This is a genomic window from Mesorhizobium sp. M0047, assembly GCF_040323315.1.
In the GTDB taxonomy this organism is placed as follows: domain Bacteria; phylum Pseudomonadota; class Alphaproteobacteria; order Rhizobiales; family Rhizobiaceae; genus Mesorhizobium.
In genome coordinates this window covers 1-40,769 of sequence record NZ_JAMYUW010000052.1, presented here as the reverse complement: position 1 = coordinate 40,769, position 40,769 = coordinate 1, and the positions used below count along the sequence as shown (strand labels likewise).

Annotated in this window: 34 protein-coding genes, 1 tRNA gene and 1 pseudogene; 22 read left to right on the top strand and 14 right to left on the bottom strand. The window is 61.0% G+C overall.

Annotation, left to right across the window (positions count from 1 at the left end; translation table 11 throughout):
* From NKJ89_RS35870 to NKJ89_RS31720, 3 genes are all read right to left on the bottom strand, one after another.
* Window positions 1-2,773: DUF4347 domain-containing protein (locus tag NKJ89_RS35870; RefSeq protein WP_502904190.1), on the bottom strand; the 2,773-nt coding region annotated here is incomplete at its 3' end.
* Window positions 2,774-2,777: 4 nt separating this feature from the next.
* On the bottom strand, window positions 2,778-3,554 hold the full coding sequence (locus NKJ89_RS31725; protein WP_352608418.1) for a DUF4347 domain-containing protein: 777 nt from the start codon (window positions 3,552-3,554) through the stop codon (window positions 2,778-2,780).
* A 509-nt stretch (window positions 3,555-4,063) separates the two neighbouring features.
* Window positions 4,064-4,318 carry a hypothetical protein gene (locus NKJ89_RS31720; RefSeq protein ID WP_352608416.1) on the bottom strand — a complete coding sequence of 85 codons (255 nt, stop codon included), beginning with the start codon at window positions 4,316-4,318 and terminating at the stop codon, window positions 4,064-4,066.
* A 271-nt stretch (window positions 4,319-4,589) separates the two neighbouring features.
* On the opposite strand from NKJ89_RS31720, the gene NKJ89_RS31715 reads away from it, so the two are divergent.
* The 3 genes from NKJ89_RS31715 to NKJ89_RS31705 are packed head-to-tail and all read left to right on the top strand — an operon-like array spanning window position 4,590 to window position 9,515.
* A complete protein-coding gene (locus tag NKJ89_RS31715) occupies window positions 4,590-6,668 on the top strand; it encodes a glycosyltransferase (RefSeq protein WP_352608414.1) in 2,079 nt (692 codons plus the stop codon).
* Between the two features lie 10 nt (window positions 6,669-6,678).
* Window positions 6,679-7,782: a glycosyltransferase family 4 protein gene (locus NKJ89_RS31710; protein ID WP_352608412.1), complete on the top strand. Its 1,104-nt coding sequence runs from the start codon at window positions 6,679-6,681 to the stop codon at window positions 7,780-7,782.
* Window positions 7,779-9,515, top strand: coding sequence for a bifunctional glycosyltransferase/class I SAM-dependent methyltransferase (locus tag NKJ89_RS31705; RefSeq protein ID WP_352608410.1), 1,737 nt, complete (start codon window positions 7,779-7,781; stop codon window positions 9,513-9,515). Before NKJ89_RS31710 ends, NKJ89_RS31705 begins: the two co-directional genes overlap by 4 nt.
* 72 nt (window positions 9,516-9,587) lie before the next feature.
* Here NKJ89_RS31705 and NKJ89_RS31700 read toward each other — a convergent pair whose 3' ends face one another.
* Window positions 9,588-10,457 carry a class I SAM-dependent methyltransferase gene (locus NKJ89_RS31700; protein ID WP_352608408.1) on the bottom strand — a complete coding sequence of 290 codons (870 nt, stop codon included), beginning with the start codon at window positions 10,455-10,457 and terminating at the stop codon, window positions 9,588-9,590.
* A gap of 342 nt (window positions 10,458-10,799) precedes the next feature.
* On the opposite strand from NKJ89_RS31700, the gene NKJ89_RS31695 reads away from it, so the two are divergent.
* Window positions 10,800-11,594 carry a hypothetical protein gene (locus NKJ89_RS31695; protein ID WP_352608406.1) on the top strand — a complete coding sequence of 265 codons (795 nt, stop codon included), beginning with the start codon at window positions 10,800-10,802 and terminating at the stop codon, window positions 11,592-11,594.
* Window positions 11,595-11,889: 295 nt separating this feature from the next.
* Here the strand turns inward: NKJ89_RS31695 and NKJ89_RS31690 are convergent, their stop codons facing one another.
* A complete protein-coding gene (locus tag NKJ89_RS31690) occupies window positions 11,890-12,021 on the bottom strand; it encodes a hypothetical protein (protein WP_352608404.1) in 132 nt (43 codons plus the stop codon).
* 207 nt (window positions 12,022-12,228) lie between these two features.
* On the opposite strand from NKJ89_RS31690, the pseudogene NKJ89_RS35865 reads away from it, so the two are divergent.
* The 5 genes and pseudogenes from NKJ89_RS35865 to NKJ89_RS31665 form a co-directional block, all read left to right on the top strand.
* Window positions 12,229-12,653 (top strand): annotated as a pseudogene (locus NKJ89_RS35865) (transposase); the annotation flags it as partial.
* Window positions 12,654-13,028: 375 nt separating this feature from the next.
* Entirely contained in the window at window positions 13,029-13,394 is a 366-nt protein-coding gene (locus NKJ89_RS31680) for an IS110 family transposase (RefSeq protein WP_352608402.1), read from the top strand.
* Window positions 13,391-13,558 carry a hypothetical protein gene (locus NKJ89_RS31675; RefSeq protein ID WP_352608400.1) on the top strand — a complete coding sequence of 56 codons (168 nt, stop codon included), beginning with the start codon at window positions 13,391-13,393 and terminating at the stop codon, window positions 13,556-13,558. Before NKJ89_RS31680 ends, NKJ89_RS31675 begins: the two co-directional genes overlap by 4 nt.
* A 940-nt stretch (window positions 13,559-14,498) precedes the next feature.
* On the top strand, window positions 14,499-15,461 hold the full coding sequence (locus NKJ89_RS31670) for a toll/interleukin-1 receptor domain-containing protein (protein ID WP_502904189.1): 963 nt from the start codon (window positions 14,499-14,501) through the stop codon (window positions 15,459-15,461).
* A 3-nt stretch (window positions 15,462-15,464) separates the two neighbouring features.
* Window positions 15,465-15,938, top strand: a complete 474-nt coding sequence (locus NKJ89_RS31665; RefSeq protein WP_352608396.1) for a hypothetical protein — start codon at window positions 15,465-15,467, stop codon at window positions 15,936-15,938.
* A 514-nt stretch (window positions 15,939-16,452) separates the two neighbouring features.
* Here the strand turns inward: NKJ89_RS31665 and NKJ89_RS31660 are convergent.
* On the bottom strand, window positions 16,453-18,009 hold the full coding sequence (locus tag NKJ89_RS31660; RefSeq protein ID WP_352608394.1) for an ISL3 family transposase: 1,557 nt from the start codon (window positions 18,007-18,009) through the stop codon (window positions 16,453-16,455).
* 456 nt (window positions 18,010-18,465) lie between these two features.
* On the opposite strand from NKJ89_RS31660, the gene NKJ89_RS31655 reads away from it, so the two are divergent.
* Both NKJ89_RS31655 and NKJ89_RS31650 read left to right on the top strand, forming a co-directional pair.
* Entirely contained in the window at window positions 18,466-18,942 is a 477-nt protein-coding gene (locus NKJ89_RS31655) for a hypothetical protein (protein ID WP_352608392.1), read from the top strand.
* Window positions 18,933-19,421, top strand: a complete 489-nt coding sequence (locus tag NKJ89_RS31650; protein ID WP_352608390.1) for a hypothetical protein — start codon at window positions 18,933-18,935, stop codon at window positions 19,419-19,421. Before NKJ89_RS31655 ends, NKJ89_RS31650 begins: the two co-directional genes overlap by 10 nt.
* A 339-nt stretch (window positions 19,422-19,760) precedes the next feature.
* Here the strand turns inward: NKJ89_RS31650 and NKJ89_RS31645 are convergent, their stop codons facing one another.
* The gene (locus tag NKJ89_RS31645) at window positions 19,761-20,012 is read right to left on the bottom strand and encodes a helix-turn-helix domain-containing protein (protein WP_352608422.1); all 252 of its coding nucleotides are present in this window, start codon (window positions 20,010-20,012) and stop codon (window positions 19,761-19,763) included.
* A 118-nt stretch (window positions 20,013-20,130) separates the two neighbouring features.
* On the opposite strand from NKJ89_RS31645, the gene NKJ89_RS31640 reads away from it, so the two are divergent.
* From NKJ89_RS31640 to NKJ89_RS31625, 4 genes are all read left to right on the top strand, one after another.
* Window positions 20,131-20,775 carry a hypothetical protein gene (locus NKJ89_RS31640; protein ID WP_352608388.1) on the top strand — a complete coding sequence of 215 codons (645 nt, stop codon included), beginning with the start codon at window positions 20,131-20,133 and terminating at the stop codon, window positions 20,773-20,775.
* 96 nt (window positions 20,776-20,871) lie between these two features.
* A complete protein-coding gene (locus tag NKJ89_RS31635) occupies window positions 20,872-21,399 on the top strand; it encodes a helix-turn-helix domain-containing protein (protein ID WP_352608386.1) in 528 nt (175 codons plus the stop codon).
* 212 nt (window positions 21,400-21,611) lie between these two features.
* Entirely contained in the window at window positions 21,612-21,821 is a 210-nt protein-coding gene (locus tag NKJ89_RS31630; protein ID WP_352608384.1) for a hypothetical protein, read from the top strand.
* Window positions 21,822-21,980: 159 nt separating this feature from the next.
* Window positions 21,981-23,579 carry a recombinase family protein gene (locus tag NKJ89_RS31625; protein ID WP_352608383.1) on the top strand — a complete coding sequence of 533 codons (1,599 nt, stop codon included), beginning with the start codon at window positions 21,981-21,983 and terminating at the stop codon, window positions 23,577-23,579.
* On the opposite strand, the gene NKJ89_RS31620 is transcribed toward NKJ89_RS31625, so the two are convergent.
* Window positions 23,547-23,620, bottom strand: a tRNA-Gln gene (locus NKJ89_RS31620). The genes NKJ89_RS31625 and NKJ89_RS31620 overlap by 33 nt on opposite strands.
* Window positions 23,621-23,793: 173 nt before the next feature.
* Window positions 23,794-24,726: a lysylphosphatidylglycerol synthase domain-containing protein gene (locus NKJ89_RS31615; protein WP_352608380.1), complete on the bottom strand. Its 933-nt coding sequence runs from the start codon at window positions 24,724-24,726 to the stop codon at window positions 23,794-23,796.
* Window positions 24,727-25,116: 390 nt separating this feature from the next.
* Between NKJ89_RS31615 and NKJ89_RS31610 the strand changes: the two genes are divergently transcribed.
* Window positions 25,117-26,469, top strand: coding sequence for a Ppx/GppA phosphatase family protein (locus NKJ89_RS31610; protein ID WP_352608378.1), 1,353 nt, complete (start codon window positions 25,117-25,119; stop codon window positions 26,467-26,469).
* A gap of 31 nt (window positions 26,470-26,500) precedes the next feature.
* Window positions 26,501-27,247, top strand: a complete 747-nt coding sequence (locus NKJ89_RS31605) for an RlmE family RNA methyltransferase (RefSeq protein WP_352608375.1) — start codon at window positions 26,501-26,503, stop codon at window positions 27,245-27,247.
* Between the two features lie 5 nt (window positions 27,248-27,252).
* On the opposite strand, the gene NKJ89_RS31600 is transcribed toward NKJ89_RS31605, so the two are convergent.
* Entirely contained in the window at window positions 27,253-28,674 is a 1,422-nt protein-coding gene (locus NKJ89_RS31600) for an MFS transporter (RefSeq protein ID WP_352608373.1), read from the bottom strand.
* A 548-nt stretch (window positions 28,675-29,222) separates the two neighbouring features.
* Here NKJ89_RS31600 and guaB point away from each other — a divergent pair.
* Genes guaB through NKJ89_RS31585 form a run of 3 tightly spaced genes read left to right on the top strand, consistent with a single transcriptional unit; the run spans window position 29,223 to window position 31,744 of the window.
* On the top strand, window positions 29,223-30,725 hold the full coding sequence (guaB, locus tag NKJ89_RS31595; protein ID WP_023762205.1) for an IMP dehydrogenase: 1,503 nt from the start codon (window positions 29,223-29,225) through the stop codon (window positions 30,723-30,725).
* On the top strand, window positions 30,676-31,299 hold the full coding sequence (locus tag NKJ89_RS31590; RefSeq protein ID WP_352608371.1) for a hypothetical protein: 624 nt from the start codon (window positions 30,676-30,678) through the stop codon (window positions 31,297-31,299). Before guaB ends, NKJ89_RS31590 begins: the two co-directional genes overlap by 50 nt.
* Before the next feature lie 25 nt (window positions 31,300-31,324).
* The gene (locus tag NKJ89_RS31585) at window positions 31,325-31,744 is read left to right on the top strand and encodes an MAPEG family protein (protein ID WP_352608369.1); all 420 of its coding nucleotides are present in this window, start codon (window positions 31,325-31,327) and stop codon (window positions 31,742-31,744) included.
* Window positions 31,745-31,789: 45 nt separating this feature from the next.
* On the opposite strand, the gene rnd is transcribed toward NKJ89_RS31585, so the two are convergent.
* The 3 genes from rnd to NKJ89_RS31570 form a co-directional block, all read right to left on the bottom strand.
* A complete protein-coding gene (gene rnd / locus NKJ89_RS31580; RefSeq protein WP_352608367.1) occupies window positions 31,790-32,941 on the bottom strand; it encodes a ribonuclease D in 1,152 nt (383 codons plus the stop codon).
* A 75-nt stretch (window positions 32,942-33,016) separates the two neighbouring features.
* The gene (locus NKJ89_RS31575) at window positions 33,017-34,261 is read right to left on the bottom strand and encodes an MFS transporter (RefSeq protein WP_352485765.1); all 1,245 of its coding nucleotides are present in this window, start codon (window positions 34,259-34,261) and stop codon (window positions 33,017-33,019) included.
* A 113-nt stretch (window positions 34,262-34,374) separates the two neighbouring features.
* A complete protein-coding gene (locus tag NKJ89_RS31570; protein WP_352608365.1) occupies window positions 34,375-34,794 on the bottom strand; it encodes a hemin receptor in 420 nt (139 codons plus the stop codon).
* Between the two features lie 215 nt (window positions 34,795-35,009).
* On the opposite strand from NKJ89_RS31570, the gene aspS reads away from it, so the two are divergent.
* On the top strand, window positions 35,010-36,800 hold the full coding sequence (gene aspS, locus NKJ89_RS31565) for an aspartate--tRNA ligase (RefSeq protein ID WP_352608420.1): 1,791 nt from the start codon (window positions 35,010-35,012) through the stop codon (window positions 36,798-36,800).
* Between the two features lie 113 nt (window positions 36,801-36,913).
* Here aspS and NKJ89_RS31560 read toward each other — a convergent pair whose 3' ends face one another.
* Window positions 36,914-38,104 (bottom strand): aq_1923 C-terminal domain, encoded by a 1,191-nt coding sequence (locus NKJ89_RS31560; protein WP_352608363.1) that lies wholly within the window; start codon window positions 38,102-38,104, stop codon window positions 36,914-36,916.
* A 325-nt stretch (window positions 38,105-38,429) separates the two neighbouring features.
* On the opposite strand from NKJ89_RS31560, the gene parC reads away from it, so the two are divergent.
* Window positions 38,430-40,682 (top strand): DNA topoisomerase IV subunit A, encoded by a 2,253-nt coding sequence (parC, locus tag NKJ89_RS31555; protein WP_352608361.1) that lies wholly within the window; start codon window positions 38,430-38,432, stop codon window positions 40,680-40,682.
* Window positions 40,683-40,769: the final 87 nt, after the last annotated feature.

The following is a 40,769-nucleotide window of genomic DNA, read 5'->3' as shown; positions in this document are numbered from 1 at the left end:
CACCAGTCTCACCAGTCGAACCCGTGGCGCCTATTGCGCCGGTCGAGCCTGTGGCGCCGGTCGAACCGGTGGCACCCGTCTCGCCGGTCGAGCCCGTGGCTCCGGTCGAACCGGTGGCACCCGTCTCTCCAGTCGAGCCTGTAGCGCCGGTTGCACCACTCGAGCCTGTTGCTCCGGTCGAACCGGTGGCACCCGTCTCGCCGGTTGAACCTGTGGCGCCGGTTGCGCCGGTCGAGCCTGTGGCTCCAGTCGAACCAGTGGCACCCGTCTCGCCAGTCGAACCTGTAGCGCCGGTTGCACCTGTGGCACCAGTCTCACCAGTCGAACCCGTGGCGCCTATTGCGCCGGTCGAGCCTGTGGCGCCGGTCGAACCGGTGGCACCCGTCTCGCCAGTCGAACCTGTAGCGCCGGTAGCGCCGGTCGAGCCTGTAGCTCCGGTCGAACCGGTGGCACCCGTTTCACCAGTCGAACCCGTAGCGCCAGTCGAGCCTGTAGCGCCGGTCGAACCGGTGGCACCCGTCTCGCCAGTCGAGCCTGTAGCGCCGGTCGCACCTGTGGCGCCCGTCTCACCAGTCGAGCCTGTGGCGCCGGTTGCACCAGTCGAGCCTGTTGCTCCGGTCGAGCCCGTGGTACCCGTCTCACCGGTCGAGCCCGTGGCTCCGGTCGAACCGGTGGCACCCGTCTCGCCAGTCGAACCTGTAGCGCCGGTAGCGCCGGTCGAGCCTGTAGCTCCGGTCGCACCTGCGGCACCCGTTTCACCAGTCGAACCCGTAGCGCCAGTCGAGCCTGTAGCGCCGGTCGAACCGGTGGCACCCGTCTCGCCAGTCGAGCCTGTAGCGCCGGTCGCACCTGTGGCGCCCGTCTCACCAGTCGAGCCTGTGGCTCCGGTCGCTCCGGTTGAGCCTGTCGCTCCGGTAGAACCCGTGGCACCCGTCTCGCCGGTCGAACCTGTGGCTCCGGTTGCTCCCGTAGCGCCCGTCTCGCCAGTCGAGCCTGTGGCACCGGTTGCGCCGGTCGAACCTGTGGCTCCGGTCGCACCTGCGGCACCCGTCTCGCCGGTCGAGCCTGTAGCTCCAGTCGAACCCGTGGCTCCGGTCGAACCTGTGGCACCCGTCTCGCCAGTCGAGCCTGTGGCGCCGGTTGCGCCGGTCGAGCCTGTCGCTCCAGTCGAACCCGTGGCACCCGTCTCGCCGGTCGAACCCGTAGCGCCGGTTGAGCCTGTGGCTCCGGTCGCACCCGTGGCACCCGTCTCACCAGTCGAGCCTGTGGCTCCGATTGCGCCAGTCGAACCTGTGGCTCCGGTCGCACCTGTGGCACCCGTCTCGCCAGTCGAACCTGTGGCGCCGATTGCGCCTGTGGCACCTGTCTCGCCAGTCGAACCCGTGGCGCCGGTTGCGCCGGTCGAACCCGTGGCGCCGGTTGCGCCGGTCGAACCCGTGGCGCCGGCTGCTCCGGTGGCACCTGTGGCGCCAGCTGCTCCGGTCGCACCCGTGGCGCCGGCTGTCCCGGTCGCGCCTGTGGCACCAGTCGCACCTGTGGCGCCGGCTGCTCCGGTCGAACCCGTGGCGCCGGATGCTCCGGTCGAACCCGTGGCGCCGGATGCTCCGGTCGCACCAGTCGCACCGGTCGAGCCTGTGGCGCCGGCTGCACCGGTCGAGCCTGTGGCGCCGGCCGCACCGGTCGAGCCTGTGGCGCCGGCCGCACCGGTCGAGCCTGTGGCGCCGGCCGCACCGGTCGCACCTGTGGCTCCGGTGGAACCTGTGGCGCCGGTTGCACCAGTTGAGCCCGTGGCGCCAGTTGCGCCTGCGGTTCCGGTGGAACCTGTGGCGCCAGTTGCTCCGGTCGCACCTGCAGCGCCCGTCGAACCGGTTGCGCCGGTCGGACCCAGGTTGTTCACAAATGAGGCGCTTGTGAAGGTATCGCCGTCACTGCCGTTCGAGCCTCCGACCGTAAAGACGCCGCCAGTAATTGTTCCATAGATATTGAAGTTGCTGTCATAGATAGTATAGCTGTCCGTAGAGCTCGGCACTGTGACAATGGTGGAAAAGTTATTTACTACCGAAGATTTGCTCGGAAGCTGGAAACTTGAGACTATTTTTGCGGTCCCTGTTGTATCCACAACATAGAAAGTGTTGGTTGCGTTTGCGCCGGAGGTAGCGATCGTTCCGGTCAATGTCAGATCAAAGTCTGCCAACACGCCCGAGTAAGACTCGCGCCCGGCGCCGGTCAGCGGCGGCTCAGGCAGCAGGCCGGCCGTGACGATCTCCCACCGTCCGCCCAACGCGGCGGCGCCGATGCGCGCCGTCGCCGCCGCCACATAGGCGCCCGTCGCCTCCGACAGCGCCTCCACGAAGGCGGCGCCGGCCCTGCCTCGGCCCGTCTCGCAGCTCCATAGCCTGAGATCGCCGTCGGCGCTGAGCGCCCGGCCGATCGTCGCCAGGTCCCCGGCGTCGCGCGCCAGAGTCTCGGCCGACCATTCGCCGGCCGCGAAGCCGACACGTCCAGGCGCGCCGTGGGCGATGACATGCACCGCCGCAAGGCCCCGCCGGCCTGCCAGCGCCGCCGCCATCTGCGCGGCCGCCGGCCGCGTGGCATCGAGGAGCACCGGCTGCACGCCGGGCCGCAGCCCGGCCAGGAGGGTCGGCACGTCGCTGACGGCGGGATCGATGAAAACGATTTCGGTGGCATGATCGCCCCGCGGATATTCGGCGGCCTGCCGTGGCGATGCGGAAAGGTGCGCGGGGCTCTGGAGGGAAACTGGGTTGTTCAGCATGGTCTTACCCCCTCGATCCAACCGCGCCGGATGGCGGTGCTGGTACATCCACGGTGAAGCCGGCCGAGGTGAATTTGCCGGTTTCGTCGAAGACGCCGACGTCGAGGCCGCTCGATTCGCTGGGCACCCTGACGGTGATCCGGAAGGGCTTGTTCGCCATGTTCGGAAGGTTGATGTTGCCGACGATCGCGCCGTGGTCCTTGTCCACCACGAAATAGGTTGTCGAACCGCCCATGGAGCCGCTTGGGATCAAGCCCGATACGGTGATCTCGATCGCCGCCAGAACTGCTGCGTAGTTCATGATACCCCCCAGGGTCAGCGGCGGCCGCGCTACGGCGTGCTCCTTCCGCATGTTCAGTTTCCAGTCACCGCCAAGCGCCGGCGACCCAACCAGGTCATTCGCCGCCGCGACCGGCGTTCCCGCCGCGCGCGACAGCGCATCGATAAAATCCGTTCCGGCGGCACCAGCGCCGGCATTGCAGCTCCACAGAAGCAGTTCGCCGAAGCCACCCAGCGCCTGGCCGATCGCGGCGAGGTCGAGCGCATCGTCGTCCAGCGTCCGCGCCGACCACTCACCCGCCGCGAAGCACACAAGCCCAGGCGCGCCGTGTGCGATGACGTGCACCGCGTCGAGGCTGCGACCTTCGAGGGCCAGTGCCATCTGGCGCGCTGCCGGACGCTCGGCGTCGAGCACGATCGCCTCGACCTCGGGTCTCAGGTTTCGCAGGATCGTGCCGAGATCGGATACCGAGGGATCGACGAAGACGAGTTCGCGGGCCATGGCGAGATCCTGTCGATACCTATTGGATCCAAGCTGAAAGCCGGCGACGCCGGGCGTGGCCGGGTCGATCGCGCGGGCAGGGCGCAGGATGGCGTCGTGGTTTTCAGGGAGGTCGGAGCAAGGGTGGCCCAATGGCCGGTCACCGGCCGCGGCAGCCCATGGCCGCTGTCGGGGTTCATCGACGCCGGAACTCGTTCCGTGTCGGCCCGCTCGCAATGTTACTCGACCCACCACACACCCCCAACACCAGTCGCGCCGACGGATCGGCGTGAACACGCAAGGAACTCCGGTAAGGGAAACCTGTCCGCCTCCGCCGGCGGGCAAACGTGCATGCGGGTTTCTCGGCACGTCGCTTAAGAACGCACCTTGTTCATCACCCGGATGTGGCTTTACGACCCCAGACCCTCAGCTCCAAAATTTTCGCGGCACCCCCGGTCAACCGACCGTAGGAGCCGCAGTCACCCCCTCGTGACGTATATTAGTAGATGCGAAAATTAGTAATTTGTAAACTACAAAGTAGAAAACTGGTAAACGGCCGGGAATAAAACCAGCAGAGCCAGCCCAATATCGAAGGGCCAAAACCGCGCAAATTCTGTTGGGAACCGCAGGCTTGGCGGCTCCATCCAGTTCCCGCCAGTCGGCAGGCGGTCGTGGTCGTCGGCAGCAAAAGAAATGATCTGAAATGAGCGGACCTGCTTTTCGGCGGAGGCCCGAGCGTCACGGTTTTCATTTGGATCGGCCTCGATGCATGATCCAGTCGACATTGCCGCTCACGCGTGCCGCTTCAGCGGATACTTCAAAGCCGTCTGACGGCGTCGTCGTCGTAAAACGCGTGTCTGCTTCGCGTATTTATATTAGAGATACAAAAATTAGGGCTTTTTGAAATATGAAGTAGCCAGCCTATACATGGACAGGGAAAAGGCGGCAGGCATTGCTCAGGGCGGTTACCACGCGCAAAGTGCCTGGTGAACTGCATGGGCTCTTCCACAATTTCGAACAAGCGCGCAACGAACGCCGCTTCGCTAAAGGATTGGCATGACCACCATCGGCCTATGCATGATCGTCAAGAACGAGGCGGAGGTCATCCTGCAATGCCTGACCAGCGCGCTTCCCATCGTTGACTATGTGCTCGTCGTCGACACGGGTTCCGAGGACGGTACGCAAGACCTCATCCGCGCCTTCCTGGCCACGCACAATGTCAAGGGCGCTGTTATCGACGAGCCGTGGCGGGATTTCGCATACAACCGGACCTTCGCCCTAGACCGGTTGCGTGAGATCGAGACTGTCGACTATGCGATGATCATCGACGCGGACGATGTCGTGATCCCGAGCCCCACCTTCGATCCGGTCGCATTCAAGTCGCAGATGGAAGACGATCTCTACGACGTCGAGCTGTCCGATGGTGGCATTTCGTATTATCGCCCGCAGATCTGCCGCAACCGGCTGCCGTTCTCCTTCAAGGGCGTGCTGCACGAATATCTCGAATCCCCCACTGGCCATCTCACGCGCGGGACCGCCAAAGGTTTTCGCGTGGCGTCGGGGCGTGGCGGAGCACGCAGCCAAAACCCGCGAAAGTACCAGGACGACGCGGCCGTTCTTGAAAATTCGCTTGCCACGGAGACCGACCCGTTCCTTGTTTCGCGATACACTTTCTATTTGGCGCAGAGCTACAGGGATTCCGGTGAACGCGAAAAATCACTGGCGAACTATATGAAGCGCGCCGAGTTGGGCTTCTGGGACGAGGAGGTCTATGTCAGCCTGCTCGAGGCGGGCAACAGCATGGTGGCGCTGGGACGGCCGTTCGACGAGGTCGTTGCCGTCTTTGAGCGTGCCGCGCAGGTCGTTCCGGCCCGCGCCGAGGCTCTTCACGCCGCGAGCCTCTATTGCCGCAACCAGAGCCGGTATGCGGAAGGAGCGGAATTCGCGCGTCGAGGGCTCGCCCTTGCTCAACCCGCCGGACTTTTTGTTAAGCCCTGGGTCTACGATTACGGACTGCTCGACGAGTTTGCTGTCAACGCCTACTGGGCAGGCGCGTACCGGGAATCGCTCGACGCCTGTCTAAAATTGCTTGCCAGCGACAAATTGCCGGCGGAAATGGCAAAACGTGTTGTGGCCAACGCGCGCTTTGCCGCCGACAACCTTCCGGTCAATGAGCCCCCGAAACTTGAGGCATTCGAGACCGAGGCGCCGGCTCTAGCGGCGACAAGCTCTTGGGTCCCGGAACGCCCCGCGGCGGGCACCGAACTCATGGTTGAGGGGTTGAGAGAGCGGCTAGGGGAAGAACTCGATCGGATCAACCTTCAAGTGAACCACCCGGGATACGATAAAGCCGACGTCAGGCCCCGCGTCGTTTGGATGCATCACAATGTCGACCAACGCTGGGTTCAGTGGTGCCATGACAGGGAACTCGTCGATTCTGTTCATTGCTTCGTCTTCGTGTCGTACTGGCAAAGAGAACAATACCTGACCGCCTTCGGGCTGCCGCCGGATCGCTGTGTAGTGCTTCGACACGCGTTGGATTTGAGCGCGGATCCGCGACGCTGGGAAACGAGAACAACCTGGCGCTGCGCATATACAAGCACCCCGTTTCGTGGACTTTCCGTGCTTCTTGATGCATGGCAGCGCCTCAGTCCTGTCAACGCTGAACTCCATGTCTGGTCATCCATGAAACTGTATCTGGAGGACGACGGTCCCTATCAACACCTCTACGACAGGGCGCGGTCCATGCCGGGAGTGACCTATCACGGCCTTGCGCCCAATTCTGAACTCCGCAATGCGCTGCGGACCATGCATTTCCTGGCCTATCCCTGCACTTTTGCTGAAACCGCCTGCCTCGCCGTCATAGAAGCAATGGCGGCGGGGTGCCGTATTATCGTTCCCTCCTTAGGTGCGTTGCCAGAAACCACTGCCGGCTACGCACGGGTCTATCCTTTCAATCCCAACGCAGAAGAACATGCCGTGACGTTTTCCGAGAACCTGGCTGACGAGTTGGAAACGCCGTGGGGAGGCGAGCCAGGATTGTCGCTGAGCCAACAAGCGCACTGTGCTGTGGTGTACGATTGGCCGCGGCGCTTGCGCGAGTGGCGACAGCTGATCCAGTGGCTCACTCGCTAGGGAGATGGTGATGCGTATCGCTCAAGTATCGCCGCTTTTTGAGGCCGTGCCACCCAAATTTTACGGCGGCATCGAACGTGTCGTTCATTGGTTGACCGAGGAACTGGTCGCCATGGGTCATGAGGTCGTCTTGTTTGCAAGCGGGGACTCGACCACCTCTGCGAGCCTGGCACCGATCTGTGAGCAAGCTCTGCGGCTCGATCAATCTCTCGAAGACTGGCCCGCCGTCTACAAACGCATGATTGATCTCGTATACAGCCGGAGACACGAGTTCGACGTCCTGCACTTCCACATTGAGCATTTCCCGCTATCATTGTTCAGCCGCCAAGAAGTGCCGTTTCTGACAACCTTGCATGGCCGCCTCTATCTGAACGAGTTGATCGAACGCATGGAGCTTTCGGTAGAGAGCCTGAGCACGCTTGAAACCGCTCCCCTGGTTTCGCTCTCCGACAGCCAACGCCGACCCGTTCCGAATTTGAACTGGGCTCGGACGGTACCGAACGGCATGCCGGCCAATCTCTTGACGCCAAGGCCGGTGAAGCCGGATTACGCTGCATTCCTCGGCCGTATGTCACCTGAAAAGGGAGTTGAACGGGCCATCCACATCGCATGCAAAGCAGGGTTGAAGTTAAAGATCGCCGCCAAGGTCGATAACAAGGACAAGGATTATTATGACACCGTCATAAAACCGCTGGTCCGTGACAACCCCAACATCGAGGTTATCGGCGAAATCGATGACTTGCAAAAACCGGACTATCTCTCTGGCGCTCATGCCGTGCTGTTTCCAATCGAGTGGAACGAGCCATTTGGCCTGGTCATGATCGAGTCAATGGCTTGCGGCACGCCGGTCATCGCGTTCGATTTTGGGTCCGTCCCCGAGGTCATTGACGATGGGATTACCGGCTTCATCGTCAGGGACGTCGACTCTGCCGCCGCCGCGGTGGATAGGCTCCAGGCATTGGACCGTGCCGTTATACGTGCCACTTTCGAGCGACGCTTTACCTCGCGGCACATGGCCCAGGACTATCTCAAGGTTTATGAGACCCTCACGCAACGGACGTCCTGGCTGGGCAAGTACGGCGGTCCTGTCACGGCAGCGGTGGCGGGACAATGACCATGAAGCGCCTCTGCCTCAACATGCTCGTAAAGAACCAGAAGGAAGCCCTTGCACAGTGTCTGAGCGCCGTCGCGCCATATATCGCATGCTGGGTGATCGGCGACGCCGGATCGACGGACGGAACACAAGAATTCGTACGATCGTTTTTCGTGGCTCGCGATATCCCTGGTGAATTGCACCAATTGGATTGCGACAGTTTCTCTCGGGCGCGCCAGGAGGTGTTTGATCGCGCCTGTGCGTCCGAATTGAAATACGACTACGTCCTGCTCATGGAAGCGGACATGGAATTTGGAGGCTCTGCCCCCCCGGACAATCCGGCGACTTTTGCATACAAAGTCGTCCCCCGTGCCGGGGCAACTTACTTGAACAACAGGTTGCTACGCCGCTCTTCCATTGACCATTGGCAACAGGACATCTTCGTGAGCCTGCTCAACGCCGCCAGGCTGAAGGAGGCTCTCGGCTATTCCAAGGATCAGATTTTAGCGGCCTACACAGAGGCAGCCGAGGTGTGTCCGACACGGGCGGAGGCTCTTCACGGTGCGGCCAGGTTCTGCCGTAACAACGGGATCCATCAACAGGGGTACGAGTTCGCGGCATTGGGCCTGCGGATCACCCCCCCGACCGACGCGCCCGCGTCGGAGACCTGGATCTATGACTACGGGCTCCTAGACGAAATGGCGGTAAACGCCTACTGGGCCGGTAGGTACAGAGAAAGTGCCGACGCTTGCGATCGATTATTGGCAGAAGGCAAGTTACCGGAAAATCAGCGCGATCGCGTGCTAAAGAACAAGGCGGTCGCCGAAGTCAAAGATCAAGAGACCCGGAACGCGTCCATAAATCATGATGAGATTTACAGGAGATTTCTGAACGATCTTGACGTAAGTCTCGTCGATCAGAAATTGACTATGGGGTTTTGGCAGCAAACATGTGAAGCAATAAAGAAAGACGCAATAACGGGTAGCAGATTCGAGTTTTTGCGCTGGCCTAGCTTGGGCGTCTTTAGCGTCCCCGAATCGTCTGTTGGTCCGACATGCTATAGCGAACTTCGAGCCAGCACAGACTGGGAAAGCAAATGGCTCAATTTAACGCGGGATTGCATGGTTGGTACGCCAAGGAACTTTTCAAGGGACTTTGGTACAAGCCCGATACTGATCCAACACGCGTATCATCTCTATCGGTACGAAGCCGCCACGGGCAGGTCCCTTATCGATTGCGACGTGATTTTTGAAATAGGTGGCGGGTATGGATCGTTTTGCCGCCTCTTGCGCAATCACGGATTTAGAGGAAAGCATATAATCTATGATCTTCCACATGTGCAGTCAGTCCAGAGACTGTTTCTGAGTATGTGTGGGGCTAAAGAGGTAAGCGCTTCAGATACAATCCGGTATTCTGCCGAGCATGGATTTTGCTTGCTTTCGGATCCCGGCTTGGACGAGGCATTTCAATTCCTTAAATCGGCAAACTTGCGAGTGGCTTTTGTCGCTACTTGGTCATTGAGTGAGATGCCCATTTCTGCGCGTGAGCGGATATTCCCCCGCCTTCACGAAGTCTGCGATCGATACCTGATCGCCTTCCAACACGAATTCATAAACTTGACTGATACGAGACATAATATTACGAATACGGAATATTTTTATACTCTCCGCTCGGAGCGGCCCGAGCTAGAATGGCACGTTCAGGATATAAACCCAGAATTTTATCTAAAGCGGCATCAATATCTCTTTGCGTAGGTTCGGATGGGAGCTTGCGGTCAATGTTTCTATTAAAAGCATTAAAGAATTCGATCTTGCGTTTTTCTACCGTTATACGAAAAGATAGGAGCTTGGAGGAAGGGTTTCGCTCTTCATCCATTGCAATTGCGGTCGCCGGCGTTGTACATCATTGAAATATTCGACATTGTTAATGCCCATAAAATCGGGCTGGTAGGCGATCATATAGCGACTACAAATGTCTAGGAACGGGGACAACACCCGCTCTCTCGCCGCCAGTGGGAACTCACTCAGAGACCAAGTAGCAACAAATGCTACTCGGAGCCCACTAGATGCCAGCGCACCGACCGCCCGGTCTAAAGTATCCTCCGTGACGAGATAGAATCTGTGCCCGCCCGGCTCGTAGCCGGTGATATGGCGTGCTTCGTCGTACCCGGACAGCCCAAGATATAAGCGCTGAATAGCCAGAACGTGTGGCAGGTCATAGATTATGTGCAAGCCACCGAATCCGGCATTTTTCAAGAGCCGGCAGAAAGAACCATACCCACCACCAACCTCAAAGATCACGTCGCAGTCAACAAGCGAACTGCTTGTCGCCTCTTCATATTGAAGTAGATGGTACGCGTGTTGAACAAGGATCGGGCTAGTCCCAAAATCCTTGGAGAAATCCTTGGGCCGCCCCACTTTCGTCTCGCGGGTCAAGGGAAACCATTTGGTGCTCCAATTCGAGCTCTTCTGCAAGGCGGCATAGCAGATATCTGGAACCCATTCCTCTGGCACACTAAAATCATTTAGGCTTGTCCATCTCAAGAACTCGAATTTATTACCTGTTTGGGCCTCTTGCTGGATTGCTGCGCAAACCTTGCTCCAAAGTGAGGTTGCGGCGCCCTCTTTGAGGTAACTCGACTGTAGCTCAGACATAAACAAGTGATAAATCTCGTCATGTTTGTAGTTGGTCGTCATAACGTACCTCGTTTTGAAAGCAACGGAGAAAATGCCATTTTTTTATCTGACTGTATCTGTGATGACCAGTTTCTCATCTTCAAAATAAGTTTTTAATTCGTGAGTAACCTGCCGATCAGACAGGCGGCTCCCAGCATAAGTACCTGAGAATATCGCCTCATCTATGCGTTTTGACCTCACTCACCATCTGGTCGTATGTTAGGCTGAGGTAAGATAGCCTTGCGTGGGAAAAACTCAATGCGACGGCGAGACATCCTCGCTTTCCTCGTAACCGCAACGTCCACATCGGGAACTTTTGCGTTGGCCGTGTGTTTGGGTGCATTCGTCGGACCGCGCACCGCTATGCCCAAGCCCGCCGCCCTTCTCCTCCACGCGCCGATCGAGCTCGCGGGCGATTGGGGCCACATGCTGCTGCGTTCCGTCAGCCAGGTGCTGGAGCGAATGCGGCAGGCCTGCCTGGCGGACGTGCGGCTCATCTCCGACCGCCAGCCTGACCGGCTGCGCGTGGACGAGCACGGCTCTGGCAGGCCGGCGATCTGGCTGCATCCGGACGGGACGACGCTTGCCTGGATCATGGTCGGCATCGGCGACCGTGATTGGTCGAAGCTCGCCTACCAGTTCGGCCACGAACTCGGCCATGTCACGGCCAACAGCTGGCAACCGGACGCCAAGCCGGCGCCACCTTGCCAGTGGCTCGAGGAGGCGATGGTCGAGGCGTTCTCGCTGCGTGGCCTGGGGCGCCTGGCAAAGGGCTGGAAGGAGAATCCACCCTTCGCCGGCGACAATGCTTTCGGCGACGCCATTGCCGAGTATCGCCAGAACATCATCCGAGGCTATACCGCGCTCGCCGACAGCCAGGGGCTCACCGGCAACGCCGCGGCGTGGTTCGCGGGCCATCGCAGCGAGATCGAAAAACCCGGCCTCAATCCATTTGCCCAGGCGATGTCGGTGACCATTCTCGCCGAATATGACCGCGCGCCGGACTGCGTCGAGGCGCTGGGTGCACTCAACCGCTGGCCCGGCCGCACCGGCATACCGATCGATGAATATCTGAAACGATGGAAGGGGAGCTGTGTCGAACTGCGGGCCTCGCCCCAACTGCCGGTCCGATTGGGCGAGCTTTTGCGCATCGCGTGAACAGGCAGCGGTGAGGGAACAAACAGGCTCGAGGGAGGGCGCGCTCCCCCTCCACATTGCTTCACCGCAGATCCTCGGCCAGTGCATCGCCACTTCTCAACCTGGATCACTGAGCCCGGCTTTCCGCGACTATCCGCCGGTGCCCGGTTCGAAATCTGCACGATCGGCCGCTTCTGCGGTCGCTGAATCGTCGCCGGTTGAGCGTTCCGTACACAGCTTCCGGTGCCAAGCGGTATTGCTTCGCGCAATTAGCAGTGCTGCTCAATTGCGCCCGGGCATTCGCATGAAGCAGCGATCAGCACTCCATTTCGTCGCCGGATTCTTCCAGGCGATCGCGCCAGATCCGCAGCGCATGCGGCTGCAGACCGAGTGCTGCCGCATATTCGGCATGCCCCATGCCGCACCAGTTCATTGCCTGAACATGCATGCCCTTGGGGCGCTTCGGCTGTAGCGCCCTGATCTGACGTCCGGCGCAAGTTCCGCAGGTGTCCCGCAAGTTTGCGCAGGTCGTCGCAGCTCAACAGATGATCCATCCACAGCTCGAATGTCCTGATCGAAGATCGCGCCGCCGGCAGAATTCCCGCGGATTCGGATTGCTGCGGTGCCAGCTCGCAACATGCGACGACCGGTGTGGGCCGAACTGATGGACGCCATGCTATCGGCGCGCGTGGCGCTGTGGAGTGGACGGTATTCCTGGCTTCACGATCTCTTCGTGAAGATCGTCGGCGCAGCGAACCATGCCGGCGTTTTATGACGATCCCTGCGTCTGCCCGGTGACGGCGCTCTCGTTTCGTGACGGCGATCGACGATCCATCGCGCTTTCGCCGCGAGCGCGACGTTTCGGTCTGACCGCCCTGGTAATCCGGCACCTCGAGAGACGTTCAGGGCCGAATATCGAAGGCCAGTGACGCGGATGTGCGGCGCGCGCTCTGCGAGGCGGCGTCCGGTTTGGTGACGCGCTTCAATGGCAAGGACAAGGTCAAGAGCTGGGGCCGGGAGATCGCCAAACGCTCCCTGCCACCGCAAGGTGAGGTAACGACGGAACGCACGTTATCCTGAGGTCGCGCCAATCGAAAGACAGCCGGACCGCGCTTGATGGCCTGTGACGATACTCCGTCAGGCCGATGGAAAAGTGTGTCACCACGGTTCGGGCGCTGCAAATAAGCAGCGAAACTACCGTCGCAGAGCGCGGAAGATTGCACGGCGCTTCGGAACTCGACGCTCAAAAGCGGAATCGAAGGGCTGAGAATAGAGACGTATATTATCGCAAAAAAAAGAAAGGAACGCCGATGGACACGAAGTATCGCCAAATACGACAGATTAAGATTGACCCCGTAATTGGGCTTGGCGAGCGGGCGGTGCCCTTGATGGCGGACCTGGCGCAGGATGGTTGCTTGAGACCAACTCGCCGAAGAGGAAGACTTCCGATGAAACATGATGCCGCACTTTACACCTCCGCTACCACCACCGGCGATCTGCATCGTCAACAGCCACGACGGCACGATCGTGCTGGAGCCGAGCGTGCCGAGCGATCCCGATGCGATCTTCGGCGTGCTCGAGCCCTATGCGCGCAGGCTGCATCCGGTCGGCCACGAGGCAACCGGATGGTCGGCCTGGCTGCATCACGAACTGGAGGCCCGCGGCATTCCGATGGTGCTGCTGGAGACGCATCATTCGGCCCGCATGCTGGAGGCGCAGCGCAACAAGACGGACCGCAATGACGCACGTTGCCTAGCGCAGCTCGTGCGCTCGGGCTGGTTCAGCCGGTGCACGCCAAGAGCGATGCTGCCAACCGGATGAAGCTGTTGCTGGCGCATCGGCGCACCCTGAAACGCAAGCTGATGGATATCGAGACCGAGGTCCGTCACTCACTCAAGATGTTCGGGCTGATGGCTGGTCAGCGCGTCCAACGCAGCTCGTTTGCGGATGGCGGCCAGGCGCTGAGCGCGACGGCGACAGCATGAGCGCAGGTTGAGAGACGAACGAACGACGATTTTACGGCCCGGCGCCGACACGAGTTCCGCCCGCGCGGCGGAGAAGACAGGTAGATCGAAGCGGATGCAGAGAGCACGATATCTTGCCGGCAACAACGCCTTGAAAGAGGTGCCGATCGCGCGTGATTGGATGTCTGGCCCTGCCAATCCGACCCGGATATGTGTGCCCGCAGGCCTTGCGGGATCGAGCACGAACGACTGCACGGACCACCCGGCTTCAATGCGCGTACGGCCGCGTGGCGTGGCGCGCTGAAGTGTAGTAATATCGCACAATATAGAAGGAGAACGACAGTGGCGACGAAGATAAGTAACAGTCGTCCAATTACGATGGCGAGATAAAAGGCCGCGAGGTGCGGGCTGTGGCGGTCGTGTTATTCCAATAGGTTATTCCCAATTTTCGCGAGGTGCGGGTTTTCCCTGCACCTCCCAACATCGTCGATTTCCGTTCTTCGTCAGTAGCTTAGTGCGATGTGTGGCCGCCTCGCTGGCCTTTGTGGGGGCTGGGGGCGGGAAAGGAGGGCGTCGTCAAAGACTGTTCTTGAGGTACCCGCTCGTCGGTAGACAACAAGCTGTTGAATAGACCACGTTAGAACCTCGCCGACCTAGCCTGAGGTGGCCCGCGATCGGCGAACGGCTCGCTGCAGCAGAGGGGTTTCACCTCGGCGGGTCGAGCCAACGTCGCCAGACGCTGAGACCAACTGCGTCATTTCCCGGAAGGAGACATTGGGTGGGCTTGGCCAAACCCAATCATAGCATTGAGCAGGCGTAGCAAATCAGATTTGTACCGCTATGATGTAGTTCACTGGAACGTTACTCCGCTGGTTTTGGACCTTATCGTGTTCACTTGCTTTTGGCCTTCGTGGCTTTTTGGTCGAACCAGCGCAGGCACAAAGTTTTGTACGAGGGCATATTGGCGGGTGTATTTTTCTCATATTCTCACGCTGACGAGGCGCTGAGGGATCAGCTCGAAAAGCAGCTGTCGATGCTCAAGCGCCAAGGGGTCATCGATACCTGGCATGATCGCAGGATCGGAGCCGGCCAGGAAATCGCCCAGGCGATCGACGAGCAGATCAACCGCGACGACATCATCTTGCTGCTCGTCAGCGCCGACTTCCTGGCTTCCAACTACTGCTACGACATCGAGATGAAGCGGGCGATGGAACGCCATGAGGCGGGAGAGGCGATCGTCATCCCGATCATCCTGCGGGCTTGCGACTGGCATCATGCGCCATTTGGCAAGCTCAATGCCGTGCCGCGCGACGGCAAGCCGATCACACAGTGGGCGGACATCGACGAGGCATTCCTTCAGGTCGCGAAAGCCGTCCGGGAGGCAGCGGCCCGACGGAACAAGGCAGCGCCATCACAAGCACCCGCCATAGATATATCGGCCACCTCTCAGCCAGCGCCACGTCCCGCTGAAGGGCCGCGTTCCAGCAACCTGCGCTTGGCCAAGTCCTTCACGCAGCGGGACAAGGACCGCTTCCAGGAGGAAGCGTTCGAGTTTATGGCGCGCTTCTTCGAGAACTCACTGACCGAACTCGCAGAGCGCAACCCGGGCATCGAAGGAGTGTTTCGACGAGTCGACGCAAACCGCTTCTTCGCGACCCTCTATCGTGACGGCAAGGACATTGCCAAGGCAACCATCTACATGGGCGGAGACAGCTTCGGACGGGGCATCAACTACGTTCAGGGTCACACGACGGCCAGCAACACGATCAACGAGTCCGTCAACGTCGAAGCCGACGATCAGACCATCTACCTGACGACTATGGGCATGATGCATTTCGGCGGCCAGAACGAGAAGAAGCTCTCCCACGAAGGCGCTGCGGAACTCTATTGGGAGAACCTGATCCGCCCGCTGCAGGAGAGGTAGTCGATGCTTGCGCCTGAAGAGTTTACGGTCGGAACGTTTGCCTCGGCTCCCGCCGGAAGCCTGATCCTGCCTCGCAACAAGCATGAGGCGACCGCCATTATCGGACTACTCGACGAGGCACCGACAGCTGTCTTTCTCGGCGATCGGTTCCCATTCCACTATTTCCCGACGGCCAGTTCAGAGAACTGGTCCGGCCTGATCATTCCGAATGTGCGTGTTGAGGTCGATGAGTCGACTGCCTTCGATCCAGCGTATGGTAATTCACCCTTGGGTACCGTGGTCAGGGCAGCTACCCAATTGAGCGTCTACGCCAAGACGGAACGATCTTTTGGCCGGCATCGAGCGGTGCCGCTGGTGTCAAACCTGCCAGCTACCTACGACGGCGGTGTCGGATTCACGAAATGGCAGATCGTGCTTGGGGGAGGCCCCGAGAAGCGGATACTCCTCAAGATCGACGTGCCGGCTGCAGATCAATGAGATCGTGGCCATGCTGTATGATTGCATGTCTGTCGCTTCAGGCGGTCATAACGGCGATCCATCCAGCGGTGCAACAGCGGCCGGTCGCACGATGACGAGTGAAGCTGTGCCCTCATCCAATGACCGGGACTGCGAGGACCAGCTAACACGCGTGGCGCTGAAGGCCCAAGTCGAGTCGAATGGATACGCATTCCTTCCACGCCACGCCGGCGATGCCGATGCAGCCATGGTTGCCGCCGCTCTCGGTGAGCCGATAGCTCCGTGGGACCGGTCGACTGTCCAGCAACTCGTTCCGCGCGCGTCCTCGACACCGAATACCTACAGCGGCATCTTCGGCCTCGGGCGCTTCCCCCTCCACACCGACCTGGCGCATTGGCTGCGGCCGCCGCCCTATCTTCTGCTTCGCTGCGTGAGGGGTTTCGACGACGTGCCGACGCTGCTGGTGGACGGGAGGTCCATAGTTGTGAATCGGCGTGCAAAATTGGCTCTGACGCACTTTTGGTGATGATTGAACCTAACCAGCGCCGATGACGCGCGCCTGAAGCAGGTCGAGCTTTCCTCGGCCATACATTTGGCGTTTCACGAGCTTGAGCTTGGTGATCTGGCCCTCGGTCTGACCGTTGGACCATGGCAAGGTGATCGCCGCGCTGACGGCCGAGCGGTCTTTGAGAACGCCTTTGGCGAACGAGGCTACCAGACTTGATCTGGCCCGCTCCAGCCAAGGTTCGAGATCGGCGAGAGTCTTCTTGCGGATCATGGCCTGGAAGCCTGCAACGATTTCCCGGGCTTCCACCAATAAAGGCACACCGCCCTCGATCGCTGCCACCGTGACAGTTTCGGACTTAGAGAGGCTATCGCGGCCGATGGTCATTAGCCGCGCAATGGTTCTGGCCGAGGGCGCACGGCGCAGGGCGTCGCCATTTACTTGATCTGAACGCCGGCGACGCGTGGCCCACTCGGTGACGACACGCAAGCAACCACGGAATCCCTGGTTCTTGAGGAGCCGCCAGAGTGCTGTTGCGTTTCGCTCCCCAGCCGTCCACTGGGCGTCGAGCCAAGGAAGATAAAGCTCCAGCGAGCTTTCTCGGACCCGAAAGACGTCAGATCGCTGGCCTCGCAGTATCTTGCGGACTACGCCGCGGCTATGGCCGGTGCGGCGAACAATCTCCTTAATCGTAGTCCCGTCCTTGGCCAGGCCGAGGATGACGGCATTGGTGTCTTCTCGAAGACGGTATCCTTCGTATTGAATCCGCTCAGCGGCGGTTAGCAGTTCTGGATCAATCGTGGCGGCGCCAAGCGCGGCGCGAATCAACCGCATGGATTTGCGAACTGCGTCGAGAAAGGCGCGGCTGGCGTTCTCCATCAAGTGCCAGCGGTCGGCCACCTGGATCGCCCCAGGCAGCGCTTTGGCGGCCGCAAGAGCGTAGCCGCCGCCGCGGTCGCGGGCGACAACGCCGATCTGGGGTTGGTCTGTGAGCCAGGCCTGGGCCGTCGCGGGCTCACGGTCAGGCAGCAGGGCGATGGTCTTGCGCCGCTCAAGGTCACAGATGATCGTCCCATAGCGTTGATTTCGTCGCCACGCCCAATCGTCGATGCCGATCACTGTCGGTGGGACAAAGCGCGGACTACCGCGCCGGCGCACGATGCGCAGCAACGTGTCGTTGCTCACCGGCAGCATCAATCTCTTTGCAAAGCTGGCCGCGGGCCTGCCGCCCAGCGCAAGCCCGAGGTGATGGACGATTTGGTCGAGCCGGGCGGTTCGCCGCGCCCACGGCGCCAGAACATCCCCATCGAAACGCTCGGCGAAGATCCGGCGGCCGCACAACACTGCGCCGCAGTGGAACCGCCGAGCCACAACGACGATCCGAACAGACTTGCCCGCCATCGGCAGGTCCGCCAGGCGCCGCTGATACCGACTGTGGATCCGCTGCGACCTCGTTCCGCAGCCCGGACAGAGGCTCGCCGTACTCGCGGGACGGACCGAGATCAACATCACCTCACCGTCAACGACGGTGTCGTCCACCACAAAGCCGCGAGGGACGAGGGACGAAGGCCGCAATGCATAGCTCATGGCGTTGATTCCTTGTGTGAAACCAAAGCCAGCCGGCACCCTATTTCCATCAAAAGTGAGTCAGAGCCAAAATTGGACGCCGATCGAGGGTCAGTTTTGGAAGCCGTTTGACACCATAGTGGAAGCTGTGACAATCGACATTGTTCAACGCGCCGTGGTGCGACCGCGCAGGCCCCAGTCGGGTGAGATGCGGTTGCTGCGCCTCTGGGAGACTAGTGGCACAGGCCATCTGCTTCGATGGGATGAGGTATTCCTGAAGCCGGCGAGTCCAGTCGGCGAGGTCGCCTTCCGGAAGATTCGCGAGCATCTGGAGATGGTTGTGCCTGTACCCGTGGCGCTAGTCGACGCGGGCGACACGTTGATCGTCGACAACTGGCGGATGCTACATGGGCGGCCGGCCATATCCGCCGGTCGAGAGGATCGACGGCTGGAACGGGTGTACCTAGGGAGTTTGAATTGAAGCAGACGATTAACCCGAGTGACTTGATGGCTGCATGGAATCCGCAGGCGCTGTACGACAAAGCCGAGCGGTACATGCAGCAGGCGCATGGCCTCGACAGCGACGAATGGGATCATGCACTCTGGTCAGGCCTGGCCTTGGAACTACTTGCGCGCGCAGCGTTGGCTAACATCCATCCCGCGCTGCTTGCAGAACCCGACAGGGCCGGATCGAATCTCATCAGTGCCTTGGGATTCAAACCTATCGTGAAGAAATTCACGCCCCGGTCGATCTCTGTGTCGGAGGTATTCACACGTCTGGCCGCGATGCTGCCCGAGTTCTCCGCCGAACTCGAAAGTTTCGGAGCCCTGCATACCGGCCGCCGCAACGCCGAACTGCATTCCGGGGAGTTGGGTTTCGATGGCGTGAAGGATCGTCTTGGCAGCCCAAATTCTACCAGACCTGCGCAGTGCTGCTTGCGTCAATGGGGCTGACGCTGGAAGAGTTCGTGGGCGCCGACGAGGCAAAGGTCGCAGAGGCAATCATTGCGGCGGCGGCCGACGAGAGCGCCAAGGCGGTAAAAGGCGATGTCGAAGCGCATGCTCAGGTGTGGAAAGCGAAGAGCGCGGATGAACGCTCCATTCTCGCTGCGCAGGCTGAACTCTGGGCGACCCGCCATGCAGGACACCGGGTCCAATGCCCAGCCTGTGGTTCGCGCGCATTGGTAGTCGGCGGACCGGTATCGGCGCCAGTGCGCAAGCTGGAGGAGGACGAGATTGTCGAGAAGCAGGAATGTCTGCCCAGCCACTTCGAGTGCATTGCGTGCGGATTGAAGGTGAATGGCCTTTCGCGCCTCGCCGTGGTCGGCTTGGCGGACCGTTATACTAACACGCAGGTGTACGATGCGGCCGAGTATTATGCCCCGGCCGAGGACGAGTGGGCTGGATACGAGGAGGACAACAATGAGCGTTGATGCCGCCGACCTATCGCCCACGCATGTTGACCGAAAGCCGAGCCCGAGACGCGAGGTTGCGTTCGGTGTCCAATGAGGTTTGAGCTTGAATAAATATGCCGCCTGACGTCGGCAATCCGCTGCACCGCTCCTTCGAGGTCGCCTGCCCAGCGAATGGCAGTTAAAGGCACTTCGGCTGGCAGAAAGCTGTCGGGCGGGAATCGGCTCGTTGCGGCCATTTTGCTCGTGTCGATGGGGAGCAGTCATACGGCCAAGAGGTTGGCGCGACGTATGGTCAACTTGCACCGGCGCCGTAGCAGTCAGGCAGCGGAAATCTGGAGACGTACTCCCGGGTTCTGGTCATTTCCCATCCACTCGACGGGCAAGCCGAACGCCGGGTCCCCCTCCATTCTGTGAAATGAATTCGATCCCTGCGGCCTCAAGTGCCTTGGCCAACGCTTCAAGCGTTGTTTGTCTAGGGATAGTTTGAGAACTCTCAATTCTGGCAAGCGTCCGAACTGTCAAACCGGATGCGTTTGCCAAGTCGTCTCTTGTCCAATCGATCAGTGCTCGTGCTGCGCGAACCTGCTGGGGCAGTATGTCCTTTTTCATGACATTCAACTTGCTAAAAGTCACAAAAAGTGACATTAATAATGACAGCACACGGCCGCACAGGTGCTCGTAACACCGGTGCGGCCTGACCACGCCTAAGCTGCTGGGAGCTCGGATCATGGCTGATTCCGACAATAACACGACTTTGCCTTTCGTCACCCGCAGGAAGGTGCTTGCGGGAACAGCAATCGCAATGGCGACGACGCAGGCTACATCGTTTGCTCGCATCGACTTGGAGGGTGATGACGCCATTGATCCTGCGGTGGCGGTGTGGAAACGATGGCAGGCGGCTTGGGAGGAGGCTGAACGGCTTTGCACTCAGCAGCAGCGGCTGGAGAGTGTACTTATCGAGACCGTTGGCTTCCCTTGCACGACAGTTACCTTGTCCGACGGCGAGAGCGTGACAGTTCACTCCGTTGAAGCCCTCCAGGAATTGCTCGGTGTTCGTCCGGCTAACACAGTGGCCCGCATCCAAGCTGAAGCTGAAATCGTAGCCAATCAGGCGCGCTGGGATGCCGCCGGTAGGGAGATTGGTTATTCGACAACGTTACTTGCGGAGTGCGAAGCTGCCGAGCGCGCAAAGGCATTGCTCGAAGCCTTATCCCAAGTTCCTGCAACGTCGCTCGCCGGTATAGCCGCTAAGCTAAATGCAGCGCTTAGAGAAGGGGAGTATTCGCTACACGACAGTGAGCCCCCGTGGCCACAGATCCGCTCGGCTTTAGACGATATAGCTCGGATCAGGGAGCAGAAAGTCACTAGCTGAAATCTCGGCACTAAGGTTCCGAAATCGCGATCATTCGGCGGTTTGGTAATTTTCGCGGGGCTTACCGAATCAAACTCTCTATCCATGGAGTGACTGATGCAGTCCCGAAAGGTATTTGCGGAGCCAGGACGCCCCCGCGTCATCCAGGCATGGCCAAAGACTGAAACCGAGTGTAGCCCGCATCCCGCAGATCAGCACGTCGGCAGGCAGATCGCCATCGTTCGTGTGCAGTCGGACGTATCGCAAGCCCAGCTTGCCCGATCCATAGGCATCAGTTTCCAGCAGCTTCAGAAATACGAGAACGCGAAAAACCGCGTTAGTGCCTCCATGCTCTACGAGATCGCTAGTTCACTGGCCGTCCCAGTCAGCCGTTTCTTCGGAGGGCTGCCGGGCAATGAGACTGACCGTGACGTTCCCACGCTACCGGTCGACGAGCGCATCGATTTCATTGCCAGCGCGGAAGGCCGACGCCTGATTGAAGGGCTGGTGCAACTTCATCCACGGGTGCGCGGCCGTGTGTCGGCCTTAATCGCTGCATTGGGGGAGGAACTGGCGGTCGTCGACCCAAAGCAGGAGAGTGGAACGTCCGCCGAACCCATGCCGGTCGAGGGCAGGTTAGCTTAGGTAATTCCTTGCCGAAAGATCGCGAGTGCTTCTTTCACCACGCTCCTCATATTGACAGGCGCCGGGAGTTCCAGAGCCCCGGAATGACTACCGAAAGCGAAGCGGAGTAGAAAAGGCAACGGGAGCGTACATAACGGGCATGCGAGATTACGCAGATTTCAACGATCCTTGCTCTGACCGCGCAGTCGCGCGTTCGAAACAGGGCAAGTGCGATGAAAGCAACACGCAGAGATGCCAGTCGGCAGATCGAGGCCGTCCCATATTCTCGGCCGCGCGCTGTCGACGAAGCCTTGCTGGAACGAACGGTTCAACTTTTCGAGGCACGTACCGGTCGTTTGTTGTCGAAGGAAGAAGCGCGCCAGATCGTGGAAAACGTCAGCGGGTTCTTTCGCATCCTTGCCGAATGGCACAAGACGAATTGAGTCGAACCGACCCGCACGTGATATCGCGCTATGGCGCTCGGCCGCCTCAGATGACACGAGGAAAACCGCTTCCGCCGACTGCAGGTTCGCACATCTGGCCAGTCCTGACCGCCGACATGTTAATCACACGCGCCGTTTCGTGATCGCGAAGGAGCGGAGATGAAGCCGATCGACAAGAGACCAGCACCGAAGGCGAAGCCCGGCAGCTTGGTGAAAGCGCTGCTTTATGCGCGCGTGTCCTCGAAAGAGCAGGAGAAAGAAGGCTTTTCGATCCCGGCGCAATGCAAGCTGCTGAGAGAATATGCTCTTCAGCGGCAGTTTGGCATTGTTGAGGAATATGTTGATGTCGAGACCGCCAAGAACACCGGGCGGACCAACTTCGGCGAGATGGTCAAATATCTGCGCAAGCATCCTGGCGTACGCGTCATCCTGGTCGAGAAGACCGATCGCCTTTACCGCAACCTCAAGGATTGGGTGACGCTCGACGAACTCGATGTCGAGATCCACCTCGCCAAGGAAGGCGTGGTGCTGTCGCGAGACTCGCGATCCTCGGAAAAGTTCATGCATGGCATCAAGGTGCTGATGGCCAAAAACTACATCGACAACCTTTCTGAGGAAGCCCGGAAAGGGCAGATGGAAAAGGCGGAACAGGGCATCTGGCCGACCAAGGCGCCGCTTGGCTATCTCAACGTCACGACTAAGGACGGCAAGAAGGTCATCGAGCCGGACCCGGTGGTAGCGCCGGTTGTGACCAAGCTATTCGAGCGCTACGCGACTGGCCTGTATTCACTCAAGGCGCTCACGAAGGCGGCGCATTGTGACGGCCTCATCCATCCAAAGAGCGGCAATCCGGCGCCGGTGAGCACTGTCCATACGATTTTGCGCAATCGGCTCTATACGGGCCTGTTTCAATGGAATGGAAGGCTGCACCAGGGCAAGCACGAGCCGCTGGTATCGATCGACCTCTGGGAACGGGTCCAGGGCGTCCTGGCAGGTCGGCACGCGACGCCGATCCATTCCTATGGCTATGAATTCGCTTTTTCGGGCCTCATGACCTGCGCTGAGTGTGGCTGTGCGGTCGTGGCGGAGGTCAAGAAGGGGAAATACATCTACTATCACTGCACCGGGCATGCCAACAAAGGCCGGGGCGCCTATGCGGACTGTCGCCGCAAATATGTTCGGGAGGAGGTGCTGGATAAGACCTTTGCCGGGCTCCTGGACCAACTTCATTTCGATGAGGAGGTTCTGGAATGGGTACGCGACGCGCTGAAGGCGAGCCATGCAGATGAGCGGCGGGAGCAGGAACAGGCGATTGGGCGGTGTCAAACTCAGTACAAGCGTCTCGAAGACCGCCTCAACGCCATGTACCTGGACAAGCTCGACGGCCGCATCGACAATGCCTTCTACGACCGCATGTCGGCGCAATGGCGCGTCGAACAAGCGCGTCTGCTGCGTGAGATAGAGCGCCATGGCGAGGCGCAGGAATCATACATGGACGATGGGATCCAACTGCTTGAGCTAGCCCGCAACGCCAGCCAAATGTTCACTCACCAGGCCCCAAATGAGAAAAAACGGCTTTTGAATCTGGTGCTGTCGAACTGCGAATGGAATTGTGGCGAGGTTCGCGCGGTCTTCAGGCAACCGTTTGATTTACTTGCGGAAACGACCGCGTCTGCGGCAGCTGCACAAGCTCGCGGGGATGTGTCGCTGACGAGGCATCCAATTTGGCTGGGGAACCTGGATTCGAACCAGGACTAACGGAGTCAGAGTCCGTGGGTCTACCGTTAACCTATTCCCCAGCAGGCGCGGTCATGAACCGTGCGGGCCGAGCGGCTGAGCCGCTTGAGCGCTGCCTTGTAGCTGCAAGCGGAAAATAGTCAAGCCTGCTGAGCGCTTCAAACGGCAGGTTTCGTCAGCCAGTTCAGATGCCGCGTTTCAAAGGTCGCGCCCGGCTCCGCGTTCAATCTCGTGCTCAGCTTTCTGTCCGGCTGAACTGCGAGCGTTCGAAGAACAGCACGATGCCCAGGCCGAGGAACAACGGAATGATCAGGTAGAACAGCCGGAACACCAGCAGCGCCGCCAGCACGCCAACCCGGTCCATATCGGAGAGGCCGGCGAGGAAGACGACTTCGAACACGCCCAGGCCGCCCGGCGCGTGCGAGATCTGCGCGATCGAGAAGGAGACGAGGAAGACGCCGAGCACGACGAAATAGCCGGGATTGTGGGTCTCGGGCAGGGCGAAGAAGATGATCGCGGCGGCCGCCAGAAGTTCGATCGGACCGATCAGCAATTGTCGCGCGACGATCGGCAACGCCGGATAGTGCAGTTGGAAGTTGGCGATCTTCAGCGGACGCAGGTGCAGCCAGCTGCCGAATATGTAGGCGGCGACCAGCAGCAGCATCGCTATTCCCGCGGCCTCCGACAGGCCATGATGGGCAAGGCCGGAAAACCGGTCGAGTATCTCAGGCTCGAAGACCAATACCAGGCCAGAGATGAAAATCATCGACAGCACGAAGGTGATCCAGCAGACCGCCACCAGCACGCCGACATCCTGCCCGCTCAGGCCCCTGGTGCCATAGGCGCGGTAACGGATGACGGCGCCCGAGAACACCGAACCGCCTATGTTGTGCGACAGCGCATAGGTCGTGAACGAGCAGAGCGTGACGAACAGCCACGACACACGCTTGCCGATATGCAGGAGCGCGATGTGGTCGTAGCCGGCGAGTGAGGCATAGGCGATGACCGCACTCACGGCTGCAAGAATCCAGCCGGGTGCCGAAATGGCCGATATGCCGTCCCAGACATCGTCGAGCGAAATGCCACGCAGTTCATGCCAGAGCAGCAGCAGCGAGAAGATCACCGCCGCGATGCCGACCACCGGCCAGAAATAGCGCCTCCAGTTCATTGCCTGCCAATTCATTGCCGGATTGCCATGCGTTGCGGGTCCGCTTCCTCTTCTGCTGGTGGTGCGAGGAGGCCGGCCGCGCCGGATCCTTCCGCCCATTTCAGAAATGCCTCATTGAAGCCGGCTATTCAACCGCGAACGTTTTTCGCGGCGACAACCCGGCCGATTTGTCCATCTTGCAAGCGACTCAAGAGGGCGCCGACAGGCATTGGGCGTACCAGTCAAGGCCTGCGCGGCGTGGCCGGAGCGGCGGTTTGCGGGCCCAGCCGGCAAAATTCAGCACGCGGCTCTTGGTGATCGGGCGCGGCGCTGTTAGTCTGGCGGCAACTTAAAACACTGAAGCGCCTGCAGCGTCCGTCACCGGTTCGCGCGGTGCCGGAAGGAACGACAGTGGAAGACCGCGACACCGGCGCCAGCGCGCCGGAGGTGGGCGCGTCCAGCGCTTCCCCAGGGCCTCCCGGGACCGCGAGCTGGCAGCAGCGCCGCCCGACGGAGTCCCGCTCCGCGGATGGGCAGGCGGGCGACGCGACCCAGAAGGGCAAGCCCAAGAAGCGACGCAAGCGAAGGCGCGGGCGCAAGGTTTTTGCGCGCGATGACGCGCGTCCCACGCAGAATCGATCTCCGGCGCCGGATAAAACCAGTGCCCCGGCGGCGGAGGCGCACAGACCGGCGGAATCGGTGGCCTCGCCCGCAGCTGCGCCGGTGCGCTTCGAACAGGGCGCCCGTCGGCCGCCGGTGCACGAGCTTCCGGTGTTTGCGGCCCTCGACCTCGGCACCAACAATTGCCGGCTGCTGGTAGCCGTGCCGACGCGGCACGGCCAGTTTCGCGTCATCGACGCCTTTTCGCGCATCGTCCGGCTGGGCGAGGGGCTCACCGCCAATGGCCGGCTCGGCCAGCCGGCGATGGACCGCGCGGTCGAGGCGCTGAAGGTCTGCGGCGACAAATTGCGCAACCGCAAGATCCGGAAAGCCCGGCTGATCGCCACCGAAGCCTGCCGCACGGCCGACAATGGCGTCGAGTTCCTCGACCGCGTCGAGCGCGAAGCCGGCCTGAAGCTCGAGATCATCGATCGCCAGACCGAAGCGCGGCTGGCGGTTTCCGGCTGCGGCTCGCTGGTCGAGCGCGATACGCAAGGCGTCGTGCTGTTCGATATTGGTGGCGGCTCCTCCGAAATCGCGCTGATCGATCTCGCCGGCCGCCGCTCGCCAAGGCTCGCCAACCATATCGTCTCGTGGACGTCGCTGCCGGTCGGCGTCGTGTCGCTGGCCGAGCGTTTCGGTGGCCGCACGGTGACGCGCGAGATTTTTGCCGCCATGGTCGACGATGTCGCCGGTCGGCTGGCCAGCTTCGATGGCCGCGACCGGCTGAGCCATCTCAAGGCGAGCCCGAATTTTCATCTGCTCGGCACGTCCGGAACCGTGACGACGCTGGCCGGCGTTCACCTTGACCTCGAACGCTACGACCGCCGCCGTGTCGACGGGTTGTGGATGGACCGCGACAGCGTCGACCGCATGGTCGAACGACTGGTCGGCTGGGATTTCCAGCAGCGCTGCGCCAACCCTTGCATCGGGGCGGATCGGGCCGATCTGGTGCTGGCCGGCTGTGCTATCCTCGAAGCGATCCGCGCGGTATGGCCGTCGGAACGATTGCGCGTCGCCGACCGTGGCCTGCGCGAAGGCATATTGAGCGAGCTGATGGCCGATGACGGCGTCTGGCGCTACGATGGGCGCGGCAGGGCATGATCCCGAAAAGTGACGAACAAGAAATCAGGTAATGACCAAGAAGCCGGAAAAACCAGGATCTGCCAGCATTCGCGTGCTGAAGACGCGCATCAAGAAGAAGAGTGGGCTGAAGGAATCGTCGCGCCGCTGGCTGCAGCGCCACATCAACGATCCCTATGTCCAGCGCTCCAAGGCTGACGGCTATCGCTCGCGCGCGGCCTACAAGCTGATCGAGATCGACGACAAGCATCATCTGTTGAAGCCCGGCATGAAGGTGATCGATCTCGGTGCCGCCCCCGGCGGCTGGTGCCAGGTGGCGGCAGCGCGGACCAAATCGACGGCCGACAAGCCGCATGTCATCGGCATCGACTATCTGGAAATGGACGCCGTGCCCGGCGCACCGGTGCTGTTGATGGATTTCCTCGATCCGCTGGCTCCGCAAAAGCTGGCCGAGGCGCTCGGCGGCGACCCCGACATCGTGCTGTCCGATATGGCGGCACCCACCACCGGCCACAAGCGAACCGACCATATCCGCACCATGCATCTGTGCGAGGTGGCGGCGGATTTCGCTCTGTCGGTCCTGAAGCCGGGCGGGCATTTCCTCGCCAAGACCTTCCAGGGCGGCGCTGAAAACGAGCTGCTCTCGATGCTCAAGCGGAATTTTCGCTCCGTCCATCACGTCAAGCCGCCGGCGTCACGCGACGAATCGGTCGAACTCTATCTCTTGGCCAAGGACTTCAAGGGGCGAGAGCCGCCGTCAGGTGAATCGGAACGTCCAGAGGGCGAGCCCGAAGCGTAACTCGTTCAGTTGCCGGGCGGGCTTACCGTTTCCAGCGTCTTCGGCGCAGTCAACCGGCCATGTCCGGAGACGGCGTTGCCGGCATCGGGCGCCAGCCGCATGAATGATAGCGATGCGGCGGCGGAAATCGCCGCGACGACGAAAAACGCGGTGTGGAAATCCGCCAGTGTCAACGACCTGCCATTCAGGCTCGTGGACACTTCCAGGATGCCGCCGGCCACCGCCACGCCAAGCGCGATCGACAGTTGCTGGAAGACCGCGGCAATCGGCGTCGCCTTGCTGGTGTCTTCAGCCGAAATCTCGGCGTAGGCGAGCGCATTGACGCCGGTAAAGAACATCGAGCGGATGAAGCCGCCGACCAGCAGCATGGCCAGCACCAGCAGATAGGGTGTGTCGGGTGTGAACAGGCCGTTGATGGCGATCGAGGCCGCGGCGACCAGCGAACCGATGACCAGCACGCGGCGGAAACCGGCGACGCGGAAGATCAGTGCGGTGACGAATTTCATGCCGATGGCGCCGATCGCCGAAACGAAGGTGATCATGCCGGACTGGAACGGCGTCAGCCCAAAGCCAATCTGGAACATCAGCGGCAGCAGGAACGGCACGGCACCAATGCCGATTCGGAACAGTCCGCCGCCAAGTACCGAGGAGCGGAACGCCCGGTTGCGGAACAGCTCGAGCGCCAGCAGCGGGTTTTTGGCACGGCGCGCATGCAGCAGATAGAGTGCGCCTGAAACCAGCCCGACTGCTATAGTGACGACACCGACGATTGGCGGCAGATAGGGCAGGCTGACCACCGACAGGCCGAACACCACGCCGGATGCCGCCAGCCCGCTCAGCACGAAGCCGATGAAATCAAGCGGTGGGGTCCGCGCGGGTTCAGTCTCTGGCAGGAAGCGCGTCGCCAGCCGGATGCCGACCACGCCGATCGGCACATTGATCAGGAAGATCCAATGCCAGGTGAAGTAGGTGGTGATGAAGCCGCCGACCGGCGGCCCGACCAGCGGCCCGACCAGTGCCGGAACGGTCAGCCAGGACATTGCCGCGACGAGTTCGCTTTTCGGAGTCGCGCGCACCAGCACCAGCCGCCCGACTGGCGTCATCATGGCGCCGCCAATGCCTTGAAGGAAGCGCGACACGACGAAGGCCGGCAGCGAACGGGAAAGGGCGCAGGCGATCGAGCCGACGATGAAGACCGCGATCGCGGCACGAAAGACATTCTTGGCGCCGAAACGGTCGGCCATCCAGCCACTGATCGGAATGAAGATCGCCAGCGACACCAGATAGGCGGTCAGCGCAAGCTTGAGCGCAATCGGGCTGGTGTGGATGTCGATTGCGATCGCCGGCAGCGATGTCGCGATGACGGTCGAATCCATGTTTTCCATGAAAAGAGCGACCGCCAGTATGAGCGGAATGGTGCGGTTCAAGGAACGCGTCCAGACGTGAATGTTGCGTCGCCGCTAGCATGTCGGCTTCAGGAGGGCGGGTATCATGCCTTCGCCGGGATGTCGCATTAATTTGCTGTCACTTTTGTGCGACCGGCAACCACAGGTGGCATTCTCTGGACGAAACGTCAGCTTTCCGGGAGCGTGAAACACGGCAACGAACTCGGGTTGACGGGTTCCTTCGCAGCCTTTGCCGGCGCGTTGGCTGACGGAGCATTAAACGAAAAACCCGCCTGAGCGGCGGGTCACTGGCGCAAATCAGCACCATAGGGAAATATGTACCATAGCTGAGGGCACGAAATCAAGAAAAAATTCCTATCCTGAAAAGCTGCCGGCACAAAAGCTGCCGACACTGAACTGGCTGTCGTCAGGTCTTTTGTTAACCTGACTTCGGAGCCTGGGGCGTGAAATCATCGGCTTTTCATCGGCGCCGGGACGTGTTACGAGCCAGCGCCAATCCTGAAAGGGAAGAAGACGAGTCGGCGCTGTCCATTCCGGTCAAGCGCTTTTTTGTATTCCGAGGACTGGCCATGGCAAAAATCATCGAAACGTCCACCGGCGCACTGGCGCTGACCTTTGACGACGTGCTGTTGCAGCCCGGTCACTCCGAGGTCATGCCTGGCGAGACCGATGTCCGCACCCGCATCGCCGGCGACATTGATCTCAACGTGCCGATCCTATCGGCGGCGATGGACACCGTCACCGAGGCGAGGCTTGCCATCGCCATGGCCCAGGCCGGCGGCATTGGCGTCATCCATCGCAATTTCTCGCCGGCTGAACAGGCAGAGCAGGTGCGGCAGGTCAAGAAGTTCGAATCCGGCATGGTGGTCAATCCCGTCACCATCGGCCCCGACGCGACGCTCGCCGACGCGCTGGGCCTGATGCGCAGCTATTCGATCTCGGGCATTCCAGTGGTCGAAAATGGCGGCAGTGGCGGCCACAAGGTCGGGCGGCTGGTCGGCATCCTGACCAATCGCGACGTTCGCTTTGCGTCCGATCCGGCGCAGAAGGTCCATGAACTGATGACCCGCGACAACCTGATCACCGTCAAGGAGAACGTCGACCAGGACGAGGCCAAGCGGCTTCTCCATCAGCATAGAATCGAGAAACTCGTCGTCGTCGACAGGCAGGGCAATTGCGTCGGGCTGATCACGGTCAAGGACATCGAGAAGTCGCAGCTCAATCCGCATGCCACCAAGGACGTGCAGGGCCGCTTGCGCGCCGCCGCCGCCACCAGCGTCGGCGATGACGGTTTCGAGCGCGCCGAGCGTCTCATCGATGCCGGCGTCGATCTCCTGGTGATCGACACCGCGCATGGCCATTCGCAGCGCGTGCTGGACGCGGTCACGCGTGCCAAGAAGCTTTCCAACTCGGTGCGCATCCTGGCCGGCAACGTCGCCACCGCCGAGGGCACGCAGGCGCTGATCGATGCCGGCGCGGACGCTGTCAAGGTCGGCATCGGCCCGGGCTCCATCTGCACCACGCGCATCGTTGCCGGCGTCGGCGTGCCGCAGCTTTCGGCGATCATGTCGGCGGTCGAAACGGCGCACAAATCAGGTGTCTCGGTGATCGCCGATGGCGGCATCAAGTACTCCGGCGATCTCGCCAAGGCGCTCGCCGCTGGTGCAAGTGCCGCCATGATCGGTTCGCTGCTGGCCGGAACCGACGAAAGCCCCGGTGAGGTCTATCTGCACCAGGGCCGCTCCTTCAAGGCGTATCGCGGCATGGGCTCGGTCGGCGCCATGGCCCGCGGTTCCGCCGATCGCTACTTCCAGGCTGAGGTGCGCGACACGCTGAAACTGGTCCCGGAAGGCATCGAAGGGCAGGTTCCCTACAAAGGACCTGTGTCTGGCGTGCTGCACCAGCTTGCAGGCGGCTTGAAAGCCGCTATGGGTTATGTTGGTGGTCGCGATCTTGCCGATTTCCGCGAACGCGCCACTTTTGTGCGTATATCCAACGCCGGACTTCGTGAAAGCCACGCCCATGACGTCACGATCACCCGCGAAAGCCCGAACTATCCGGGCGGAGCCTGACCAGTACGGGATTGGACGAAACCTGACCGCATCGATCCTGCGGCTGTCGCGTCACGCGGCCGCGCTATGTTTTCTGTCGGCGGCGGTTTTCATAGCCATGACGGCGATGGAATTCTTCTACTTCCGGCGGTTGAGCGGCGGCTTGTCGTCACTCGACATGCGCGTTTTGGGCTTCACGCCCGACGAAGGCATGGCCTGGCTGACGGCGCTCGGCCGGCGCGGCGGCGAGATCATTCTCGTCTGGCACTATCTGACCTTCGATCTCCTGTTCCCGGCGCTGCTGTCGGTGACGCTGATCAGCCTGATCCTGGCCACGGGCCGGCGATTGAAGAACTTCCGCGTGCTGCCGGGACAGCTGCAATCGATCTTCGCGCTGATCCTGGTGCTGCCCTACACGCTTGCCGACTACGCCCAGAACATCGCGGTGGCGCGGCTGCTGTCGGATTTCCTGTCGGCCAACCCGGACTCGCTGTCTTTCGCCTCTGCGCTTATCGTCACCAAATTCACACTTTTCGCCATTCCGGTGATTGTCATTGCCGCCTTCTGGCTGGCAGGCCAGAAACACCAACCTTGATGCCAGACGGGGCAGGGGGCACTTCATGAACCAGACCACGATCTTCTGGCCTGTTCTGGCGCATGTGCTGCTGATCTACATCGTCTATGTCGTCCTGGGTCGTCGCAGATATGGCGCGGTCAGGTCAGGCGAGGCCAAGCCCGACCAGTACAAGGTGCGCTCGACCGAGCCGAGTTCCAGCTCTGCCGTTGCCGCCAATCTCATCAATCAGTTCGAGCTGCCGGTGCTGTTTTATGTGCTGTGCCTGATGCTGCACCTGACCAACGGCGTAAACTATCTGACTCTGGCGCTGATGTGGATTTTTGTCGCGTCGCGGTATTTCCATGCCTGGATTCACCTGACCAGCAACCATCTGCTGCTGCGCAGCCGCTCTTTCTCGTTCGGCGCGGTGGTCCTTTTGCTGGGATGGATCTGGTTTGCGGCGCACCTGCTCGGAATGGTTTGAGCCGGGCAACTGCCTTTCTCCCACAGGGGGAGGACGAGGCTGAAGCTAAAGATCAAACAGTGCAATCTTGCGCTTGTCGAACTTGATGCCGATCTCGCCGCGCACCAGCTTGAGCGCTGCCTCGCCGAACACCGCGCGCCGCCAGCCCTGCAGGGCCGGTACGTCGGCATCCTCGCCTTCGGCTGCGATGCGATCGATGTCGTCGCTTGAGGCCAGCACTTTCGAGGCGACGCCTTCCCTTTCGGCGACGATCCGCAGCAGCACCTTCAACAGTTCCGCGGCAGCGTTCGAACCCTCCGGCGGCTGAAAACTCTTCGGCAGTTTCGGCATCTGCTCCTTGGGCAAGGCAAGGGCAGTATTGACCGCGCCCAGCAGCGCCGTGGCCGTCGAGGAGCGTTCCCAACCCTTCGGCGTGGTGCGCAGCTTGCCAAGGCCTGTCGCGTCGCGCGGCGCCTGCTGCGCCACCTCGTAGATCGCATCGTCCTTGAGCACGCGGCCGCGCGGCACGTCGCGTTCGCGGGCCTCGCGCTCGCGCCACGCGGCCACGGCCTGCACGATCGCCAGTTCCTGCGGTTTGCGCAGCCGCATCTTCAACCGCTTCCAAGCGTCCTCGGGATGCGGATCATAGGTCTCGCGCGAGGTCAGGACATCCATTTCCTCGTTGAGCCAATGGGCACGGTTCTCCCGCTCCAGCTCGGCGCTGAGGTGCTGATAGACCTCGATCAGATGGGTTACGTCGGCCAGCGCATAGTCGAGCTGCTTGTCGGAAAGCGGCCTGTGACGCCAGTCGGTGAAGCGCGACGACTTGTCGAGCCGCGCACCGGTGATCCGCTGCACCAGCTGGTCGTAGGAAACGCTGTCGCCAAAGCCGCAGACCATCGCCGCGACTTGCGTGTCGAACACCGGGTGCGGAACCAAGTCGCCGAGATGGACGATGATTTCGATGTCCTGCCGCGCGGCGTGGAAGACTTTGACCACCGCCTCGTTGGCCATCAGCTTGAAGAACGGCTTCAGATCGATATCGGGCGACAGCGGATCGATCAGCGCCGTCACGCCGGGTGCGGCCATCTGGATCAGGCACAGGATCGGCCAGAAGGTCGTTTCCCGGATGAATTCGGTGTCGACGGTGACGAACGCCGACTTTTCGAAAGCGGCGAGAGCGGTCTCGAGTTCTTTCTGGGTGGTGATGACGTGCATCAAATCGCTTTTGGCAGGAGTAAGGTTTTCCTAGATTTCAGCCGGCGGGGCTTTCGTCAAGCTTTGGCGCCATCTTCACGAGCCAGCCGGCCCGTCGGAATCGCTGTTTCTTCTGGCCAGCCGTGCGAATACCGTCGAGGTGCGCAACAGCGCGGTGAAACGGCGGCGCCTGCCTGCCGGCACGCCGGAACGGGCCTGCATCCGATAGAGAATAACAGCAATGAAGATCGCATAGACCACGGCGCTGAACACAAACAGCGCGCTCGGTCCGAAATATTGCATCACGGCTGAGGCGGCGAACGGCCCACCAATGGCGCCGAAGGAATAGAACAGCATCAGCGCCGCGTTGATCAGCACGAATTCGCCGGTATCGGCGCGGTCGTTGGAGTGCGCGGCTGACAGCGAATAGAGTGGCATGGCGAAACAGCCGAAGATGAAGACGAGGACGAAGTTGAGCGCCGGATTGCTGCCGGCGATGAACGCCAGCGCCAATGCTGAAAGCATCGCGCAGCAGGTCGTCATCAAAAGCACCCGGCGCCGGTCCCAGCGGTCGGAGAGGTAACCCAGCGGATACTGGATGATGGCGCCGCCGAAAATGCCGACGCTGACGAAGGTGACGACGTCGGCGACCGACATGCCGATCTGCTCGGCATAGACCGGCGACAACGTGCGAAAGGCGCTGTTGGTGACGCCAACGGCGATGCAGCCGAAGCAGCCCAACGGCGAAATCCGCCAGACACGCGCCAGGTCAAGCTTGACGTCCTCGGGCGGCGTCGGGTTGGAGCGGTCGCCGAGCGAGACCGGCACAACCGAGAACGTGATCATCATCGACATGATGGCGAAGATGGCGAAACCGCCGGCGCCGAAGATCGGGATCAGGAACTGGGCGCCGGTCACCGAGCCGATATCGACCATCCGGTAGATCGCCAGCACACGCGCGCGGTCGCGATTGCTGACGCCGGAATTCAGCCAGCTTTCGACGATCGTGAACAGCCCGGCGAAACAGAAACCGCCGGCAAAGCGTACCGCGCACCACATTACCGGATTGAGAACCAGCACCAGCAAAAGGGTGCCGACCGAGGCGATTGCCGCTAGTGCCGCAAATGCCCTGATATGGCCGACGGCCTTCATGATGCGGGTGATGGCCAGGCAGCCGAGCAGGAAACCGGCGAAATAGAACGTGCCCATCAGGCCGATGACGGAGGCGGAAAAACCTTCCTGCGCGCCGCGCAGCGCGATGAGCGTGCTCTGCAGCCCATTGCCGCCAAGCAGAATGCCGGCGGCGAGCAGGAGCGGGATCAGCGGACGGATGGAGGACATGAAGGGGTGATCACGTGTCGGTGACCCTTCTTGAACTATCGCCTTAGTTATTGCCAGCGGCAATCCTGGTGGCATAGTTCGAATTCGGCCTGGGTCGGGAATGGGTAGGCCGTTCAATCCGTGCTGGAATTCTGCAGCTTCAGCGACGCTGCATGTGCAACGAACGCTTCAACACTCTCCTTTGAATAGCCAAGGAGAGCACCCTCCAGTCTCGCCAGATCATTCGATGTGAAGACGTCAAAGGCTTCTCCGCTGCGGCACATGCGAGCGATCAGCAGGCTGAGCTTGCAGCGCCACTCCTCTGTCGGCAGGCAGTAGCTGCGTTCTTCCACGGACGTTTTGGGATCAACCTGGGAGAACTTCAGAATTCGGCCTTCGTCGACAAACTGCTTGAAATGCGCTTCACCAATATCTTCGGCGTCCACGCCTGGTTCTGCCGCGAACAACGCCATCGGCTTGTCGCCCCGCAGCATCAGTTCCAACTCGCGGCCATTATGTGGCCCGATGCCCTTTTGCGAAGAGCGTTTCGGCACAAAGCATCTCCCAAATCGTGATGGCTGCATCGTTGCAAGAAATGCTTCTGACGGCAATGCATGAAGACCGGCAGAGACTTGGATCCCTCAAGGTCGAACCAACAGGCAACCAAAGCCGCTTGCCTTGACAAAGGCGGCCTCTCATGCGCTTTTCGCGCAAATTTTCGAGCCGGCCCGTCGGCCGCAACCCAGCACCCCGGACTGTACCAATGACAATGCACCGTTACCGCAGCCATACCTGTGCCCAGTTGAGGAAGAGCGACGTCGGCTCGACCGTTCGCCTGTCGGGCTGGGTGCATCGCGTGCGCGATCATGGCGGCTTGCTGTTCATCGACCTGCGCGACAATTATGGTCTGACCCAGATCGTCGCCGATCCCGATTCGCCGGCCTTCAAGGTTGCCGAGACCGTGCGTGGCGAGTGGGTCATCCGCGTTGACGGCGAGGTCAAGGCGCGCTTGCCCGAGACAACCAATGCCAACCTGCCGACCGGGGAGATCGAGATTTTCGCCCGCGAGATCGAAGTGCTGTCGGCGGCCAAGGAATTGCCGCTGCCGGTGTTCGGCGAGCCTGACTACCCCGAGGATATCCGGCTGAAATACCGTTTCCTCGACCTGCGCCGCGAGACGCTGCACAAGAACATCATTGCGCGGACGAAAATCATCGCCGAAATGCGCAGGCGCATGGGCGAGGTTGGTTTCACCGAATTCTCGACTCCGATCCTCACCGCCTCGTCGCCGGAAGGCGCGCGCGATTTCCTGGTGCCGTCGCGCATCCATCCCGGCACCTTCTACGCGCTGCCGCAGGCGCCGCAGCAATACAAGCAGCTGATCATGGTGTCGGGCTTCGACCGCTATTTCCAGATCGCGCCGTGCTTCCGCGACGAGGATCCGCGCGCCGACCGTCTGCCCGGCGAATTCTACCAGCTCGACCTCGAAATGAGCTTCGTCGAGCAGGACGACGTGCTGTCGACCATGGAGCCGGTCATGCGCGAGGTCTTCGAGACCTTCGCCAATGGCAAGCCGGTGACGCAGAACTTCCAGCGCATCCCTTACGATGTCGCCATGCGCAAATACGGCACCGACAAGCCGGATCTGCGCAACCCGATCGAGATGCAAGCCGTCTCCGAACATTTTCGCGATTCCGGCTTCAAGGTGTTTGCCAACATCCTGGCCAACGATCCGAAGGCCGAGGTGTGGGGCATTCCGGCCAAGACCGGCGGCAGCCGCGCCTTCTGCGACCGCATGAACTCCTGGGCGCAGGGCGAGGGCCAGCCGGGGTTGGGCTATATCTTCTGGCGCAAGGAGGGCGACAAGCTCGAAGGCGCCGGCCCGCTCGCCAAGAACATCGGCGAGGAGCGCACCGAGGCGATCCGCCTTCAACTCGGCCTTGCCGAAGGCGATGCCGCCTTCTTCGTCGCCGGCGATCCGAAGAAGTTCCTCTCCTTTGCAGGTGCGGCGCGCACGCGCGCTGGCGAGGAGCTGAACCTTGTCGACCGCGAGCGCTTCGAACTGTGCTGGATCGTCGACTTCCCGTTCTTCGAGTGGAACGAGGAAGAGAAGAAGATCGACTTCGCTCACAATCCGTTCTCGATGCCGCAAGGCGGCATCGATGCTCTGAATGGCGAGGATCTGCTCGGCATCAAGGCGTTCCAGTATGACATGGTCTGCAACGGTTTCGAGATCGCTAGCGGAGGTATCCGCAACCATCTGCCCGAAACCATGGTCAAGGCGTTCGAGACGGTCGGGCTGGATCGCGCTACGGTCGAGGAGCGCTTTGGCGGCCTCTACCGCGCTTTCCAATATGGCGCGCCGCCGCACGGCGGCATGGCTGCCGGTATCGACCGCGTCGTCATGTTGCTGGTCGGGGCGAAGAATCTGCGCGAAGTGACCATGTTCCCGATGAACCAGCAGGCTTATGATTTGTTGATGAGCGCGCCTTCGGAAGCGAGCCAACAGCAGCTTCGCGAACTGGCGCTGCGCGTGGCTGTGCCCAAGAAGGACGCCTGATCGCGCTTCGGGCTCTGCTTTAAAAAACCACCCGAAACGATTCGTTTGGTTCGCTAATCCTATAAAAAGCCCGGCATCGCTGCCGGGCTTTTCTCGTCTTGAGGTCGTTTCGATCAGTCTTCGTTGGCCTTGACGGTGACGCCGAGCGTCTTCGGCAGGTCGAGCGGGTTTGACATGGCGCCCGCCATGATCAGCGCGAACGGCACCGATGCCGGTGGCTCTGCCGAGATCTCGATGCTCTTCGGATCGTCGAGATATTTGCCGACCGCGGCCGTGACCTGTGCCGTCAGTTCCGGGTTGTTGAGCTGAGCCATGCCGAACGGCACGATCGCCTTGGCCTGGTTGGCAATGTCCTTGCCGGACATGCCTTGCTGCTTGCCGACATAGTCCAGCACCTTGTTGGTCAGCGAATCGTCGTCGAAGCGGATCGAGGCGCCGTTGAACGAAAGCTGCTGCAACAGGCCGAGCATCGCCATGCCCTGCGCCGAATTGTCGGCGCCTTCAGGTTGTGCCGCCATTTTCTTCTGCATTTCCTGCAGCGACTTGATGAAATCCATCGTGTAGCCGCCGAGATCGAAGGTCATTCCGAACGTGCCGGCATTCTCGACGGAGATGTCATATTTCGACAGTTCCATCTTGCCGTCCGAGGGCTGCCAGGTGCCGGCCATCTCAAGATTGCCCGCGATGTTCTGGTAGCCGAGCGCGTTGATGACTTCCTTGGACTTGGGATCGTCGACCAGCGTCAGGTCGGCGTTGAACTTTTCCGTGGTGGCGCTGAATTCCATCGCCTTGCCGTCCGCCGGCGGAGTGATCTCGATGGCCAGTCCGTCCATCGAGAAGGCGGTCTTGTCGGCGACCTTGACGGTCATGTTCGAGAGTTCGGCAGACTTGTACATCATCAGCGAGCCCAAGGGGCTGGTCGCGCCGTCGGCCGGAACGGTCATGTCGTGGATGACGAACGGGCTGAGATCGAGGGTGACGCCGTCCTTGCTGTGTTCGAAGGCCGCCGTCGATACGGTGGCGATGTCATAGCCGCCATTGGCCTCCGTGATGCCTTCGAGTTTGACGTCGCCGATGGTGAGGGCTTCCTTTTCCGCCGCCGGTTTGACGGCAACGCCCTGCAGCACCATGCTGGCGTTGTCACCGGTCACGCCGGTCCAGGAAATGTCGACGCCTTGGGCAGCAAGGGCTGCCTTCAGCCGGTCGGCGACGGCCGCGTCCTGTGCAAGGGCGGCGTTCAGCGGCAACGTGAGCAAAAAGGTCGAAAAGGCAAATTTCTGGAGAGTTGAGCGTTTGATTGTCATCGCAGATCCCTGAGAGTGTTCTGAAATTGTTTTTCAATTCTTTGCGCCATCACCATTCCGTGACGAACTGGACCGGAAAAAGGCGTATCCCGGCACAATGGCCAAAAATCACGGCGAAAGGCAAACCCGATCCCACCGTCTACGTGCGAACCGGCTAATTTATCATGAAGAACCGGTGGGCGATATCATCGCGCTTGGCCTTAGAACCCGCATGTAACAGGCTGATGTTGGTCGACATCCCTCGGCGTACGGTTTCATGTTGCAGAAGGTCCGGCATAGCTGCCTGCCTCTTGCCGCGAATCACCCGCTCGGCTAGTCCCAGCCCATGGGAAAAAGGCTTTTGCCGCCTGAAAATGGCGGTGGCGATCATATCGAGCCGGTCGATCTGAAGAAGGCGCTGGAAGAGCGCTATCTTGCCTATGCGCTGTCGACCATCATGCACCGGGCGCTGCCAGACGTGCGCGACGGACTGAAGCCGGTCCATCGCCGCATCATGCACGCCATGCGCCTGTTGCGGCTCAATCCGGACCAGGGCTTTGCCAAATGCGCCCGCATCGTCGGCGAGGTGATGGGCAAGTTCCACCCGCATGGCGACCAGTCGATCTATGACGCGCTGGTGCGGTTGGCGCAGGATTTTTCGATGCGCTATCCCCTGGTCGACGGGCAAGGCAATTTCGGCAACATCGACGGCGATAACGCCGCCGCCATGCGCTACACCGAAGCGCGCATGACCGATGTGGCGACCGAACTGTTGTCCGGCATCACCGAGGACGCCGTCGACTATCGGCCGACCTACAATGAAGAAGACGAAGAGCCGGTGGTTTTGCCCGGCGCTTTCCCGAACCTGCTGGCCAACGGCTCGTCCGGCATTGCCGTAGGCATGGCGACATCGATCCCGCCCCACAACGCGGCCGAGCTTTGCGATGCGGCACTTCACCTGATCGAGCATCGCGACGCGCCGGTGGCGAAGCTGATGGATTTCGTCCAGGGGCCGGATTTCCCGACCGGCGGCATCATCGTCGACAGCCGCGCCTCTATCCTCGAAGCCTATGAGACCGGTCGAGGTGGGTTTCGCGTGCGCTCGAAATGGATCCAGGAAGATCAGGGCAGGGGCACCTGGAGCATCGTGGTCACCGAAATCCCTTACGGCGTACAGAAGGCCCGGCTGATCGAGAAGATCGCCGAGCTGCTGATGGCGCGCAAGCTGCCGCTGCTTGAGGATATCAGGGACGAGAGCGCCGAGGACATCCGGGTCGTGCTGGTGCCGAAGAGCCGCTCGGTCGATCCCGGCATCCTGATGGAATCGCTGTTCAAGCTGACCGAGCTCGAAAGCCGCTTCCCGCTCAACATGAACGTCCTGTCGCGCGGCAAGGTGCCCAACGTGCTGTCGCTGAAGGGCGTGCTGCAGGAGTGGCTCGAGCATCGCCGCGAGGTTTTGATCCGCCGATCGAAACATCGGCTCGATGAAATCGAACGGCGTCTTGAGATTCTTGCCGGCTATCTGATCGCCTATCTCAACATCGACGAGGTGATCAGGATCATCCGCGAGGAGGATGAGCCAAAGCAGGTGATGATGGCCCGCTGGTCGCTCACCGACACGCAGGCCGAAGCAATCCTCAACATGCGGCTGCGCGCTCTGCGCAAGCTGGAAGAATTCGAGATCCGCAAGGAATTCGACGGCCTGAGCGCCGAGAAGAAGCAGATCGAGGCGCTGCTTGCTTCGAACGAGAAGCAGTGGGCGACGATCAAGTGGGAGGTCACCAACATCCGCGACAAGTTCGGTCCGGAGACCGAGCTCGGCAAGCGCCGCACCCAGTTCGCCGACGCGCCCGAGCACGATCTGACCGACATTGCCCATGCCATGATCGAGCGCGAGCCGGTCACCGTGGTCGTTTCGGAAAAGGGCTGGCTGCGGGCAATGAAGGGGCATCTGGCCGATCTCTCGACGCTTACTTTCAAGGAAGGCGACAGCCTCAAGCTCGCCTTCCATGCCCAGACCACCGACAAGGTGCTGGTCTTCACGACCGGCGGCAAATTCTACACCATCGGCGCCGACCGGCTGCCAGGTGGCCGCGGCCATGGCGAACCGATCCGCATCATCGTCGACATGGACAATGATCAGGACATCGTCACCGCCTTCGTTCACGATCCGAAGCGCAAGCTGCTGTTGGCCTCGCATGATGCCAACGGGTTCATCGTGCCTGAGGAGGAAGTGGTCGCCAACACCCGCAAGGGCAAGCAGGTGATGAACGTCAAGGCGCCGGACGAAGCCAAGCGCTGCATTCCGGTGACGGGTGATCATCTCGCCATCGTCGGCGAGAATCGCAAGATGCTGGTGTTCGCGCTCTCCGAGATTCCGGAGATGGGCCGCGGCAAGGGCGTGCGGCTGCAGAAATACAAGGACGGCGGCCTTCTCGACCTCAAGCCGTTCGCGCTGGAGAGCGGTCTCACCTGGCAGGATTCAGCCGACCGCACCTTCACCCGGTCGCGCGAGGAACTGGCCGAATGGATCGGCGCCCGCGCCTCGGCCGGCCGCATGGTGCCGAAGGGTTTCCCGAGGACAGGGAAATTTGGATAGCTAATCTCCCCCCTTGAGGGCAGGGCTATCGCATATGAGTAAAGAGCTGGAAGAGGAAGTCTCTGTTCCATCTGGCTCTTCGCATCT

What these genes read in the sequence shown, in the direction of transcription:
- NKJ89_RS31720 (WP_352608416.1), bottom strand. Translation starts at nt 4,318, where the DNA reads ATGTCGACTGGATCATGCATCGAGGCCGATCCAAATGAAAACCGTGAC.
- NKJ89_RS31630 (WP_352608384.1), top strand. Translation starts at nt 21,612, where the DNA reads ATGAAAGCAACACGCAGAGATGCCAGTCGGCAGATCGAGGCCGTCCCA.
- parC (WP_352608361.1), top strand. Translation starts at nt 38,430, where the DNA reads ATGGGAAAAAGGCTTTTGCCGCCTGAAAATGGCGGTGGCGATCATATC.
- NKJ89_RS31690 (WP_352608404.1), bottom strand. Translation starts at nt 12,021, where the DNA reads ATGCATGTTCAGGCAATGAACTGGTGCGGCATGGGGCATGCCGAATAT.
- NKJ89_RS31705 (WP_352608410.1), top strand. Translation starts at nt 7,779, where the DNA reads ATGACCATGAAGCGCCTCTGCCTCAACATGCTCGTAAAGAACCAGAAG.
- NKJ89_RS31680 (WP_352608402.1), top strand. Translation starts at nt 13,029, where the DNA reads ATGATGCCGCACTTTACACCTCCGCTACCACCACCGGCGATCTGCATC.
- aspS (WP_352608420.1), top strand. Translation starts at nt 35,010, where the DNA reads ATGCACCGTTACCGCAGCCATACCTGTGCCCAGTTGAGGAAGAGCGAC.
- guaB (WP_023762205.1), top strand. Translation starts at nt 29,223, where the DNA reads ATGGCAAAAATCATCGAAACGTCCACCGGCGCACTGGCGCTGACCTTT.
- NKJ89_RS31575 (WP_352485765.1), bottom strand. Translation starts at nt 34,261, where the DNA reads ATGTCCTCCATCCGTCCGCTGATCCCGCTCCTGCTCGCCGCCGGCATT.
- NKJ89_RS31640 (WP_352608388.1), top strand. Translation starts at nt 20,131, where the DNA reads ATGGCTGATTCCGACAATAACACGACTTTGCCTTTCGTCACCCGCAGG.
- NKJ89_RS31660 (WP_352608394.1), bottom strand. Translation starts at nt 18,009, where the DNA reads ATGAGCTATGCATTGCGGCCTTCGTCCCTCGTCCCTCGCGGCTTTGTG.
- NKJ89_RS31625 (WP_352608383.1), top strand. Translation starts at nt 21,981, where the DNA reads ATGAAGCCGATCGACAAGAGACCAGCACCGAAGGCGAAGCCCGGCAGC.
- NKJ89_RS31665 (WP_352608396.1), top strand. Translation starts at nt 15,465, where the DNA reads ATGCTTGCGCCTGAAGAGTTTACGGTCGGAACGTTTGCCTCGGCTCCC.
- NKJ89_RS31700 (WP_352608408.1), bottom strand. Translation starts at nt 10,457, where the DNA reads ATGACGACCAACTACAAACATGACGAGATTTATCACTTGTTTATGTCT.
- rnd (WP_352608367.1), bottom strand. Translation starts at nt 32,941, where the DNA reads ATGCACGTCATCACCACCCAGAAAGAACTCGAGACCGCTCTCGCCGCT.
- NKJ89_RS31710 (WP_352608412.1), top strand. Translation starts at nt 6,679, where the DNA reads ATGCGTATCGCTCAAGTATCGCCGCTTTTTGAGGCCGTGCCACCCAAA.
- NKJ89_RS31645 (WP_352608422.1), bottom strand. Translation starts at nt 20,012, where the DNA reads ATGAAAAAGGACATACTGCCCCAGCAGGTTCGCGCAGCACGAGCACTG.
- NKJ89_RS31695 (WP_352608406.1), top strand. Translation starts at nt 10,800, where the DNA reads ATGCCCAAGCCCGCCGCCCTTCTCCTCCACGCGCCGATCGAGCTCGCG.
- NKJ89_RS31635 (WP_352608386.1), top strand. Translation starts at nt 20,872, where the DNA reads ATGCAGTCCCGAAAGGTATTTGCGGAGCCAGGACGCCCCCGCGTCATC.
- NKJ89_RS31715 (WP_352608414.1), top strand. Translation starts at nt 4,590, where the DNA reads ATGACCACCATCGGCCTATGCATGATCGTCAAGAACGAGGCGGAGGTC.
- NKJ89_RS31675 (WP_352608400.1), top strand. Translation starts at nt 13,391, where the DNA reads ATGAAGCTGTTGCTGGCGCATCGGCGCACCCTGAAACGCAAGCTGATG.
- NKJ89_RS31605 (WP_352608375.1), top strand. Translation starts at nt 26,501, where the DNA reads ATGACCAAGAAGCCGGAAAAACCAGGATCTGCCAGCATTCGCGTGCTG.
- NKJ89_RS31650 (WP_352608390.1), top strand. Translation starts at nt 18,933, where the DNA reads ATGGGGCTGACGCTGGAAGAGTTCGTGGGCGCCGACGAGGCAAAGGTC.
- NKJ89_RS31615 (WP_352608380.1), bottom strand. Translation starts at nt 24,726, where the DNA reads ATGAACTGGAGGCGCTATTTCTGGCCGGTGGTCGGCATCGCGGCGGTG.
- NKJ89_RS31590 (WP_352608371.1), top strand. Translation starts at nt 30,676, where the DNA reads ATGACGTCACGATCACCCGCGAAAGCCCGAACTATCCGGGCGGAGCCT.
- NKJ89_RS31560 (WP_352608363.1), bottom strand. Translation starts at nt 38,104, where the DNA reads ATGACAATCAAACGCTCAACTCTCCAGAAATTTGCCTTTTCGACCTTT.
- NKJ89_RS31585 (WP_352608369.1), top strand. Translation starts at nt 31,325, where the DNA reads ATGAACCAGACCACGATCTTCTGGCCTGTTCTGGCGCATGTGCTGCTG.
- NKJ89_RS31725 (WP_352608418.1), bottom strand. Translation starts at nt 3,554, where the DNA reads ATGGCCCGCGAACTCGTCTTCGTCGATCCCTCGGTATCCGATCTCGGC.